This is a genomic window from Sporosarcina sp. P16b, from assembly GCF_002743065.1.
GTDB lineage: Bacteria > Bacillota > Bacilli > Bacillales_A > Planococcaceae > Sporosarcina.
Genome location: NZ_PDYO01000003.1, coordinates 173,014 through 227,246 on the forward strand (window position 1 = coordinate 173,014; position 54,233 = coordinate 227,246).

Here is a 54,233-nt window from a genome sequence, read left to right on the forward strand (position 1 = left end):
TACCATTCGTCGAATATGGATAGACCATTATTTGTACGCAAAGCATTCACGACAGTCGTCATGACCGCTACACTCGTTACACTAGGAATTATCGTCTTGACGAATCCAATTCTGAATCTATTCTTTAAAGAGTTAAGTGATGAAGACTACACATTAGTAAGAAATCTCTTCCTTTGGATGATGCCTTCTTCAATTGTATTGGTCATGTCAACATGGATGAGTGGATTATTAAATATCAATGACCGCTTTCAGTTATCAAGTCTCGCTATCTTATTGTATAACGCAGCATTTGTTGCGGTGGGCTTTGCGCTAACAAAATGGCTTGGTCCCGAATCCTATGGCGTGGGCGCGATGGTCAGTGCAATCCTAATGGGGCTTTTCTTGTATTGGGGTATTAAACGTGCAGATCTTTCCTCTCTGAAACCTTCATTCGGCATGCCGACGGATATTAAGAGAATGTGGTGGCTCGCCCTGCCCATTTTATTCGGTGGTGCATCATTGCAGTTTTACTTCATTATTCACCGTATTGCGGCGGGGGGATTAGGAGAAGGTGCGATTTCTTCTATTAACTACGCATCGAAACTAACGGGCTTTCCACAAGCGATTCTCATGACGGCTGTGACGACGGTTATCTATCCGATGCTCGCGAAGAAAGAAGGCGAGGGGGATACAAATACGGTCAAGGCGCTTTACAAGAAAGGCATGCTCTACATGGTCGCGTTACTATTGCCAGCGACGGTGTTCTGCTACTTCCTAGCCGAGCCGCTCATCCGATTAGTATTCGGTTATGGGAATTTCGATGAGAATTCCGTTATGCTGACGGTGCCGGTGTTCAAAGTATTCGCTTTGTCGATGTTTTTCTTAGCGGCCAATACGTATGTCACTCGTTTTTATTATGCAAAAGGTAATTCGATCACACCTATTATCTTTAGTTTGATCAGCGTGTTTGGAATTAATATTGGTATTATTTTTGCGTTTGTTGATCAGATGGGTGCGCAGGCCATTGCATATGGTACTGTCATCAGTGCAGCAGTGAACTTCCTTCTACTTGCGGGGTATGCTCGGTTTAAATGGAAGTTGTAATGATATGAAAAAAGCTTTCACTCAGTTGAGTGGAAGCTTTTTGTGTTGGCAGAACCACAGCCGAAATACTGACCACTTACTAGCTCAAATCCAAGACTCATTGCATAAAGAAGTTATCTTCACCAATTTTGTCATATAAACCACTACGTTTGAACAAGCTCACTTTCTCAGGGGGTACTCTTTTAAAGATGAGTCGCTTGTTTTGGCGGTCTGCTTCGTCGAGCATAGCGGAAAGGGCTGCCTCACCAGTGGCATCGATAGCTGTCAGATTATTCATGTCCAAAATAATCGTCTTCTGGTCAAGATTCAATAATTCAGGGTATCGATCCTCGAAATGTTTGGCTGTACCGAAGAACAGAGGACCAGAGAGTTTGAATTTGATCAGCTCAGATTCATTTCCCGTAGATAACTTGAATTTTTCAACCTCGGATAGTTTACTCTTTTTAATATCCAATGAGCCGCTCATCTTGCGTAAGAATGACAGGGCGGCAAGCAAGATTCCGACTTCGACTGCGATTGTTAGATTCACGAATATGGTTAAAAGAAAAGTTGTCAGTAACACAAGTGAATCTCCTGAGCGTAACGAAGCGATTTGGGCGAAGGCTTTTCGTGAGCTCATATTCCACGCGACGAACATTAGAATGGGTGCCATTGCAGCCAACGGTATATAAGAAGCATAAGGTGCAAATAGTAATAAGAAAGCTAAGACAAATAAACTTTGCACAACACCAGAGATTGGACTGACCGCGCCAGAACCGATATTTGTGGCGGTACGTGCGATGGCACCTGTAGCTGGAATTCCACCGAATAATGGTGTAATGATATTGGCAATACCTTGACCGAATAATTCTTTCTTGGAATCATGCTTGGGTACCTTACTTTTCATTCCATCTGCAACGACTGCGGAAAGCAACGATTCGATTGCACCGAGTGCAGCAATGATTAGAGCGGGTTGCCATAGATTCACTAGTTTAGCGAACGTGATTTCAGGAAAATGAAAACTTGGCAGATGTTGCGGAATGCCACCGTATGCTGTCCCAATCGTTTCTACTTTACCTGGGAAGAACAACATCGAGCAGATAGTAGGAACCAACAGCGCAATAAGGAGCAACGGAATTTTGGGAGCGATTTTCGGTAATAGGAAGATGACGACGAGACCGATTGCGGCAGTCAGGATACTAAAGGTATTGACGGTATGAAATTGACGAGCGATTTCCACCATGCTTTCATGGAAGAACTCTTTTTTCTCTACTCCCGTCAATCCAAAGAAGTTTTGGAATTGTCCAGTAAAAATAATCACTGCTATACCGGCAGTGAATCCGATTGTCACCGATCGCGGGACGAAATGAATGAGATTACTGACACCGAGAAAGCTCATAATGACCAGAAGAATACCAGCGAGAAATCCGGCAATCAGAAGATCTTCGTAACCGTATTGCAGTACAATAGCTAGTAATATGGGAATGAATGCGCCAGTAGGGCCGGCGATCTGGTAACGTGAACCGCCTAGCAACGCGACTAAAAGTCCAGCAATAATTGTAGTATAAAGCCCGTATTCCGGTTTCACACCGGAAGCAATTGCAAAAGCCATCCCAAGTGGAATGGCTACAATTCCAACAGTAATCCCTGCAATTAAATCCTGCCGGAAGCCCGCTGCATTATAATGTAAATAACGTGGATCTTTGAACATGTTTGTTCACTTCTTCCATTTTTAGAGTATATATACAACACTAATTATACCGTATGCATAAGGTCTATACAAGGAGTGTATAAAAAAGGGGATGTATAAATATTCCGTCATTGAAGACGATAGTATCAAATCGTATAATTGAATCCAATATACTTTAATGTTAAAGTATATACTAGCAACAACAATAAAGGAGAGATATAAGATGAGCAGATTACAAGACAAAGTAGCATTCATTACAGGTGGAGCCTCCGGTATGGGTGAAATGATGGTAAAGCAATTCACGGCAGAAGGCGCGAAAGTAATTGCGGCTGACATCAATACAGCAGCACTTGAAGAGAAGTGGGGCGGTCAAGACGATATTCTCCCTATCCAATTGAATGTGACGGAAGATGCAGAGTGGAAAGATGCTATGAAAAAGGCTGTCGATCATTTCGGTAAAATTGATATTCTTGTGAATAATGCCGGGATCTCAACTGAAAAAACTGTAGATCAAATCACGATTGAAGACTGGCGCAGACTTTCAGATATTAATAGCTTCGGTACATTCCTAGGTATGAAACATGCCTCAACATATATGAAAGAAGCGAAAAAAGGTGCAATCGTCAATATTTCTTCTTATACTGCGTTGGTTGGTATGGGCTTGAATCCATATTCTGCATCTAAAGGTGCGGTACGTGCAATTTCTAAAGCAGCGGCGGCGGAATATGGACAGGTAGGAATCCGTGTAAACACGGTGTTCCCGGGAGTTATCGAAACGCCGATGGTTGCAAATCTTGAAGAGTCTAAGGCTCAACTTGATATGTTGATTAAAATGACTCCGCTCCAGCGTTTAGGTCAACCGGAAGATGTGGGGAATGCGGTACTCTTCTTGGCCTCGGATGAAGCGTCTTATATTACAGGCGCAGAGCTTGTGATTGATGGTGGTTATTCTGCACGTTGAGTAAAACAATAAATAAAACGGGTTGTCCTACAAGTCATTATGACTTACAAGACAACCCGTTATTTATTTTACGTCTACAAAGCGTTTAAAGCCCATGAAATGTGCGTTCCAATAGGAAGAATCTAGTGAGGCAACTTCAATAGCTTTCGTCCCCGCATGAATGAACTTATTGTCTCCGAGATAAATACCGATATGTGAGATGCCGGGGCGATATGTATTTTGGAAGAATAACAAATCTCCTACTACCGGATCTTTTATGAATAGAGAACGGTTATAGAAACCGATTGTATCTAATCGTGGAACTTTAACGCCAGCTTCGTTGAATGCATAAAAAATGAATCCGCTACAATCAAATCCTGCTGGGGTTACACCTGCCCATACATATGGTGTTCCTAGCAAAGGTTGCGTAATATCTACTAGTTTTTTACCTAGCGCCTGGCTAGTAATGGAAGTATTTGGCTGTGTCACTGGCTTGCTAGATGATAATGTGCCCAATGAATTAGTAGAAGAAACAGTTTTTGAAGAGTTTGCTTTATTTTCTACTATTAGTTTCTGTTTAACTTTGATATCATTAGAAGTAAGAGAATTCAGACGTTTTAGTTCGGTTACCGTAATCTTGTACTGATTGGAAATCTTGTAAAGAGTATCTCCTGCTTGCACAACATGCGTTTTCGATGCGGCGGCAACACTGCCAACTGAGATGCTTGTTGCAAGCAAAAAAGAGGCGATCGCGGCTAGGGCAATTTTCTTCATTTCGACGTATCTCCTTTTAGTAGACTAGATTTGGTACTTTGTACTGCAGAGTATTAATTTGTTATTAAACCTATAAACCTATCATACAATACAGTATTGGATATTAAACGTATCTTTGGAACTATCTTTTCCAATAGATTAATAGTTAGTTAGATTTAATGCGTGTGTAAATACCCTGAAATTTATTTTTGCGGCCCCGAAACAGTTCTGAAGTCTTGTTACTTGTTCATGACGATTATATATTTTATAAGAAATTGCTGAGGTTTATTTTATCGCATCGTGTAAATTATGGAAAAAAGCCCGTGAACAAATCCGGAAGAATACGACGGATTGTTCAGGGCTTTTCTGCTGTTTAAGAACGTCCAATAGGCCAGTCAAATGGAATGGATCCAGGAGGAGAGTGCTTAATGATATCGATCATCGGTATCGTATATGCGAATAAAATTAATGCAATTGTAATACCAACCCATACATACCAGTTCTCCAATATTTTCGGTGATTTCTCAGCATCTACTTCTTCTTCAGCGATTGGATATTCTTCGTAACCACGTGGAGCGAAGAATGCCAATTGAATGAAGATGTAGAACATCAATAGAATACCAACGAATAAAATGGTTCCACCGACAGCCTGCCACATTTGATAGCTGATCCATGTAGAAACTTGATCTCCACCTGCGTACTCAGAGAATGCTGAACGACGTGGTCCGCCGATTAATCCTTGAATGTGCATGGAAGTTGACATGATGGTCATACCAATTGCCCAAATGAACGTCTGAATGATACCTAATTTATTCAATGTAGGAGTCAATCGACGACCGGTCAAGTGAGGGATCAACCAATACGCAATACCGAAAAACGTTAAAATAACGGTTGTTGCAACTGTTAAGTGGAAGTGCCCTGTTATCCAAATCGTGTTGTGAACAAGAGAGTTTACTTGGTGAGAAGCGTTAATGATACCGCCTGCTCCACCTGGAATAAATGCCACCATACCAACGAAAGGTGCTAAGAATCGAACATCTTTCCAAGGAAGTTTTTTGAACCAACCGAATAGGGATGTATAGCCTTTTCTTCTGCCTGTAATTTCAAATGTAGCGAACAATGAGAATGCAGTCATCAAAGAAGGGATGACTACCATGAATGTTAAGACTACTTGGATGAACTTCCAAGTTGGGTCAATACCTGGTTCAGTCAATTGGTGATGGAATCCGACTGGAATCGAGAACATCAACAATAAAATGAACGCTAGTCTTGCTAATGGATCGCTGAATAGTTTTCCGCCGATGATTTTCGGGATAATTGCATACCAAGCCATGTAGGCAGGTAACAACCAGAAGTATACGAGCGGGTGACCGAAGTACCAGAATAATGTACGTGTCAATAATACGTTAACTGTTGCGACATAGCCAAGTGACCAAGGCAAGATCAATACGATGACTGAGTATGCTACACCAAGTGTTGCAACGAACCACATAATCATATTGATGACTACCATGAATGCTAATAAAGGAGACTTTTCACCTTTATGGGCTTTCTTCCATACATATAGTTGACGGAAGTTAGTGAAAGCGGCGATCCAGCTCCCTACAATGACGAATGTCAAACCGATGTAGAAAATAGGGTGTGCGCGAAGCGGAGTATAGAATGTATACAATACAGAAGCTTCACCTGTTAAGATCATCCATGCAGATAAAATTGTACCAACCAACATGACCCAGAATGAAATCCAGCCCCACATTAATTGTTTGTCTGAAATACCGACTGTTTTTCCCATAAGAGAAAATTGGAAACCGACGATGAAGAACGTAGTCAATACTAAACCGAGTATGACACCGTGTGTCGTTAAAATCGTATAGTAATCAATGTTGAAAGGTAATGTGTATTTACCAGAACGAACTAACGTCTGAAGCAGTCCCATCAATCCACCAATTAAAAGAGAGATAAATGTGACGTGCATAAAAGCCATATACAATCTGGATTCTTTTTTTGAAAAATTAAATAATTCCATGGGTTAGTACACCTCCACTGTGCCGAACATCAAATGGTGACCGATGCCGCAATATTCGTTACAGACTACCGTGAATTCGCCGTTGTTTTTCATGACTGATTCGAAGCGACTGATGTGTCCAGGTTCGACCATCATATTGACATTTGTACCTGCCACTTGGAATCCATGGACGACGTCTTTACTTGTGACTTGGAAAAGAACTGTGGAACCTTTTGGTACGCGAATCGTCTTAGTAGCGGTTCCGTCTTCTTCTTTACCAAGGTCATAGTTAAAAGCGGAAGCGACAATATTGACAACGTACTTACCGTCAGCAACTTCTGTCAAACCGAGATTATCAGGTTGGAATGATTCGTTCGCTTCAACATTTTGTGGGTCGATTGTTTCGATATGACTTTGTGGATGTGTTCCTTTCCAGAACGCCGCAAAACCAATAATGAGTAAGAATAAAACCAATGATGCTAAACCGAACACAATCCATACTTTTTCATACTTATGCAAATGCATAGTGTTTCCTCCTTTATTGCTAGTTATTATCTAGATAAGAATAATCCGTAAGCGCCGAACCACATGACAAGAATGACAATCCCGATGATCATCACCATGATCAGGGTACCTTTTAAATTCGCTTCTTCTTTTGGTTGATTTGTAGAAGATATCTTCTTGCTCAATACGGCCACCTCCTCGTCTACATGGAATTCATACTTTTATCATAATACTAGCGGGGGAATAAAGTATTAGGGAAATCCCTATGAATAGAAGATTAAACGTAATGTTCACAATATGTTCAACCACTTTACATGCTTTTGTCATACACGCTTTGTTGTATTATGATGTAAACTAGGTTGAAAGATCTGTTGGAATAGTTCGTTAGATGCGCGAATAAGTTTACGTGTAACAATGAGTAAATGGGGGAATACAGAGTGAGGTAACATGTACTCCATGTTGACCGTCTGTTGAATTGAAATTATACTATTATTAGGTAAAACCTAGGAAGCCGGTGTGTGAAATGGAAAATGTGAAATGGATAACAGTAGAAAACCCCGATGAAGGGGCTAAAGAAGTATTTAAACTGATTTCTGAAGAACTTCATAATAATAGATTGCATGTACTGGGATTGGCTACAGGCAGCACGATGATTCCGATTTACAATGAATGGACTAATTCGTCGTTAGACTTTTCAAATATTACTGCATTCAATTTAGATGAATACGTCGGTATTGACGCAGACAACCCGAATAGCTATGCATACTTTATGAATCAGCATCTATTCAGTAAAAAGCCGTTCAAAGAAACGCATATTCCGAATGGCATGGCTGAAGATTTAGATCAGGAGTGTAAAGATTACGAGAATAAATTGAATTCTCACCCGCTAGATATTCAACTTCTTGGAGTAGGGGAGAATGGTCATATCGCGTTCAACGAACCAGGAACACCATTTGATTCTGTAACACATGTTGCGACACTGACAGACTCTACACTGGGCGTTAATAGTCAATACTTCGAAAACGATGATAAGATTCCGAATAACGCATTAACGATGGGGATCTCTTCTATTGTAAAGTCGAAGAAGTTGATCATGGTGGCGTTTGGTGAGAAGAAGCGTCCGGCGATGGAGAAATTAAAAGCTGGAGAAATTACAACGGAGTGGCCGATTACAAAGCTATTGCGTCATAAGGATGTAGTTGTGATCACTGATTTACAGCTTGATTAAGTAGAATAGAGTATTATTAGAGACTATCCTGGAAGTGCAAGCTGACTTCTAGGGTAGTCTTTTTTTTTGTACAATACAATCAACCTAGTACATAGCTTTGCCAATTTTAGACACATATATTTCAAGCGTAACATAGTGTTTGTTTTTTGAAATAATATTGTTACATTACTGTAATAATTATAGAGTTTGTAAAATGCTAAGATATGGATACATAAATAAACAAGTACACAATGGAAAATACATACTATTATGGAGGAACTTATGAATCTATTACAAAAGGTTATTTCAGTCCTAGCACTTTCCACACTTTTGATCGTCTCGCCATTTGCGGGACAAGCAGATGCAGCCGCTAAAACAACGAATATCACAAAGACAGCAACTAGTTTAACGGGTATCAAATATCGCTATGGCGGTACGACTAGAGCAGGGTTTGATTGCTCAGGTTATGTTGGGTATGTATTCAAGCAAAATGGTTTAAAAGTAGCAAGAACTTCTAGTGCGATGTATGCATCAGGGCGTGCTGTAAAGAAATCAAATCTACGTAATGGTGATCTAGTATTCTTTAACACGACAGGACGCGGTGTTTCTCACGTTGGAATTTATGTTGGAAATGGCAAGTTCGCACATGCTTCTACATCAAAGGGTGTGCGTGTTGATAGAGTAAATGATACGTATTGGGGCAAGCGCTATATAGGTGCGAAGCGTGTTGCGGGTATTTAATAGAAGAGACATCGATCCTCCTACCTGGAGGATCGATTTTTTTGCGAAAAAATACCGGATAGAGAAGGGGAGACCCCATCTTATCCAGTAAATATTAGTTAGTTGCGTCTTGTGGAACGCGGATTGTCCAACGAGAGAAATCCGGTACTTCTTTCTTCACTAATTCCTTAGGATAGATGAATGTCCAAGGAGTCGTGCTGTTTGCTTTCACGGAAAGTGGAGGATTGAGGTCGAATGTTCCTCGTGCTACCAATTCTCCTGTTGCGTCAATCAATTCAAGCGGTAACTTTTCAATATTGATTTGTTTGGAGTGGCCGTTACGAACAAAAACGGATGCTGCAATCGTACCTTCATCTTGTGATTGGATTTGGAAACCGGCAATATTTACTTCGCGTGGCTTTAATTTCGGAAGATCGTTGACTATTTTTGATAACGCTTCTTTTTGCTCAGCAGGGAGTTGTTCTTCCCATGTTGGTGCTAATTCTAATTGATGTGGCATCATCGAGTGAACGTTGAATGCAAGCTTCCAATTCGCTGCAGGGATTTCTTCTACTAATTGATCTTTCTTTTCGAAAACGAATACCCATGGACGTGCGCTGCGCGCTGGGATTTCACCTAACTCATTCAAATCGAACTCCGCAGATGCGGCTGTATTGCCCTCTTCATCAAGTAATAATAACTCGATTTCGCCTACAGTGATCGCTTGATCAAGGGAAGAACGGAAGAATGCTTTAACTAACCAGCTACCGTTTGCAGGTTCCAAATCGATATCGATACCTGATAAGGAGATTTGATTTGGTTTTAAAGGCTCTAGTTCATTTGCTAGGAAACGAAAAACATATTCCTGCTCCTGTGTAAGATTCCATTGGTCATGAAGAGATAGTTCTGTTTCAATATCTTCATCGCCTGAACCTGCATGGCCATTTTCTAAAATTTCTTCGGATTCAACTGTACTGTCCAATCCGGTTTTTTCGGTTTTTTTGAATAAATTGAAGAGTTTCATTGGGAAACCTCCTGTTCTGTATTGAGTTGCTTCATGAATGCGATAATCTCAGACGCAATATCCCGGCGTAGGCGTTGATAGTGCTTGGCGAATAACTGCAAGCCTTCACGCTGGTAAATACGCATAGGATCTTCTTGTCCGTATGAACGCAATCCAATTCCTTCTTTTAGACGAGTCATTACCTCCAAATGCTTAACCCACATCGTGTCAATATAGCTCAACATGACTTGTGGCAACAGTTGGCTCACTTGTTCATTATCAGTGAAAGTGTCAATAAATGCAAACAACTCTGCCATTTCTTCATCGTACTCTTTCATTATATCTGCGGTTCTATCTACTGAATTGGGGAGATTTACCGGCGTCAGTAAAAGTGCGTTCATAGTCCGCTCGATACGATCAAAATCCCAGTTATCGGCAATTTCATTTTCTGGACAACTATCTAACACAACGAACTCCACTGTTTCTGACAACATCGTCTTGAGTTTATCGAAAATGTCCTCGCCTTCAAGTACGCGATTGCGTAAAGAATAGATGACTTCACGTTGATCATTAATGACATCATCTAATTTTAGATTATACTCACGCATTGAGAAGTGCGCGCCTTCCACGATACGTTGTGTGCGTTCCGTTAGTTCATCTACTTCAGGGTTCAGTACTTTACCATTCTCATCCGTACGGACTTTCGTCAAGAATTTCTCGAGTTCTTCAGGAGAGAAGCGTATGTACATTTCATCTTCTAAAGAAAGGTAGAATTGACTTTCTCCATGGTCACCTTGACGACCTGAACGGCCTCGTAACTGATTATCTACACGACGACTTTCATGTTTTTCTGTACCTAATACAAATAGTCCACCGTTTTCTTCCACGCCTTCACCTAGGACGATATCCGTTCCGCGACCTGCCATATTCGTAGCGACGGTAATATTGCCCGCTTGTCCAGACTCGGAAATCAATGAAACTTCCTGTTCGACACTTTTTGCATTTAATAGATGGAACTTCAATCCTTCATCACGTAAATACTTGGCGACTGCTTCGGACTGGAGAATAGATGTAGTACCGACCAATACAGGTTGTCCCTTTGCGTGACGAGAGGCTACTTCTTTTGCTACTGCTTTATACTTTTCCTCTGTCGTTCTGAAAACGCAATCAGGCGCATCGATTCGTGCACGTGGGCGGTTCGTCGGGATTTGGATTACATCCATATTATAGACTTCACGGAATTCCTTCTCCTGAGTTTTTGCAGTACCTGTCATTCCGCAAAGCTTTGGATACATACGGAAATAATTTTGAATGGTAATTTGAGCTTGTGCTTTATTTTCGTCTGTAATATCGACGCCTTCTTTCGCTTCAATTGCTTGGTGAAGACCATCTGATAACGTTCTACCTTCCATAATGCGACCAGTGAACATATCTACCAATTCAATTTTTCCGTCTCGTACGATGTAATCGACATCACGCTTGAAGATGACGAACGCACGGACAGCCTGGATGACGTAGTGGTAAAGTGTTTGGTGATCTAAATCATACAAGTTCCCAATACCGAATGCTTTCTCGACTTTTTCAATACCTTTTTCGGTAAGGGAAGTTGCCTTTGTTGCTTCGTCAAAGTCAAAATCTTCATCTACTTTAAAGCGTTTGGCTAGGCGAGCTGCGATATGGTGAAGATCCGCATCGGCTTGCGTTTTGCCTGCTACAATCAATGGTGTTTTCGCTTCGTCGATCAAGACGCTGTCGACTTCATCGATAATAGCGAAGTGATAAGGCCGCTGCACTTTTTGAGAAGTGTGTTGCACCATGTTATCCCGTAAATAGTCAAAGCCGAATTCTGTTCCAACACTGTACGTAATATCTGCTTCGTAGGCGGCTTGCTTCGCTGGTCCTTGCATCATCGGAACATTCAATCCAACAGTCAATCCAAGGAAGCGATGAATTTGACCGATTTGATCAAAGTCTCGTTTTGCTAGATAATCATTGACTGTAATGACGTGAACGCCTTTACCTTCAAGCGCGCGTACATAGGATGGGAGAGAAGCGACGAGTGTTTTCCCTTCACCGGTCGGCATTTCAGCAATATTACCTTCTGTTAATACAGCACCACCGATTAGTTGCACATCAAAATGGCGCATACCGAGAACCCGTTTAGATGCTTCACGTACGACTGCGAATGCATCGGGCATAATGGTCTCGACAGTTGCGCCGTCTTCCAACTGTTGTTTGAATTGCTCTGTCATTCCAGATAGATCATCATCAGACATAGCGATATATTTAGGTTCTAGTGAATTAATCTGCTCCACAATTTTGCGGTATTTACGCAATTGTCGTTCACTCGTTCCAGTTCTACGTTTAAAGATTTTTAACATGAATTAGACGCTCCTTTATAAATCTCTATCTTAAATGAGAGATTCCTATCTATTTTACCAAAAGGATCGATAAAAGACTATCTATATATAGATAGAGAAGAACAATAGATTGATCACAATTTACCACATGTAAAATGGTTAAATCCTTGTTGTGGCGGTATTAATTAGGGTTTGCAAGTAAGCGAGTAAGGGAATAGATGAGTAATGCATGCTAAATGATGAACTCTAGCAAAAATTATGTTATACTACAAGGAGATATGTACTTAATGCTATTTGGGGAGGAAAGACATGTTATTCATTGCAATGTCTGTAGCTTTTGTCGCTGCAATCATACTAACACCGCTAGTCATCAAATTCGCGTATCGGATCGGTGCGGTTGACCGCCCCAATTATCGGAAAGTTCACGCGAGAATCATGCCTAGAATCGGCGGGCTCGCAATCTTCGGAGCGTTTATTATTGGATATGCTATATTATTGCCGAAAGACGAGCACGCAGTAAGCATCCTAATCGGTGCGGTACTGATCGTCATGATTGGCTTTTTAGACGATATGCTGGAAATCACAGCAAAAGCAAAAATGTTAGGCCAACTAGCGGCTGCGTTAGTTGTTGTTCTATGGGGCGGATTACAAATTGAATTCATCAACTTGCCGTTTCTAGGTCAACTCGACTTTGGTTATTTCAGTATTCCGATCACGATCATTTGGATCATCGGAATCACGAACGCCGTCAATTTGATTGATGGATTAGATGGTTTAGCAGCAGGTGTTTCCACTATTGCGCTCATTGCTATTACGGTAATGGCTTTATTAATGGGAGATGTCTTTGTTGCTGCAACAGCTTCCATATTGGCAGCTAGTTCGCTTGGATTCTTAGTGTTCAACTTCCATCCAGCGAAAATTTTTATGGGCGACACTGGATCGCTGTTCCTCGGATTCATGATTTCGGTACTGGCATTACTCGGCTTTAAGAATGTTGCCGTTGTATCACTCGTTATTCCGATTATCATGCTAGGTGTTCCAATTTCAGACACATTCTTCGCGATTGTTAGACGCGTTCGCATGAAACAGTCTATTACAGCAGCAGATAAGTCGCATTTGCATCACTGTTTATTGCGCGTAGGTTTCTCGCATAGACAAGCTGTGCTTACGATTTATGGTATTGCAATTCTTTTCGGAGCAGCCGCTGTATTGTTCTCACAAGCAACAGTGTGGGGCGCATTGCTTCTGGTCTTCGTCATGCTGATTGTGATTGAACTGTTTGTAGAATTGATTGGTCTGGCAGGGGCGAATTATCGTCCGTTGTTAAATTTAGTACGCATGATTGGTAAATAAGAAAAACGTGTCCTTGTCTGCTGCGAAGCGGATGAGGGCTTTTTTTATGATCGTAAATAGTGAATTTGTAGTAGGGAGTGGAAAGGGGAATGCACCGTTTCGCTACGTTCCAGGCGGACGCGTTCGGAAGGGCTCGCGGTGAGCCAACCAGGTCGCTTCGCTTCCTTTTGGTTGTCTCACCTGTCGAGCTGATCCTTCCCGAGTCGCCGCCTTGCACTTCGCTTCACTAGTGTTTCTTTCTTGAACTTGTATTTTGCACTTAAATAGATTCGATAAACAAAATTACGTCAGTTAATAACTTCAATGTACTATCAAACTATTTACAGTCGCAAGGTAGAATTTACGTTCCAGGCGGCGACTCCAGCGGGAACAGCGCGAGCTGAAAGCCCCGCAGGGAGAGCCGTTGCGAAGTACGGCTTTTGCGAGTAAAAGTGAAGCGTTAGGAGCACATCTTTGCACTCGAAATGGATGAGGAGATTGAAGCCGTGCCCGCGGAACGCGTCCGCCTGGAACGTAAATCCCAAACCACTAGCTAATTAACACTCTTTAATCGAACCTACTCCTTTTCTCTATCTATAACAAAAGCGATGAAACCAGTTATGGTCACATCGCTTCTGAATGAACTATTGATAATCGGTTTGAGCTGATGCGGAGGATTGATCCGTGTCTAGCTCAGTTAAAGAAGAGGAGTCAGGGATGAACCCTAAGTGGGATTTTAAAATCTGCTTTACTTCTTCTAGCTTCTGCTCATCTAATTTGTAATAGTACGTACCTGTCGACATATCGTCATAGCCTGTCAATGTGATGGTATCAACGTCTGGTAGTCCGCTTTTTATATACTGAATAAACGACAATATTTGCTTGGATGTCATATCGGTCTTCATGTTATCGCCAAGTGCATTGATGACGTCCCCGTACTTTGTAATGGATGTAATCGATGTCGCTTCTTTTATCATGGCTTGAAGAATCATTTGCTGACGTTTACCGCGCTCGATATCATTATCTAGTTTACGAGTACGTGCTAAAGCCAATGTGTGGCGCCCGTCCAGGCGATGAAGTCCTGGCATTAGATGAATTGCATTTTTATCATTTTCATCTTTCTCGATACGCTCGTATGGAACTTCAACTTCTACACCGCCAAGTGCATCTACAACATCGATGAATGCATTAAAGTTCATTTTGACGTAATAGTTGACTGGAACATCAAATAGTTCTTCAACTGTATCAATAGAAGCTTTCGTTCCACCGTACGCATGGGCGTGTGTAATTTTATCTTTATAGTTTACCTGTGGAATATAAACATAGGAGTCACGAGGTATGCTGACGAGTTTGATGCTTTTGGTTCTAGGATTCAAAGTTGCAAGCACTAAAGCATCTGATCTTCCGTGCACTTCACGATCCTGGCGTGCTTCGCTTTCGTCTACGCCAATCAATAGAATCGAGACTTTATCTTTTGCAGGTTCTACATATATTTCTGGCGGATCTTGCTTGGCGATAGGTTCATACGAACGATCTAGTACATTCATTGCTTGGTTATGAAGCTTGAATGCATAAGTAGAAATAACTACGGCTGCGATAATGAACGTACAAAATGCTATTTTTAAAAAGCGCTTCGTTTTAGAAACCTTCTTTTTCCGATATTCTTCTCTTTTCATTTTAAACCTCCAGGGTGTACGGCAGAAAAAAACCGTCAATGGCGAATCTATGGGAAGTTGATTCTGGTGATAAGTTACACATCTTCACATAAAAATCCATAGTGACCAAACAAAATCAGACCTAATGCTCATAGGATCCACCTTCTACCATTATACCCGCTTTTCGATTGGACGTATAGTCAGATGTCGAACTCTAGGAATTTATGTCCGGTTGTGGCGATGATTGCCTGGCCGTTCGTTAATTCCATCATCCATTCCACAAAAATCTCTTGATCTTCTTCAGGAACATATAAAATGAGTTCAACGTCCTCTTCATAGATGATGTCGTTTAACGGGTAGTCGGATTGCCTTACTTCGTTTTCTACTTTACCTAGCCATGTATAATCAATAGAAACTTTAACTAGTGCGTGTAATTTTCTTTCCACAACACCTGTTGCGGCAATGCCTTCAGAAGCTGCTTTGCCATAAGCGCGGATTAATCCGCCACCACCGAGTTTGATGCCACCGAAATAGCGAGTGACGACAATCACGGTATCTTTTAGGTGTTGCTTTTTTAGAACTTCTAAAATAGGAAAGCCGGCTGTACCAGAAGGTTCACCGTCATCGTTCGCTTTTTGGATCTGGTCATGTTCTCCTATGATATAAGCTGAACAATTATGTGTAGCTGTATGATGGTCCTTTTTGATGTCCTGAATAAAGTCCAATGCCTCTTGTTCTGTCTCGACTCTCTTGACAAATGACAGAAAACGGGATTTTTGGATGATGAATTCACTCTCTCCGTACAGTTTTACGGTTTTATAATTAGCTCGCATTTGTCGTTCCCCCTACATTTGTAATATACTTATAATACTTTTTCATCATTAAAATGATATACTGTATAAGAAGTGTATAAGTATTTAGGCTAAACTGCAATAATGCTCACTTTGCAAATTTTCACATAAACAAGTGCGGGAGGGAGTTATTTGAGCGACAAGGCAATTGACATTCAACAGATGGAGAAAATATTTGGCAACATGGTTAATGTAATGGATCGTTCAAAAAGCGATATCTTCTTAATTAGTGAACAAAGCCGCAGGAGTTATGAAGAAATGCAAACAGAGTTAGCAGAAGTGAAAGATAGTATTTCTCATGTTATAACTGAAGGGGATTCTCTAGAGAACCTATCACGCCATTCTAGAAAGCGTCTTGCTACTGTATCAAAAGACTTTGTAACATATAGTGAAGAAGAAGTTAAACAAGCTTATGGTGTGGCAAATGACTTGCTTGTACGCGCCTCCATTAATAAAATGGAAGAGAAACAACTTCGTGGAAGACGGGATGAACTTGAACGTCGACTTATGTTGCTGCTCTCTACAATTGAAAGAGCAGACCAGCTTGTTAACCAAGTAACCACTGTGATGACATATTTAACATCTGATTTGAAAAATGTAAGTACAGCACTGGAAACTGCACGCCATAAACAAGACTTTGCCATTCAGATTATCCAGGCCCAAGAAGAAGAGCGTAAACGTTTATCACGTGATATTCATGATGGACCCGCGCAAATGCTAGCCAATGTCTTGATGCGTTCCGGTTTAATCGAAAAAACGTTTGTTCAGCATGGTCCAGAAGAAGCAATGCGAGAGCTATCTTACCTAAAAGAAATGGTTAGGGGAGCGTTATCTGAAGTACGTCGTATCATTTATAATTTGCGACCAATGGCTTTGGATGACTTAGGGCTTGTTCCGACATTGAGAAAGTATTTATTGACCATTAGCGAATACGAGGCGCCGCTAATCATTCATTTTCAAAGTAACGGAGCAGAAAAAAGATTTGCTTCCAATTTTGAAGTAGGTATTTTTCGTCTCATACAAGAATCAGTAAATAACAGTATTAAACATGCGAAAACTGATGAAATATGGGTGAAAATCGAATGGTTACGTGAATCGGTTAATATATTGATTAAAGACCAAGGCCTCGGCTTTGATACAAATGAAGTAAAAGAGAAATCATTTGGTCTCATTGGAATGCAAGAACGTGTGGAGTTATTGAAAGGAAAAATGAAAGTCACCTCGAAAGTCGGGGAAGGCACTTCGGTTCTTTTTCAAATTCCATTGGACGAAGATCTGTAAGTAAGGTAATTACTGGGAGGAATAGGAAATGGAAGCGACAAAAATTTTGATAGTAGATGATCACCAATTATTCCGTGAAGGAGTTAAACGAATTTTGGATTTTGAAGAATCGTTTAACGTAGTAGCAGAAGGCGACGATGGTGTCGAAGTAGTTGAATTGTATAGAGAGTATGAGCCAGATGTAGTGCTGATGGATATTAATATGCCACGCATGAATGGTGTAGACGCGACGGAGCAATTAGTGAAAGAGTTTCCAAATGCGCGCGTTATCATGCTATCCATTCACGACGACGAGTCCTATGTTACACATGCTTTGAAAACAGGCGCTCTCGGCTACATGCTAAAAGAAATGGATGCAGACGCAATTATTCAAGCAATCAAAGTAGTAGCAAATGGTGGATCATACTTACATCCAAAAATCACGCATAATTTAGTAACAGAATTCCGACGTTTGAGTGAGAGAGAACATAAAGGATCCTTCCAGCAGAACGACATTCGTCGCCCCCTTCATTTATTGACGAAGCGTGAGTGTGAAGTTCTACAATTATTAACAGATGGCCAGAGTAACCGGACGATTGGTGAAACGCTCTTCATCTCGGAAAAAACGGTGAAAAACCACGTTTCCAGCATTTTGCAAAAAATGAGTGTAAATGACCGGACACAAGCTGTTGTTACAGCAATCAAAAATGGTTGGGTAGAAGTAAAATAATAATAGAATGAAAAAGGTCTTTGTACGTAGAAGGCCTTTTTCTCTACGTAGGAGGAGCATATGAAGAAAAAAGTGGCAGTCGCGTCCATAGCTTTAGCGCTCGTATTAGGCGCATGTAATAACGCAGATGAAACAAACGAGAACCATCCAGAAACTAGCGAAGCTGCACCGGGCAATGGTGCTATCGATCATGGAGTAGACGATAAAAAAGTAGGATTCAGCATGTCAGGCGACCAAGTGGAAGAAGCTACAGATGTGCCAAAAGAAGATAAAGATGAAATTCTAGCGGCTTTTGAACGCTATATCGAAACATTGAACAATCAAGACGTAGAAGGTTATCTTGCTACGCTTTCTACCGAAGGCTATGATCTGGAAGAAGAGCGTCAGGCTATGGAAGAAATGCTTGAGAATACTACGATGAAACGTGAAACAGATAATGAAACGATTGTAAAATATTCAAAGGATAGCGCACAGGTATTTTCTACGTTGAAAACGACATTCACGGACAGTGAGACAGGAGTAGAAAATGCACCCGAAGGTCGCCAAGTAACTGTTTTGACGAAAGAAGATGGGACATGGAAAGTGTTCTCTATCCACTTTATTGGTGATGAACCAGGAAAAGAATAAACTTGTTTTAACTATCGATTGAGTGTCAAAACTTCCAGTTCGTATAACTGGGAGTTTTTTTATGCAAAAAAGCCATACTAATAGCGCTTGCTTTTCTTCGCTAAAGGAATTATAATCAATTTAAGAACATACGTTCTATTGGGAGGCGATATCAATGCCTTTGATCCCCGCAGAGGCAATGCCATATTTGGAAAACTACATTTACCTTCCTATGTTATTGACGATTATGGAACGAGACCGTCGGCTACTGGAGGAGGTTCCGTTTAAATTGAAAAGTCCATATCTTAATTTGTTAGACGAAACGATGAACACAGTTTCTGCTGATTTACGAACCACTGCTTTGTATTTACAAGAGCATAAAATGCGAGTGATACGCCATTCAACAGATGAACTATTTACGGAATATGTATTTTTATATGATGGTTATCAAGATATGCGTCGTTATTTAAATGTTCGCTTACGTAACCGGTCAGAAGAGTTACTGAATCTGTATATTAGGAAATTGTCGAATCAGAACTCTTCGGCTCCATGATCATATAATAGGAACTTCGCAATTCCTCTTGAGCGTTTTCAAATCGTTGAAACAAAATATGTGATAGTGCCATTTGGCGATAAACAGTAGCTATCGAAGTATCCAATTGCATTTGCGTATCATTTTTTAACATAACGGTCACGCCGTCCTCGTGTTGAACAACGTCTTTTACTGCATGATAAGCTACCCATGAGTTTTTATGTAAAGTGGGGGACAGCAATGGAAAAAATAATAAAGGCCGGTCATTTGAATGGGTCAGCATGATCGGTGGCTTTGGACGATTTTTCAAATCCATTTTGGAACTGTTAATAATGGATTCAAAGTTGGAACGGTAATGTGCACATGAATCTCTCATAATTTCTAGTGGTGTTTTCTCGACAATAAAAGTCCGGTCGCTTTCTACTACTTTTGTATAGTACGGATTTGCATGTTGTCCATGAAGTAATGCAAAAGTATGGAATGTAACAATATAAGATGATAGATAATGTGGATTGGCCATGTTGTTCCCCCCAGTTTTATAGGACCATATACGTATTAATTATAGTATAGAAAAAACTAAAATCAACTGTAATATTGGAAAATAGTAAATATTCTATTAACATGGTGGATTTTATCGAATGATCGTAGGGCGGGGAAGAAGCGACATTAATTGATGTTGCAAGCGGGCACGTTCGCGTGTGACCCCACGGGCCAATGAACTTCTCTACCATTGCCAGCAGAACCACCATCTGATGAGCAGATACGTACAGAAAGAGCACGTGCAAAACTACAACTCAACGCGCTTCTTACGCTTAAATACATCAAAATGTTATACAAACTGCGTGTCTCTCTCTTCACCCTAAATCATTCATTTTAATTCAGCCACCACTGTTGTGGTGAAATATAAAAACTGAAGATACCCATACCTTCGTAGGAGTGATCTTCAGTGTATTACTTCACTTCAGTTCTGATACTCAATCGCTGCCGCACCTAATGTTTTCGCTGCTGCAATCATAGCTTTTTCATCAATGTCAAAACGTGGATGGTGGTGAGGATAGGCTTCTGCCGGACGGGCACCTGTGAAGAAGAAAGTACCCGGAACTTTTTCAAGATAGTAGGCGAAATCTTCTCCTCCCATTTGTGGTTGCATTTCTTCTACACTACTTAGATCCGCAATGGATTCAGCGACAGTTTTCAGGTAGGTTGTTTCTTTTTCATGATTGACCACTGCCGGATATCCACGGAAGTACTCTACAGTGATTTCACAATCGTGAGCCAAGGCTGTACCTTCAGCTACACGCTTTATTTCGTATTCCATGAGGTTGCGTACGTCATTGGTGAATGTACGAACAGTTCCGCCCAGAACAGCTTGGTCAGCGATGACATTAAAAGCGTTTTCTGCGACGAATGAGCCGATGGATAGTACAGCTGATTCGATGGGGTCAACACGTCTTGAGACGACTTGTTGTAAGTTCATCACAAGCTGTGAACCGATTACGATAGCGTCTTTCGTTTGATGGGGAGATGCACCGTGGCCGCCAGCTCCTTGAATGGTAATATTGAATCGATCCGCTGCAGCCATGATCGGGCCTGAAGCATAATAGATGACACCTGATTCGAAAAGTGACCACAGATGCGTGCCGAAAATGACATCGACTCCTTCTAAACAACCGTCTTCGATCATTGCAATGGCGCCACCTGGAGCCAATTCTTCTGCGTGTTGATGGATAAATACGTATTCGCCAGAAAGCTCATCACGCATTTCATTCATAGCTTTTGCTAATTGAAGGAGCGTGGCGGTATGACCATCGTGTCCACATGCATGCATGACACCAGGTACAGTGGATGCATATGATGTATCTTTTTGATCTTGAATAGGTAATGCGTCAAAGTCTGCTCGCAAAGCAACGGTTTTTCCTGGCTTTGTACCTTTGACTCTTGCTACGACACCATTGCCGCCTACTCCAGTACGTACTTCTACTCCAAGACGTTTATAGAAGTCAGCGATATAAGCTGCGGTTTTCGTTTCTTTAAATGACACTTCGGGGTTCATATGTAAATAACGGCGAATCTCTACCATATCGTCATAAGATTGTTCCAGTTTCTGAAATAATTGTTCTCTCATTAGTAAAACCCCTTTCAAATAGACAAATAAGTCAATCAACTCGTTCAGTATAGCAAGCAGTAGGCCACATCGCAAACTACGTGTTTTAAACTTTTGGGTAAATGAAGTGACTAAATAGAGTGTGTAAATCATAGGGTTGACCACTTTCAACATAAAAAAGAAGGTCTGACGTCAAAACGTCAAACCTCCTCAGTAGGTGTTTTATAATGTGTAGTATATGGAGCGCTTGTGAAGATATGTTGTGTAGCACCACCTGCATCCTTGAAAACCGTCTTATCGGATAATTGATTACCAGGGGAGTTATACCAGATGTCATACAAACGTCGCTCTGTCCATTGTGTCAGCAATGTATACGTATCTGATCCGATTGGACGCAGTAAGCGGTATGCTACGAAACCGGGCATGTTTTGCAGTTTTTCGCCTAGGTGCTTGTACTGATGTTCGAAAATAGGTTTGCCTTCATCTGTCACCGCGACGTTGTCCATTGCGAAGAATCCAGGTTCTGTTAGGTTACCGTAAGAACCTACCACTTCGAACTTCCTCGGCGTTTGAAATATGCTTTTGCCGTTCGTCTCATGTAGCAACAGCGTATTGCCGCCGCCATTCATTAAAAGTATTGACTCATCAGCATGTTGGTCTTTGATTTTCTCCATAAAACCCATCGTTCCAGTTGTCATATAAATATTCATATAAAATTCCTCCTTTGGCTAGTAACGATCGTCTGTGCTAAGTTTGATTAAAAGCACTCTTTACCAGTGTATGATTCTACCTTTAGTAATTCCCTTAAATCTCCCGAATCAAACACTAATTGCAAGCAAGTTAGGAATGATTGTCTAAAGCATGGCAGAAGTGAGGGGTGTCCTAGCACAAAATTATGACAAAGGCGCAATTCACTATACATTGACCTGTCAACGGTTTATCATGAGAACGTATAAGAGTTACGTGAAAGAAATTAAAAATATGGAAAGAGGTATCTCTGAATATGTCAACTTTTAACGATACGCTATTACGTGCTGCGAGAGGCGAGGAAATTGAACACACGCCAGTTTGGTTCATGCGTCAAGCAGGACGTTCACAGCCGGAATATCTTAAAATCAAAGAAAAATACTCCTTGGAAGAAATTACGCATCAGCCAGAACTATGTGCGTATGTAACAAAACTTCCAGTAGATCAATATGATGTAGATGCAGCTATTTTATATAAAGATATTGTTACACCACTTGTAGGTATTGGAGTAGACGTAAAGATTAAATCAGGCGTAGGCCCTGTTATTTCCAATCCAATTCGTTCTGCACAAGACATCGCAAACTTAGGCGAGTTTTCAGCAGAGGAGCAAGTTCCCTATGTGTTGGACACGATCAAAATGCTGACACAAGAACAATTGAATGTACCACTGATCGGTTTTGCTGGTGCACCGTTTACACTGGCGAGTTATATGATCGAAGGCGGCCCTTCAAAGAGCTATAACCTGACAAAATCCTTCATGGTGTCTGAGCCACAAGCTTGGTTCGCATTGATGGATAAATTAGCTGATATGACGATTAGTTATATCCAAGCACAAGTTAAAGCTGGCGTGAAAGCCGTGCAAATATTCGATTCATGGGTAGGCGCTTTAAATGTATCGGATTACCGAATCTTCATTAAACCTACTATGACTCGTATTTTCTCAGAACTTCGTAAATTAAATGTTCCATTGATTACATTCGGAGTTGGTGCAAGCCACTTGGCGAATGAATGGCATGACCTACCAGTCGACGTAGTTGGATTGGATTGGCGCTTGTCTATAAAAGAAGCTGGTGAACGCGGTATAACAAAACCAGTGCAAGGTAACTTGGATCCATCGATGTTACTAGCGGACTGGTCAGTCATCGAAGAACGTGCAAAGCTTATTGTTGAACAAGGTGTAGAGCACGGTAGCCACATCTTCAACTTAGGCCACGGCGTATTCCCTCAAGTACAACCTGCAACATTGAAACGCTTAACGGCTTTCGTACATGACTATAGTAGAGAGTTACGTTCGAAATAACAATCCAACCATGAGGTGAAAATGATGACGAAAAAGAAAATGGGCTTACTCGTTATGGCGTATGGAACGCCAAACTCCTATGACGATCTAGTGCCGTATTACACGCATATCCGTAGAGGCCGTCCGCCGGCTCCGGAACAAGTGGAAGATCTTCGCAATCGCTATGAAGCAATCGGAGGCATTTCACCACTTGCGCGGATTACAGATGATCAAGCGGACGCATTAGGCGCACGTTTGAATGAAGCACAAGACGAAATAGAATTTACAGTCTATGTCGGTCTAAAGCATATTGCGCCATTCGTCGAAGATGCAATACAAGAAATGCATGATGACGGGATTACTGAAGCAGTATCTATTGTATTGGCACCACATTTCTCTACGTTCTCCGTTAAATCATACAACGGTCGTGCACAAGAGGAAGCGGACAAGCACGGGATTACACTTACTTCTGTTGAAAGTTGGTATAAGCAACCAAAATTCATCGAGTACTGGGCGAACCAATTGCGTCAAACTTATGATGCGATGGACGAGACAGAGCGTAAGAATTCATGCTTGATCGTGTCTGCCCACTCGTTACCAGAAAAGATTCTGGCTAATGGTGACCCATATGCTGATCAGTTGAAGGAAACAGCAGAAATGATCACACAAGCAGCAGGCGTTAAAACATATGCACTCGGTTGGCAAAGTGAAGGGCAAACACCTGAACCTTGGTTAGGTCCGGACGTACAAGACTTAACACGTGACTTGTTTGAAACAAAAGGATATACATCATTCGTTTACACACCAGTTGGTTTCGTATCGGACCACTTGGAAGTTCTATACGATAACGACTACGAGTGTAAAGTAGTATGTGACGATATCGGCGCAGCGTACCACCGACCTGCCATGCCGAATACCGATCCTTTATTCATTGATGCGATGGCTGATGCTGTAATGGATCAATTATACGCAACAAAATGAATTCAATTGGATCGGAGTGAAAAAGGACATGAGTGAACGAAAAAAAGTAGTCATAATCGGCGGCGGAATCACGGGTCTCGCTGCAGCGTACTATATGCAAAAAGATGCCCGTGAACAAGGACTTCCCATAGATATCATCATGATCGAAGCATCAACAGAACTTGGTGGAAAAATCCAAACAGTCCGTCGAGACGGCTATGTAATCGAACGCGGTCCAGACTCCTTTTTGATCCGTAAACAAAGTGTAGACCAATTAGCGACTGAACTGGGTATTGGAGATCAGCTTGTTCGAAACGCAACAGGGCAAGCGTATATCTATCTGCATAATCAAATGCACAAAATCCCGGCAGGTGCTGTTATGGGTGTACCGACAGAAATCAAACCTTTCATTACATCCGGTTTATTTAGTTTGAGCGGTAAAATACGTGCGGCGGGCGACTTTGTTTTACCACGTTCTGAAATAACTGGAGATCAGTCGCTCGGCAAGTTTTTCCGGCGTCGCTTTGGTACTGAAGTGGTGGAAAATCTAATTGAGCCATTATTGTCGGGCGTCTATGCAGGCGATATCGATCATATGAGTCTGGAATCAACTTTTCCACAGTTCTATGAAGTGGAAAAAAATCATCGCAGCTTAATTTTAGGAATGAGAAAGACCACTCCTAAACAACTGCCACAAAAGAACAGTCATAGTTCGAAGAAAACGGGAGCTTTCCATACTCTTAAAAATGGTCTGGATTCATTGGTAATAGCCCTCGAAGAACAGTTGACAGATGTCCACGTTATGAAAGGTACGCGTGTCACTAGCATAATGAAACAAGACGACCGCGCCGTTCTGACATTGAATGATCAACAGCAAATCGTAGCGGATGCAGTAATCATGTCAACGAGTCATACCGTAGCAAGTCATTTGTTTGAACCACATGGTCTGTTGAAAGAACTAGGAACGATTCCGACGACATCGGTCGCAACTATCGCTTTAGGTTACCCCAAAAAGGCGATGAAGAGCGATATTGATGGGACGGGTTTCTTAGTACCACGCAGCAGCAATCATTCCATTACGGCTTGTACACTTGTCGACCGTAAATGGCCGACAACTACACCTGACGAAAAAGTGATGGTGCGTGCATTCGTCGGACGCGTTGGGGAAGAAGCGATTGTCGACTTACCAGATGCTGAAATAGAGAAAATCGTTCGCAAAGACTTGGAAGACATTCTCAAGCTTGAAGGTGAACCGGATTTCTGTATCATAACACGCTGGAAAGAGGACCGACCGCAATACCGCGTTGGCCATAAAGAGAAAGTCTTACGCGCGCGGGAGGAAATGCAATCCGCGTTCCCGATGGTTGAGCTTGCGGGTGCATCCTATAATGGAGTCGGTTTACCTGACTGTATCGATCAAGGAGTCGCAGCGAAAGATCAAGTGCTGGCGAAGCTATTTACGTAACATGATAAAATCCGTACAACACTCGTTGTACGGATTTTTTATGTTGTAAGGTAAGTAGATTTGAGGGGGAGGCGCGGTCTGTCAGGGGAATGGCGCGGTTGTCGGCGAGTATGGCGCGGTTTGTCAGAGGAATAGCGCGGTTGCCGGTGAGTTTGGCGCGGTTTGTCAGGAGAATAGCGCGGTTATCAGCGAGTATGGCGCGGTCTGTCAGAGGAATAGCGCGGTTATCAGTGAGTTTGGCGCGGTTTGTCAGAGGAATAGCGCGGTTGTCAGCGAGTATGGCGCGGTCTGTCAGAGGAATAGCGTGGTCATCGTCCATTTTAGCGCGATGTTTCACCACATTGGCGCGGTTTGCCTAGCAAACTGCGAAAAATACCACATCTATGTATCTACGCAAAAAAAAAGCGAATATAGGAATATTCGCCGAAAGAAAGTTTTTTTATTTTACGTTGCAATGATTACATTGATTAGAGTAACACTCGTGCTGCTCTTCAATTTCAGTTCCACATGTCGCACAAACCTTCGCCGGCAAGTTCTTGAAAAACTCTACGATGCTTTCTACCATATCCATCCATCCCCTTTTGTTTGTTGTATAACTATTTGGTATATACACATTGTATTATAACAGATACCAGAAGTCAACATTTCATTTATTTTTCTGTTAAAATGGATTCAGGCCCATTGTGACGCGCTTTTGAGCTATTTTAGTGCTTCCAATTGTGAGAATTGACTGAAAATAAATTGTGACAATTTTGTGAGGAGAGAAGAAAATATGAAATTTATTGATAATCAAGGCATTACAGATCCACGTATTAACTTGGCGATTGAGGAATATGTACTCAACACGATGGACGTAGACAAAGATTCGTATTTGCTGTTTTATATCAATGAACCTTCCATCATTATTGGGAAAAACCAGAATACAGTGGAAGAAATCAATACGGAGTTTGTCGATCGTCACGGCATCCACGTCGTACGAAGACTGTCAGGTGGCGGTGCGGTGTATCATGATAAAGGAAACTTGAACTTTAGTTTCATTACGAAAGATGATGGGGAATCGTTCCGTAATTTTAAAAAGTTCACGGAGCCTGTAACAGATGCGCTTGCGAAAATGGGGATTAAAGCAGAGTTGCTTGGGCGTAACGACATTTTGATTGATGGACGCAAAATTTCCGGAAATGCACAATTCGCAACAAAGGATCGCATGTTTAGCCATGGGACGTTGTTGTTTGATACAGATATGGAAGGTGTCGTGAATTCACTCAAAGTGAAGAAAGACAAAATTGAGTCAAAAGGGATCAAGTCGATTCGTAGCCGTGTCGCGAATATTTCGGAATTCTTGGAAGAGCCTATTTCAATTGAACAGTTTAGACAAGAAATCTTGAATTCGATGTTCGACGGTGAAGAAAATATTGAGTATCGTGTGTTGACGGATGAAGACTGGACAAAAATCCGTGAATTGTCTGCGGAGCGCTATGGCAACTGGGAGTGGAATTACGGCCGTTCACCGAAGTTCAACTTGCAGCAGACTAAACGTTTCCCTGTGGGTGGAATTGACGTTCGCTTGCAAGTGGAAAAGGGCAGTATAGAAAACGTGAATATATACGGGGACTTTTTCGGTGTGGGCGATGTCCAAGAAATTGAAAATCGTTTAAAAGGTGTGAAATATGAGCGCAAGGCGATCACAGACGCACTGGAGTCTATGGACGTTGAAAAAATCCTTGGTGGTATTCAGCTCGAAGAATTTGTAAATGTAATCTATTAAGGGGAAGCGCATGTCTTGCGGGGCATGCGCTTTTGTGTACGAGGATTCATTTATGTGTGGTGGGAAATGCGCTATACTTAACATAATGAGAAAGTGAGGGGTCACGGTGAAACATCGAATATTTATTGTAGAAGATGATGTAAAAATCGCGAAATTGTTAGCGGGAACGCTTGAGAAATATCAATATGAAGTCGCAATTATACAGGATTTTGATCGAGTCGTGGAAGAATGCAATGCGTATAATCCACATCTGGTGCTTTTAGATATTAACTTGCCGATTTATGACGGCTACTATTGGTGCCGTCAGCTACGACAGCATACGATGTGTCCGATTATTTTTATTTCGGCGCGCTCAGGTGATATGGATCAAGTGTTTGCTCTCGAAAATGGAGGCGATGATTTTATAACGAAGCCATTCCATTATGAAATTGTATTGGCGAAAATTAAAAGCCATTTGCGTCGGTCGTTCGGCGAATATTCACCGAATCAGTCGGAACGCATGATTGTATCGGGCGATTTGACGTTGTATATAGAACGGATGACGTTACAAAAAGGAAAAGAAGAAATTCCACTTCAGAAGAAAGAATGCGTCATTCTGGAATTGCTGATGGGCGAGTCCCCGAAAGTCGTATCGCGCGAAAAGTTACTCGAAGAACTGTGGGATGACCAGTCATTCGTCGACGAAAATACGCTGAACGTTAATATGGCCCGAGTACGCAAGAAATTGACCGATTACGATGTACAATCTTGGATTGAAACAGTGCGTGGCGCGGGGTATCGTTTCATGCCGGAATCAGAAGTCGAATGAAGGCATTTACACTGTTCGTTAAAGAGCATGTATCATTCATGCTGTTTCAGATCGGACTCGTATCGTTCATACTACTATTGTTTTGGCTTGACGGTTTCCGCAATCCGAATACGGCCATCTATTCGGTGGCGATGAGTATTTTACTTACTGCGGGCTATTTGGGAGCGAAGTTCATCATGCGACGTACGTATTATGCAAAGATCGTCGAAAAACCGAAGCAAATGGAAGATGCTTTGATACGGCACATTATGACGCCCGAACACCGACAGACGACGGCATTTACGCGTGAATTATATCGCCTGTACCAACATGAGGTCCAGACATTATATGATAGACAAAATCGTCATTTACATTTCATGAATCAATGGGTGCATCAAATGAAAACACCGATTTCAGTTATTAATTTATTATTGCAAGAAGAGGAAGTGGACAAGAAGAGTCTCGAGCAGGAAGTGGGACGCATCCAAAATGGATTGGATATCGTCCTTGTCAATGCGCGGCTTGAAACGTTTGAAGAAGATATGCAAATTGAGCGGCTATTGCTGAGACAAATTTTGCAGGAAGTGCTGAATGACAACAAACGACTTTTCATTGTGAACGGTCTGTTTCCTGTGCTGAATGTTGATGAACACTTAACCGTCGCGACTGATCGAAAGTGGATCAAGTTTATGCTCAATCAATTCATTACGAATGCAGTGAAATATACATTTGAAAAAGGTAAGAAAATACATGTGAATGCAGTCCAGCTACCAGAAGGACTGTGTCTTGAAATTAAGGATGAGGGAATCGGCATACCGGCATCTGATATACACCGAGTTACGAAAGCTTTCTTCACAGGAGAAAACGGTAGATTATCTGGAGAATCGACGGGTATGGGACTGTATATCGCATCCGAAGTCTGTGAGAAACTCGGTCACGAACTGACGATTTCCTCGAAACAAGGAGAAGGCACGACAATCGCATTATTATTTAAAGACGGAGAGGCGGGTGAACAAGTAGATGACGCAACCGGTCGTTAAGATGGAAGATGTCACGAAGATCTATGAAGGAAAAGTCATACATCGTGCATTGAATAAATTAGACTTCGATGTGCAAGAAGGGGAGTTCGTTGCAATTATGGGGCCGTCCGGAAGTGGTAAGACGACGTTGTTGAACTTATTGATGGCCACGGATATTCCGACCTATGGCAAGATTGTCATCGGAGGCGTGGAACCGGAAAAGCTCAGTCAAAACGAAATCGCCTTATTCCGTAGACGGCAAATTGGTTTCGTCTTTCAGGAAATTAATTTACTGCAAATGCTGACGGTGGAAGAAAATTTGGTATTACCGTTAACTCTTGATGGACTACCTGTTGAAGAAATGAAAAAACGAGTAGAAGATATGGCGCAAAAGTTGAATTTGGAAGATATTTTGGAACGCAGACCGGATGAACTATCGGGTGGACAAGCACAGCGAACCGCGATAGGACGGGCGCTCATCCATCAACCGAGCATTCTGCTAGCGGATGAGCCGACAGGGAATCTTGATTCAACGTCGGCGAAAGATGTGCTCGAATTACTTGAACATATTAACCAACATGAACAGACATCCATTATTATGGTGACGCACGACCCGATTGCTGCGAGCTATTGTGACCGTGTCCTGTTTATTAAAGATGGAGAGTTTTTCAATGAAATCTATAAAGATGAACGCCGGCAAACATTTTTCCAGCGTATCTTGAATGTGTTGTCATTACTTGGAGGTAATGTGAATGACTTTTCGACAGTTCGCTTACCGTAATGTCGTTCGTAACCGCCGGGTTTATGCAGCCTTCTTCATGGCTAGTGTGTTTTCCGTCATGGTGTTTTTCCTTTACTCGATGCTGCTGTTTCATCCATCGATTGAAAACACTTTTCTAAAAGAGATCTCAGCTCTCGGCATGGGAATAGCGGAAATCATCCTATTCATATTTACGCTGTTTTTCCTATTCTATTCGATGCGTGCATTTTTGCAGGCGCGATCGAAAGAGTTTGGGGTGCTGTTGCTTCTCGGAATGGCAAAACGTCAGTTGCATCGACTCATTTTCATCGAAACGATGTTGCTTGGCTTCGCATCAATCATAAGTGGAATTTTCCTCGGCTTCATGTTTTCGAAATTCTTTTTCATGATCGTCAAAGCGATCGTGCAAATTCCGGTATTACCGCTCTATTTATCTTGGAAACCATTCGTGCTGACGATGGGGGCATTCCTCAGTTTATTCGCTATCATTTCATATATCGCTCCTGTATTCATTCAGCAAGGACAAGTATCGGATTTGTTACATGGGGATATGGCCGTACAATCGGTGTATTCGTACTCGAAAAGCCGTGGGATCTTCGGAGTGGTGCTGTTGTTGCTCGCCTACGCCATGGCGGCTTTCGTATCCCGTTCGAGCATCATCAGTCTGTTCTTCCTACTACCGCCACTTATCACAATCGGGACCTATTACTTTTTCACCGATACCTTGCCGCTCGTCTTGCATGCATTGCGACGGCAAAAGAACATCTTCTGGCGCGACTTTTGGATGATTTCGATTTCGGAAAGCATCGTACGGTTAAAAGAAAATGCGCGGATGTTCTTCATCGTCACGCTCGTTTCGACCATAGCGTTCATGTCCGTCGGCATTCTGGCATCGTTAACGTCATTCGCTTCGCAATATCGGGAAGTAAATCCGCTCGGGCTCATTTACAAAAGTTTGCCACATAATGAATTCGAGTACCCACATATCGCACAATTGACCAATGAACTCGATCAAGCGGGTCTTGATTACTGGGCTGTACGTTTTCGTGTGCTTGAACAGCAATCTTCTTACACGAAGAATAAAGTTAATATCGTCAAGCTGTCTGATCTGAATGAACTGGCCGCAACTTTCGGTGAAAAGCCACTTTCATTACACAGAGGACATGCGTTGTTCTTACCCGCAACAGCTGCTGCGGCCAATCAGTTGTCGACGGAATCAGTCAGCACCGAACTAGGTGACAGTGGCGTCTCACTCGAGATTGAAGGCGTGTATCCGTATAAATTGTTTCCGCCAAACGCACTTGGGCTCAATACGATCGTTGTGAATCATTTGGATTTCGATCGCATTGAAGAACAAGCACATGCCAATGCACTGGCGTTTAATTATTATGCGTTTAACGTAAGGGATTGGCAGAAGACGAGGGAAATCGGATTATCTATCCATGCCCAAGTGTTGGCGGGCCTCATGCTCGAACACCGTGATCCCGTGCGCTACGAGTTTGAGAATCCTGGGTTGAATTATTCGCATATCCGAATGACGTTTTCGTTGCTGTTGTTTATTGGATTATTACTCGCAGGTGTGTTTTTCCTTGCGTCTGGCAGCTTCATCTACTTCCGGTTGTATACATCGCTTAGTCATGATCGACGGCAGTATGCGGTGTTGCAGCGGATTGGGATGACGGATAGGGAGTTTACGAAGATCGTCAACCGGCAATTGATTCCGCAGTTTTTCTTTCCGTGGGGTGTGTCGTTCATCCACAGTGTGTTTGCGTTTATGGCGTTGCAGGTGATTTGGGATGCGCTTGCGGAGATTTCCATTGTCAAAGAGCTAGCGCTTGTGCTGGCGGGCTTCGCGCTGATGCAGATTTGCTATTTCTATCTCATCCGCTGGCGCTATATTTCACATATTAAGGCACCTACTTCTTAGGGTGTCTTTTTTTAATGGAATTGATTAGATTAGTTCAAAGTGTAAGGGTCTAGGGGTTGGGGATTTGCGCTCTAGGCGGACGCGTTCTGGAGGGCCCGCGGTGAGCCAACTGTTCGCTGCGCTCTCTTAGTTGTCTCACCTGTCGAGCTGATCCTCCCAGAGTCGCCGCCTGCCGCTCCAATCCCTTGCAAAGTAAGTGGAAGTTAATTTTTGTTGTGCATTAAAGCTGGTCCTGTAATTGATTTGCATATAATTTTGAACTTGAATGAGTTCAAACATAGCACCAATTCAAACGCTACTACCAGAAAGCATTTTAAATATTTCCACTTTCCACGTAGGGATTGAAGCGGAAGCTGGGGCGACGGGAGGATCAGCGTGAGTTCGAGACCCTGGACTGAACGAAGTGAGGGAAGCGGCTCGGGCCACGCCCTCCGGAAAGCGTCCCCAGCTGGAGCTTTAATCCCCAACCCAACACCCCGTCAGCCTAACCTAATAAAGTAAATAAACAAAATTCCCAGTAAACTCTTGCCAATTAATTATTTTGTCAGTATAATGAACGAAATACTGAATGGTTATTCATTCACTTGTTAGGGAGATGAAAGCATGAATTTAGTTTCTAGTGTTCAACAGACAGCACAGAGCAAGCCAAGTAAAATTGCCTATCGTTTTATGGGAAAAGACACGACGTACGCAGAGTTCGATATGTCCGTATCCATGTTCGCCAACGCGCTACAAAACCTAGGGGTTAACAAAGGGGACAAAGTGGCATTTTTACTTGGTAATACGCCGCATTACTTGATCTCTCTCTACGCAACTATGCGCATCGGAGCAACAGCTGTACCGATCAATCCGCTCTATACACCTGACGAGATTTCATATATTTTAGAAAACAGTGAAGCCAAAGCCGTTATTGCGATCGATCAATTATTACCACTTGTAGAAGTAGCCAGCCAGTCTTTCCCGACGATTGAGAACTATGTCATCTGTGAAATGAGTCCGGATGCAGGAGAGAAATTAGCTGCGCTGAATGGCTCAGTGAAGGCAAAAGTGCATCCATTTAGCTTGCTCATCAAGCAATCGAAACCGATGATGGAAGCGGTAGCAGTTGACGAAGATGAAAGCGCTGTCATACTTTACACATCAGGAACAACGGGACACCCAAAAGGGGCGATGTTAACACATAAGAATATCTACTCCAATGCACGTGACGTAGGAGACTATTTAGGCTTCTCGGAAAATGATAAAGTGGTGGCGACATTGCCTTTATTCCACGTATTTGCCTTAACGGTTGTAGCGAATGCACCACTCGTCAAAGGCGCTACTATATTACTTGAGCCACGCTTTAGTCCGGGTGAAATATTCCACGTAATTCGTGAACAAAAGGCCACGATATTCGCCGGTGTTCCTACTATGTATAACTTCCTTTATCAATATCCGGAAGGTAAAACAGAAGACTTTGAATCCATCAGACTGGCGGTTTCAGGTGGATCTTCACTGCCTGTATCTTTGCTTCATGATTTCGAAGAGAAATTCGATGTGCGTGTTTCGGAAGGGTATGGCTTGTCAGAAGCCTCACCGGTAACGTGTTTCAACCCGTTAGATCGTGAACGTGTGCCTGGATCGATCGGAACAAATATTATGAATGTCGAGAATAAAGTCGTCGACGAAAATGGTGAAGAAGTTCCTGTCAATGAAGTCGGTGAATTAATTGTACGCGGCCCCAACGTCATGAAAGGGTATTATAAAATGCCAGAAGAAACTGCGGCTGTTCTACGTGACGGTTGGCTCTATACTGGCGACTTAGCGCGACGAGATGAAAACGGTTACTTTTATATAGTAGACCGCAAGAAAGATATGATCATCGTCGGCGGATTCAACGTGTATCCTCGGGAAGTAGAGGAAGTGCTGTTTAGCCACCGTGATATTGTAGAAGCAGCAGTCGTTGGCGTGCCGGACGCGAACTTCGGTGAAGAAGTACAAGCATATGTGGTGTTGAAGGAAGGTTCGGATGCTACGGAACATTCACTGCTTAATTATTGTGGGAAGCGTCTCGTGAAGTATAAAGTACCAAAGTCTATTGAGTTCTTGGATGAATTACCGAAAAATACGACAGGTAAGATTTTAAGACGTTCATTGAAAGATCAAATTAAGAGTTAATGATAGTGGAAAGGAGTGATGGGAATTATAACCCGTCACTCTTTTTTTACGCATGTATTGCCAAAGCAAGTGCTGACTTGTTATGGTTTAGAGAGAATAGTAGGAAAACAGGAGGTATGAGATGAATAAACGAGTTGTAACGATTGAAGATTTATTTGAAACGAAATCTGTCACGAATCCCGTATTGGCACCTAACGATCAAGAAGCGGTGTTTACGGTGACGGAATTAAATAAAAAGGACAATGCGTACCACTCAGCTATCCATCATATCGATTTACAAACGGGTGATGTCACGCGGTGGACATATGGTAAGCACCAAGTCAGTGCGCCGAAATGGTCTCCTGACGGCAAGAAATTAGCATTTTTATCAAATCGCAGCGAAACAAATCAACTGTATATCATGCAAAAGGCGGGCGGGGAAGCCTATGCGCTAACGGATTGTAAAAAAGGAATCGATTCATTCGAATGGTCGCCGTGCGGTAAGAAAATTTGGTTTACAGGCACGCTGAAAACAGGCGAAACATTTTCTACTACGGTACAGAAGCAAAAAGGATTTCCGCAACCGGTCCGTGTGACGAAAATGAAATACAAAGCAGATTTCATTGGTGTAGTACCGCAAGATGAATATACTCAAATCGGTTATGTTGAACTGGCCACGTGTACTATTTGCAATTTCACAATGGAACCATTTGATCATTCACTAGAAGCGGTTTCACATGACGGCAAGAAATTGGTAATCGGAGTCAATCGCAATGAGCAGACGGATCATGATTTCAGTACGCCGTTCGTGCTGTTGGATGTGGAGACAAAAAAAGAGACGGTCATTCTCGATGAACAAGGCTTTTTCGGCAATGTAGCTTTCTCTAAAGACGACCGTTATATTGCGTATACAGGGTATGACATGACGTTCCAAAACGTTACGCAGGCAGATATTTTCGTCTATGACCGGGCTAACGATCAGACGATGAATTTGACAGCGGGAATTGACGCGCCGATTGGAGACGAAAGTATTTCCGATCACTTGCAACAAGTGATTGCGCCAGGCGTAGTTTGGACGGATGACGAGCAATTGTATTTCCAATTATCGAGTATGGGGGAAGTGCGTTTGTATGCGGCTACACTTGACGGCGCGATTTATCCTGCGACGGGTGAAGAGGAGCATGTCTACGGGTATGATGTCGCGGGCGACGCGGAATTTGCGTTGCTCACGGTTAGCACGATGACGAATCCCGGAGAACTGTATCGCCAAACGATTGCGACTGGTGAACGGACAAAACTCACTTCATTCAATGAAGACTGGTTGAAAAGAGTCGAGTTAGTTAAACCGGAAACGATTCATTATACGAATGACTTTGTAAATATCCAAGGATGGCTGATGAAGCCTGCAAACTTTACAGAAGGTAAAACCTATCCGCTAGTTGTGGAAATTCATGGTGGACCGCATGCGATGTATGGCTATACGTATTTCCATGAAATGCAAGTGTTAGCGGCGCAAGGCTATGGCGTTCTCTATGTCAATCCACGTGGCAGTCACGGCTACAGTCAGGCGTTTGTTGACGCAGTGCGTGGCGATTATGGTGGCGGTGGATATGAAGATATCATGGTAGGACTAAATGAAGTACTGAAAACCGAAAACTGGATTGATGAAACGCGCCTTGGCGTGACGGGTGGTAGCTACGGTGGCTTCATGACGAACTGGATTGTCGGGCATACGAACCGTTTCAAAGCAGCCGTCACACAACGCTCGATCAGCAACTGGATTAGTTTCTTCGGTGTCTCCAATATTGGCTACTACTTCACTGACTGGCACCTAAAGGCTGGAATGACAGACGTCGATACGCTGTGGAATCAGTCACCGTTAAAGTATGCAGTGAACATCGAAACACCTCTATTAATCCTTCATGCCGAACGTGATTTCGTCTGTCCCATCGAGCAAGCCGAACAATTATTCATTACACTAAAAGATTTGGGCAAAGAAACCGAATTTGTTCGCTTCCCAGAATCCGATCATAATATGTCGAGAACAGGGAAACCGAATCTGCGAATTGCGAGATTAGAAGAGATTACCGGGTGGTTTAAACGGTATCTATAAGGTAAGATGAGAAGGTATGCCTAAACGGCTATACATGAGAAATATTGTGTGTATAATGATAGACGAATTAAACTTATAAAAACTACTTGAGAAGAGGTTCTGCATGATGGAAGAACAATTACTGTACAGAATAGAGTCGGATTTTATCGGAGAAAAGAAGGTGCCGCAAGACGCGTATTACGGTATACAAACACTACGCGCAGCGGAAAACTTCCCTATCACAGGCTACCGCGTCAATAGCGACTTGATCCGTGCGATCGCAATCGTCAAAAAATCTGCAGCACAAGCTAACCGTGACATCGGTCAATTGGACGCGAACATTGCAGAAGCAATCATCCAGGCGTCTGAAGAAGTGATCAATGGCGCATTGCGCGATCAGTTCCTCGTGGATCCAATCCAAGGTGGAGCAGGAACGTCAGTGAATATGAACGCAAACGAAGTCATCGCCAACCGTGCACTCGAAATTCTCGGTCACAAAAAAGGTGAATACGACATCATTAGCCCAAATACGCATGTCAACATGGCACAGTCGACAAATGATGCATTCCCGACTGCGATCCATATCGCCACACTAATGAAAGTAGATAAGCTACTTGGCGTGATGGAATCCCTTCATAAAACATACTTGAAAAAATCCATTGAATTCCAATCAGTCTTGAAAATGGGCCGTACACACTTACAAGACGCTGTTCCAATTCGTCTTGGACAGGAATTTGAAGCATACGCAATGGTGTTACGTCGCGACATTGAACGCGTTCGTGTATCACGCGTCTACTTGTACGAAATCAATATGGGCGCAACAGCTGTCGGAACAGGCTTGAATGCTGATCCACTCTATATTAAAAAAGTGGCGAGCTACCTGTCAGAAAACAGTGGTTTTGAATTAAAGTCTTCCACACACTTAGTGGACGCCACACAAAATACGGATTCGTACGTGCAAGTATCCGCAGCACTACGCGGCACGATGCTGAACCAGTCTAAAATCTGTAATGACTTGCGTTTGATGGCATCGGGTCCACGTACAGGTCTATCTGAAATTGCATTACCTGCAAGACAGCCAGGATCATCTATCATGCCAGGAAAAGTGAATCCGGTTATGGCAGAAGTCATGAATCAAGTGTCGTTCCAAGTAGTGGGTAACGATATGACGATTGCGTTGGCATCGGAAGCGGGGCAGTTCGAATTGAACGTCATGGAGCCAGTGCTGGTGTTCAACTTGCTACAGTCACTGAAAATCATGACCAACGTATTCGGTGCATTCCGCGATTATTGTTTAGATGGAATCACGGCAAACGTCGAGCACTTGTCGGAGTATGTGGAGAAGAGTATTGGGATTATCACGGCAATCAATCCGCACGTTGGGTACGAAGTGGCGTCTGAGATTGCGAAAGAAGCGTTGCTAACGAACAAGTCGATCCGTGAAATTTGTATCGAGAGAAATATCTTGTCGACAGAAGAGTTGGATACGATTTTGCATCCATTCGAGATGACAAAGCCTGGTATTTCGGGTAAAGAGTTGTTGAAGAAGAAAATTATTCTTTCTAAGTAAGGCTGGGATTGTGGTTCTGGGAATGGGGCTCCAGACGTGACGCTTTCCTGCGGGCATGGCTTGAGCTTCCTCGTCCGCTTCGCTACCTGCGGGATCTCAAGGCTCATGCTCATAACGCTTCGCTTTTAATCGCAGAAGTAATTGCTATTCCCGCGGGAGTCGCCCGTCTTACGCCCCATTCCCTAGGTGGATAGCTGAAGACACTCATTGAATGTACTAGAATTTTTCGTGCTAGGCTTAGTATAGAGAAATTTAGGGCTAGTGAACTACACATTGAAATCAACGTTGAGTATGTGCAGTCTCTACTTATCTCATGTCACCAATCCGTAAACCCTGCGTAGTGACGCAAAGGAGTATTCGACTATGAAAGTGCATAATATTATGGAAGTCGTGGAACGCGACGTGATATCCAAATATAAAGACGAGTTGAATTTGCCGTGTACATGCGAACATTGCTTGAACGACGTACTCGCGATGACGTTGAATAATGTAAAACCTCAATATGTCGTTGATGAAGCAAACAGTGCGTACATCCGTGCCGTCCACGAAGCCGACCGTCAAGGGGCCACTGCCATCTTGACGAAAGTCGCGTGGGCTGCGGGAATCGTTGGGAAAAACCCACGATGTGATAATATGAAAAACCCTTCCGAGTGATTCGGAAGGGTTTTTTTATTGAAATACTCATGCTGTTGGATGGATTTGTTGTTTATGGGGGTGACGGTGGCTGGGTCGGGCCGCGCCGCGCTCATAGATGGCCGAGATCCGCTCTATCCAGCTCGGTTACCGCTCTATGAAGTGAGTTTTCCGCTCTATCATTCCGATCGAACGCTCTATCCAACCATTTATCCGCTCAATGAAGACGTTTATCCGCTCTATCGACCACGCTGTGAAGCCCGAACTATCTCACATGATCCCTGAAAACACTTGCTTCACTAAAAAAAGGGGCGGTGGCTGAGCCGCGCTCATAGTTGGGCGAGATCCGCTCTATCCAGCTCGGTTACCGCTCTATGTAGCGTGTTACCCGCTCATACTATGCTGTGAGCGCTCTATCCAATCATTTAACTGCTCAATGAAGACGTTTATCCGCTCTATAGACCACGCTGTGAAGCCCGAACTATCTCACATGATCCCTGAAAACACTTGCTTCACTAAAAAAAGGGGCGGTGGCTGAGCCGCGCTCATAGTTGGTCGAGATCCGCTCTATCCAGCTTGTTTGCCGCCCTATGTAGCGTGTTATCCGCTCATACTTTACTGTGGGCGCTCTATCCAACCACTTAACCGCTCTATGAAGACATTCATCCGCTCTATCCCCTATCCCCCCATATCCCGCAATTCATCCTCACCAATCACCTCTTCACAGATGCCAACTCCACCAATTTCAGGTAGAATAAGTTACAGGAGTTGATCATATTGAAAACAGCGATTGTGACAGACACGACGGCGTATTTGCCGGATGACATAAAAGCAGAACTCGGGATTCACACGATCCCGTTACTCGTAACGATCGACGGCAAAGAATTCAAAGAAGATGCCGACATTACGACCGAAGAATTCTATGAAATGGTACGCGGCAAGGGCCCGCTACCGAAGACCTCACAACCCGCAATCGGTGACTTCGAAGCGCTATTTAGCGAACTGGCAAAAGACTATGATGCGGTCATTACGATCCACTTATCGAGCGGCATTAGCGGAACGTATATGGGCGCGTTACAGGCTGCCGAGCTCGTGCCGGAACTCGAAGTGCTGGCGTTTGATTCGGAAGTTTCAGCCTATCCCCAAGGCTTTTACGCGATCCGTGCAGCACAGCTTGCGAATGAAGGCGTACATCCGCGGGCGATCATGGAAGAATTAAAAGACATGCAGAAAGACGTCAAGGCCTATTTCATGGTGGACGACTTATCGCATCTGCAACGTGGCGGTCGTTTATCCGGTGCACAAGCGCTAGTTGGCGGATTGTTGCAAGTGAAACCGGTTTTGCATTTCGTAGACAAAGTCATCGTGCCGTTCGAAAAAATCCGTACGTCTAGAAAAGCGATGAAACGTATTTCGGACTTGCTGTCGGAAGATGCGAAAAATCAATTGCTCGACGCAGTAGTGATCCATGCGAATCGCTATGACGACGCAGTAGAATGGAAGAAACAATTAGAAGAAAAACATCCGAACGTCGATTTCACGATCAGCCACTTTGGTCCGGTGATCGGCACGCATCTTGGTGAAGGGGCCATGGGACTCGGTTGGGTGAAACGACGCGGAACCTGAACAGGGGGAACTGCATGTCCGAACGAGACCAACTTAAGCAATTTTTGGCGGGCCGCATTTGGTTGCGTCATCTTTTGCCATTCTCGGAAGAAGTCGTTGATGAAGCGATTCGTCAAGGCGATATTCATATAGAACCAGGTGTTACTACAAAAAAGACGTGGCATGGTACACACTATGCTTGCCAGCGTTGCCATAATGAAAATCAAGCGCGTTTTACCGTCTTCCCATGCGCTCAATGCGAAGCACCTTGCGCCTACTGTAGAAATTGTCTCAACATGGGACGGGTGTCGTGTTGTTCAAATTTACTCACGTGGACAGGCACACCACCGACTTTCCCGACAAGCCACCGTATGAACTGGCAAGGGAATTTGACGCCTTCTCAGCAGAAAGCAACGAGTGAATTGTTGGAAAGTACGAAACAAGGCATATCTCATTTACTTTACGCAGTGTGCGGATCGGGCAAGACGGAAATGCTGTTTCAACCGATTCATTTTGTATTACAAGAAGGCAAGCGAGTTTGTCTGGCGGCGCCTCGTGTGGACGTCATCTTAGAACTATTGCCGCGGTTAACGACTGCTTTTCCTGATACGAAAGTAGAAGCGTTATATGGCGGGGCAGAAGTAGAACACTTTGACGCACAGCTAATCCTTGCGACGACTCATCAGCTCTATCGTTTTCATGAGGCGTTCGATGCGGTCTTTGTGGACGAAGCGGATGCTTTTCCTTATACAGCGGATGAAACGTTGCAGCAAGCCGTCAGGAAAGCAGCGAAACCGAACGCACCGATTCATTTCGTGACGGCAACGCCTTCTAGTCAGTTGCTTGCTATGAATAAAAAGCAAGGCAATATTTCGGTCCTCGCACGTCGCTATCATGGTCAGCCGTTACCGGTACCGCGAAGCGTTGCGCTATGGAATTACGAGAAACAGCTGAAAAAGAAGCGGATTCCAGCGAAATTACTGCGCTGGACAACCGAATGTCTTGCTAAACAGCAACCGTTTCTTATCTTCTTTCATCAGATTGAACTGATGGAAATCGCAGAACCGTTATTCCAGAAACTCGATGAGCGAATTTGTGCAGTCCATGCGGAACATGAAGACCGCAAAGAGCGGGTGCAGTTACTGAGACAAGAAGCAGTCCCTGGATTGCTGACGACTACGATCCTTGAGAGAGGCATTACCATTCCGAATGTGCAAGTGGCGGTTGTTGGAGCGGAGCAAACGATTTTCAATAAAGGCGCACTCATCCAAATCGGTGGGCGAGTGGGGCGCTCTGTGCCGAACACGTCAGGCGACTTCGTACTGTTTCATCAAGGCATCACATATGCTATGGACGAAGCGAAGCGAGAAATTCGCAAGCTAAATAACACAGAGGTGCCGCAATGACGTGCTTACTATGCGATAAACCACTGCACGACCAGCCCACTTGGCAACACTTCCTCGGTATTCAAAAAGACACTTCCGCCTGTCCAATCTGTCTGGAAAAATTCGAACGGATCGATAGTAGTTTACAAGACGATGTACTTGATTCTGTTCATTCCCTCTATGCATATAATGAAGCAGCAAGAGAGTACTTGCATCAGTTCAAGTTCATGCAAGACGTCGCGCTCGCACAAATCTTTGCGCCCACACTACGTAACGTACTAAACGATGCCAAAAAGATCGTCGTACCGATCCCGATGCATCCTCTCAATAAAAAGAAACGAACCTTTTCGCAAGTGGATGCGTTACTAGAAGCGGCGAATATTTCGTATCAATCAGTACTTGAAAAAACAACGGAATCCGTCATGGGTGAAAAATCTCGCAGCGAACGTCTCGCAATGACTGAACTATTCCACGTACCAGCCGATATACCTTATAATGAAGCAGTGTACGTGCTCGTTGATGATATTTATACGACCGGCACCACATTGCGTCACGCCGCGGAAGCGTTGAAACAGCGCGGCGTACACCGAGTGGAAGCAGTGACGTTATTTAGACCTATTAGAGAGAAGTGATGGAGATGGCGGAAGTTAGAAATTGTCCGACATGTGGCAGTATGTTTAATTACACAGGACTTCGGGACGTATGTGGCACGTGCGCGCAAGCGGAAGAGGAAATGTATGAAACAGTCTATCGATTTTTACGTAAACGAGAGAACCGAGCAGCGAATATCGAGCGAATTGTGGAAGTAACAGGCGTGACACAGGAATTACTGCATCGCTGGGTTCGTAAAGGAAGACTGCAACCCGCATTGTTCCCGAACCTCGGCTATCCGTGTGATAAATGTGGCGCATTAACATCGACAGGTAAGATCTGCGCCAAATGTACGGATGAGATTCAATCCAATTTAAGAACATTTGACGCGGCGCAAGAGCTTCGTGAAGCGATCAAAGCACAAGATAGAGGCACATACTACACGCAAAAAGACGGTAGATGATGAAATACGAAACGAGCAGTTCGTACTGCTCGTTTTTTCGTACAAAAGCCTCTAAAAACTTCATGAAATCTGCCGAAGTAAAGAGTAGGACCCAAATCCAACATAAGAATCGAAAGGAGCGAGACGTATGAAAATAGAAGGATTTAAACCACAAGCCGTCAACCCGTACCGCAATCAACAAATGAAAGTCGATCAAACGAAGCAAGCAGCACAAGTGAAAACGGATAAGCTCGAGATTTCATCAGAGGCAAAAAAGTTATCCGCAACTTCACCGATTGAATCGGTAAGACAACAACGTGTACAGGAATTAAAAGCGCAAGTGCAATCTGGAGAATATCAAGTAGATGCGAGCAAACTCGCTTCCACTATGCTGTCGTATTTCAATAAGCTATAAGGAAAGTAGGGTTCCACATGTCCATTGAACCAATTTTGACAACGCTCAATCACCTGGAAAAACTGCATACGAGCTTGCTCCGTCTGTCGAACGATAAGACCGCATTGCTAAAAAGCGGCGACGTCGACGGGATTGACCAGCTGTTGAAGGAGGAGCAAGCTCACTTAGCAGCTATTATGCAAATGGACCAAAAGCGTCTACAGCAAGTGAAGCAGTATATCGCCGCACAAGGACGTGCAATACCTGCTGAACCGACGATGACGCAATTAATCGAACTAGCAAACATTCCGGACAAAGAACAGTTAGCAGAGGCGAGGGACCGTCTCCTGCATGCGATTCATGAGTTGAAACAGCAGAATGAACTCAATCAGCAACTGACCTATCAATCTCTTCAATTTGTGAATCTATCGCTGGACATGGTCCGTCCGCGTCCGGAAACCGTCAACTATTCGAAAAACGAAGTACAAGGGCAGTCACAAAGCGGAGCCAAAACCAAGCTCTCCTCATTCGACTCCCAAGCTTAAGGAGGACACAACATGCGCTCGACATTCATGGGACTAGAAACTAGCAAACGCGGATTGTACACACAGCAATCCGCTCTTTATACGACAGGGCATAATATTGGGAACGCGAACACACCCGGTTACTCACGCCAGCGTGTCAACATGCAGGCTACGTCTGGTTTTCCAGGCGTTGGACTGAACGCGGGAACGGTTCCAGGATTTCTCGGGACAGGTGTAGAAGCGGGGAGCATTCAGCGGATTCGTGATTCATTTGTCGATCATCAGTTTCGTAGTGAATCAACGAAACTTGGGTACTGGGAATCGCGTACGAATGCCATTGCACAAATGGAAGACGCGATAGGCGAACCTTCCGAGTATGGCTTGCAGCAATCAATGAGCGACTTCTGGCAATCATTGCAGACGCTTGCGACGAGTCCAGAAAACGGCGGGGCGCGTGCGGTCGTTGTGGAGCGTGGGGTGGCGGTAGCTGACTCGTTTAACTATATTCACAAGTCTGTTTCTGAAATTAAAGGAAATCTAGGCGACCAAATTGACTTTAGTACAAATGATATTAACTCGTTGCTAACTCAAATTGGAGAATTAAACAAACAAATCGCCAATGTGGAACCAAATGGGTACTTGCCAAACGATCTCTATGATACGCGTGACGGTTTACTGGACAAGTTGTCTAGTTATGTACCGATTGAAACGAGTTATGAGAAATCGGGCGGACGTGCGCTTGCTATTGCAGAGGGTACCGTGACGATTAAAATTAAAACGACTACAACTGCGGCGATTACTGTTGTGAAAGGCGGAGAAAGTTCCAAGATTTCAATAAATACATCTGGAACAGGTAAATTTCCAGATGCAATAGATGACTTTCACATTTCAGGTAAACCAGCTGTAAACGATCCAGATAAAGTAATTGCCTTAGAAATAGACAATATGCCAAAGACTGGTGAATTGCGATCACTTGTAGACTCTTACGGTTATAACACACCATCTGGCGTAAAAGGTTTATATCCAGAGATGATGGCGAAATTAGATGAAATGGCGAATGCATTTGCAAAAGCATTTAATACAGTACATGAAGGCGGAACGGACTTAAAAGGCGATAAAGGCGTTCCATTCTTTGTTAATGCTGATAGTGAAGGGAAATTTACTGCAAGTACAATTGCCGTAGATGACGCATTCAGAAAAGATCCAAATAAACTGGCAGCATCGACCTCAACAACTGGCGCTGAAGTAGGTAATGGACAAAATGCTAAAAACCTCGGTGATGTATTCTTTGATAAAGAGGTAGGACTGGATGGTTCAAGCGTTCAAGGTTTTTATGCGCAAGTAATTGGCCAACTTGGAGTCGAAGGGCAACAAGCAATCAAAATGACGGAAAGCTCAGGTGTTTTACTATTAGCGGTATCGAACCGTCGTGACTCCATCAGCTCCGTCTCACTCGATGAAGAAATGACTGACATGATCCGCTTCCAGCAAGCATACAACGCATCTGCCCGCATGATCACCGTGATGGACGAAGCACTCGACAAAATCATTAACGGAATGGGTACAGTCGGCAGATAATTAAGGAGGAATTCTCATGCGCGTAACACAATCGATGCTATCGCAAAACATGCTGCGGAACTTATCAAGCAGCTATAATAATATGGGAAAACTACAAGAACAATTGAATACAGGGAAAAAAGTCAATCGCCCATCCGATAATCCCGTAGTCGTCATGAAAGGCATGGGCTACGGCATGCAAGTGAACAAAGTGGAGCAATACCAAAAGAATATGGGCGAAGTGAATAACTGGCTGGATAGTTCGGATGATGCGCTGGATGGGGTAGGACAAGTATTGCATCGAATGAAAGAACTGGCTACAAATGCTGCAAATACCGGTACGATGACAGAGACAGACCGGAAAGCGATTGGAACAGAAATGAATCAGTTGCGTGAACACTTACGTGATGTCGCCAATACCAAAGTAGGCGACAAGCATATATTCAGCGGCAGTATGACGGATCAACCACTGTTTAATAAAGAAACGGGTTTGTTTGAAGATGGGGATTCTTTTTCTAAACATGTAGAAATCGAAGTATTCGACGGCATAAACTTACGAGTCAGTACAGATGTAAGTAAAATGTTTAAAGAGATTGATGATATGTTTGGAGAAGTTGAGGGTATGATTGCGACGGGAGAAGGCTTCAGTGGCTTAATCACTTCTATTGACAGCAAGTTGGATTCTGTATTATCTAAACGTGCAGACATTGGTGCCCGTTCCAATCGTGCAGAACTCATGCATAATCGCTTGGAAATGCAAGAAGGTGCTGCGAAGAAGCAACGTTCTCAAAACGAAGACGTAGATTATGAAAAAACGATTACGGACTTGATTACATCAGAATCGATCCATCGTGCAACATTGTCAGTTGGCGCTAGAATTATGCAGCCTTCTTTAATGGATTTCCTACGCTAAAAGATGTGGCGGACACTAAGCAAGTGTCCGCTATTTTTATATAAGAAAGTAAGGGAGTGATTGACGTGAACATTCCACAGCTTCAAATCCAAACGACGCCGGCCAAGATTGATATGCAAGTGACGGAACCTGTTCAAGAAATCCAGCAACCGAAAGCGACGCTGAGTATTGAACAACCAGCAGCCATTTTAGAAATATCAACAACCCGACCGCAACTATCACTCGACACAACAGAGAATCGTGCCGACATCGATTTGAAAAGTGTGTTTCGTCGTACGGCTGAAAATGCACAATACGGCATGCGAAAAATGCAAGAAGGAGCAGCTCGTCGGGCGCAAGAAGGCCAGCAGCTCATGAAAATTGAAAACGGTTCAACGATAGCAGATATCGTGAAACAAAATACGGAGAAACCGATGGCTGAACTTCAAGTGAAATTCGTAGGCGACCGTACCAAAATCAAAATGAGTTTTTCTGAAGGTTCATTGGATATCAACATAACTCCACAAAAGCCGAAAATCGATGCGCAAATAAATAAACCAATCCATAATTACACACCAGGGAAAGTATCTGTAGAGATGCAACAGTACGGATCAATACAAATTGATTGGAAAGTTTAATAAAAAGAATGATGAGTAGTAAACTAGCAAAACGTTGAAAAGGAGAGATACCTAGTGACACAACCACTAAAAGAAATTACAACAAAGTTCCACGGTAAAATAGAAGTAGATTTATCGAAAGCATGGCACTTCCCAAGAGGACTTCCCGGATTTGAAGAGGAAGAAGAATTCGTCATATTGCCGATCGGAGAGAATGAACAATTTCAAGTATTGCAGTCTACGAATGAAACAGCTGTCGCATTCGTTGTAGCGAATCCATATAAAATTGTAGAAGAGTATGATTTTAAAATAGATGATCCAACAGTTGATTTACTGGAAGTGAAAAGTCCAGAAGATTTGATGGTACTCGGTATTGTCTTCATTAAAGAACCATTTGAAGAATCCACAATCAACTTACAAGCACCTTTACTGTTCCACACAAACAACAGAAAAGCCAAACAAATGGTACTGAATGATAAGCGCTATCTTATCAAACATCCAATCGATGAAAAGAAATCGGATGAAATGAAAGTAAAAACAACTAGCGGAAAGAGTGAATAATATGTTAGTACTCTCACGCAAAGCGGGCGATACGATCAAAATCGCAGATAATATAGAAGTGAAAATTTTGGAAGTGAAAGGCGATACGGTAAGGGTTGGAATTGAAGCACCTAAATCCGTGGATATTGTACGGGGGGAACTGATTCAGTCTATTAAAGAAACTAATGCCGAATCATTAACGTTGGATATTGACTGGTACAAAAACTTAAAAGATAAAAAATGAATTGTAAATAGATAATCAAAAAGTGAGTGCAAGACACGTGATCTCCACATTTCAAATAAATAGAAAAGATTTCACTAAACTACTAAACACTCTAGTCACCCATCCGATACTAGTAGTGTAAGCGGCAGAGAGCGTCCGGCCGGCACTCAAAACCGTAAAACAAATAAGGGACACAAGGACGTGTACCCAACAAACACTCAAGGAGGAAAATACAATGATTATCAATCACAACATGGCAGCAATGAACACTCACCGTCAACTAGGTTCAAACAACGCAGCAGCAGCTAACAACATCGAGAAGTTATCTTCTGGTCTAAAGATCAACCGTGCAGGAGACGATGCAGCAGGTTTAGCAATCTCTGAGAAAATGCGTGGACAGATTCGTGGATTGGATATGGCATCTAAAAACTCACAAGATGCAATTTCTTTGATTCAAACGGCTGAAGGTGCTTTAAATGAGACTCATGATATTTTGCAACGTATGCGTGAATTAGCAGTACAGTCATCTAATGATACAAATGACAATGATAATGATCGTGATGCTATCCAAAAAGAAGTTGATCAGTTAGCTAAAGAAATCACACGTATTTCTGAGACTACTCAATTCAATGGCAAAGTATTGATGGCAGGTGCTTATGATGCTGACCCATTGACTTTCCATATTGGTTCAGATAAAGATCAAAATATAGAATTAAATATTTCTAATATGGATGCAGCAACACTTCAAGTAGGTTCAGGAGATAGCAAAACTGGAACGGGAATAGATGTAACTTCACAAGGCGCGGCTAACGATGCAATAGATGTTATTAATGAGGCTATTAAAACGGTTTCAAAAGAGCGATCTAACCTAGGATCTACACAAAATCGTTTAGAGCATACGATAAATAACTTAAATACATCTTCTGAAAACTTAACAGCGGCGGAATCACGTATCCGCGACGTGGATTATGTCTTAGCTGCGTAAGCAGTAACAGACACAGTCGTCCTGACTGGTAACGGTCAGAGAGTACGACCGGGTGAATTGCTGGAAACCCCTGAAACTGTTCTTGCTACAACGTAACTGGAAACGGTCAGCGTGAACGCTTGAAAAAAGAATAGATTGGGCAATCAGCAGCCAAGCTCCTGTTTCGAAAGAGTGGAGAAGGTTCAACGACTAGGATAAACCATCTAAGGCAATAAGCTATGGTGATGAAATCCGTAGGAAACACAAGACTGAGTAGCTTGTGAATCCGAAGTGCCCGGCCCCTACCGAAAGAGGAGGGTGAAGATATAGTCTAGTCATTAGTGAAAGCTAATGTTCGCACGATGGCGAAAGAGATGATGGACTTTACAAAGAACAACATCTTAACTCAAGCAGCTCAAGCAATGCTTTCTCAATCGAATCAAATGCCGCAGGGAGTACTACAACTCTTACGGTAAGTGGTTCAGGGACGCCTATTCGGTAACGGATAGGACGCATAACTGGGTGAATTGCTGGAACCTCCTGAAGTCCACTTTCCGACAACGCAGCTGGAAACGGCAAACGTGAACGGTTGAAAAAAAGTGGAATTGGACAATCAGCAGCCAAGCTCCTGTGAGGAAACTCTGGAGAAGGTTCAACGACTAGGATATACCGTCTAAGGCAAATTGCTATGACGATGAAATCCGTAGGGCGTCATTTGACGTTCGAAGTGCCCAGCATCCTAGGTATTTAGGTGCAAGGATGGAGATATAGTCTGAGCCTATTAGAGACAATAGGACTACTCGCAAGCTAACCAACAACCTCAGGGTGTACTACAACTACTACGTTAATAGTGCCTATGAACCATGAAAAGAGACTTCTTTTAAGAAGTCTCTTTTTCTATAACAATTTTAGTTTACGTAGTTCACTAATTTTATAAACAACTGACCAGTAGCTTCTTCCAAGTTCGTCTGCTATTTGTTGATCAGTATTGCCAGATTGTTTCATACTTTTAAGAGTTTTAATTTCAACGGGCGTGTAAGCGCGCATTCGATTTCTAGAGCTGGTTATTAATTTGTAGTCAGAATACTTGCTACGCCATCTTTGTTTCTCGATATAGAAACGATAATGCCAGTTAGTTTTATAACCCATTGAAGGACAAGTAACAGTAACTCGCTCTATGTCCTGAAGGAACAATAACGTATCGGCAGTTCGGCTAGTTCGTAAATAATATCCATTACCACCCGGGAGTTTAGTAAGGGAAAACTCAGCATCAGTTAATTTTTTGATTTGTTCATTTAACAATGTCAATTCGTCAAAAGTGAAGCTTTGCAAATAAAGCGCTATATGCGGTGTGATATAAATTTTTTTGTAATTATGGTTTACCCGCGTGGTTAACAATAAAGATCCGTCGTCCATATATATAGTTGCCAAGCCATGAACGTCATTCAAATTAAAGATTTGGTTTTTAGGTAATAATTTAACTCTTGATATACCTTGAGCTTTATCGCTATAAAAGTTTGCTTCTAGATTGCTCCACAGATCATCGACTCGTGAACTAATAACATTACCTTTTTGATTGAAAGAAAGATACGGTGCTAGCTTCATGACCTTCCAAGCCCGATAGTCTTTTTGCTTAATAGAAAAGTGTTCACTATATGTGCTTCTAATCCCTTTAGATTTCGTAGGTATATGTGTCAGCATGCCATCTCCAATAATAGAACCAAGCATAATATTTTGCTGTGTAGTGGAAAGGTCATCCAATGTATTTAGTGGTCGCGGTGATATGCTATTCTGTTGATGAAAACATTCTTGCACAATTTCACCTAAAGTTAAACCTGTTGAGGATTGGATAGAACAAAGAATGTCTCGATTTTCTTCAGTAAGGTTCACTTGATAACGTTTGGATTCATTGTTCTCTTGCCTGGCATAGTTGAATCTTTGAAAGTTCTCTGTTGTTACTTTAATAGAGGAAGCGTATTGTCGAATCATTTGATTGATTTCTTCAGTAGGAGAGGGAATAGATATCTGATTGGGAAGCCGTATAGTTGTCCGTTTCGCAACGCATTTGCGAACTTCTACAATCTTAATTTTATAGGAGAACACAGGATGGATCCAAGGTGCAACCATACCTAGAAAGTATTTGATTTGCAGTTGGTCGTACAGAATAAGTCTTCGTTGACCGTCTATCGCAAACAGGAAATTAAATTTGATATTTACTACATATTGAAGTAACCGAAGCTCGTCCTCAGTCCATTGCTCGGTGGAGAGAATCAGTTTCTCCAGTGTACCGTTTTCTTTCACTTTCAAGTGACCGCATTCCTGGTACCACCACGCGAGTGTCTGAGCGGTCATATGCTGTTCAACAAACTCCAGAGGTATGCCTTTAGAGCCGTTCCGATACCAATCGCAGTATAATGCTTCAGCAGCAGCACAAGGAGCAGATTCAATGACTACGCGCTCTGTAAAGCCGAATTTACTCCGTGTATCCGTAGTTTGTTCTTTCTTTATAAGAAATTCTGATACATACAATTGTAACTGTTGATAGCAGGAATGAGCCCATTCACTGTGTTTAGTATTGAAAGTGAAACGGAAATACTTGTTGTTAGTTGCAGAAGAAATAATACGTCCACTGCCAAGCAGAAATGCGCAGAGTAGGCTGTTTGATTTTTCATTAGAAGAAGACAGTGAATCTATTTTCAGGTTGCTGTTCTTACAATTGGTAGTGTATTGTTCCTTTGCTGCTTTACCATCTTCCAGTAAAAAGCCGTAAGATCGTGAATTCGTAGAGTATATCAATTTTCCAATCGTCATAGTGATCCCTCCTACAAGATAAGAATGTATGTTCTTATTATATAATATTGGACGGTTAATAGCTAATTATAATCGTTTAATTGAACTGGTGTGCAAGTGTAAAGGGAGAGTAGTAAATGTAGGATAACTAAGAAGAACTGGAGCAGTTGAAAAACAACTAGAGCAGGTTAAACAGCAGGATCGGATATTAGAAGAGATAGGGAAGCGGTTGTTTAAGATGAGAGGATTGCGGAGTATCCCTCGAAGTATCGGCTTCGTGGGGAAATGGAAGCGGGAGTTGAAGAAGCAGATAGAAGAGCATAGGGCGGTGATTGAGTGCTTGCGGAATTATTTGTGATCTTAATCTTAATAGATTATTCTTACTTCAATATAATTAATAACAAATCAAAAAATCCTACAGGTAATGTGTAGGATCTAAGTGTTATTATTATTAGTTATATGCTTTCTGATACATCAAACAGCCTCGGAAAAAGTGTTTCCATTAAATACTGGAAATCGTCATATGCGTCATGCCGTAGTTGTAATTTTCTATCTCCAGAAAGCTGAGCAGCCTCGTTTTGGTATATACTAAGATTTTCCTCGTCTCCATCAGAAATGTCATTAATATAATCCATTTGAAATAATTCTTCATCAAAATTAACATACTCCATTATTGTTGAATCTGGATCTAGGGATACTATGATATTATTTAATAGGCTAGATTCGGGCTCATCGTTGATACTTTCCAAATTGTTTATCATATCTTCAAGCAACTCATCATCTATTCCAGGCATTTGCATGATAATAGGGTCATTATTTGTTGATCCGCAGCTATCAAGAACATCATAAGTATTCTCTCTAAGTAAGAAGTATAAAGATTGTAGTTCTGCCATTTCCTCGGATATTGCCATATTAACTACTCCCCCTTTTCCTATTTATATAGCTATATATAAATTGCTAGAAAAATCAACTTAATTTTCTAATACCTAAATATTGAATCTATCCGTACTCAATATCTGAGTAATGCTTTAAATAGTGATGCGCAACTATTCAGCTCCTTTTTTGATTTGTATAATTTAAAGTTGAAATCACTTGTGCATTGTTAACTATAGTGCGGATTCGTGAATTTCGAGTAGGAAGGCGTATAGAGGCCAGGAACCTTGCAGGAGTTTATAACAATATTGCGCCCGGCCAGCATCCCCAATTCGATACCTGAATTAAAATCTTGGCTTTCTATTTCCTTGTGTAGTCAGACAGCAGTCCCCGAATAATTATCCGCAAATCTGTGCGTGTAAACTAAATTCCACATTTACGACAATTGTATAAGTTGAAATAAATATTTTATATTCTGACACTAGTGGAATTTGTTATATATCTAATTATTATCAGCATATTTTATTTTTTTTCCATCTATAAATCTGTAAATTAGAACCGATATATCAATTAGTACAAAGGAAACCTTCCAAAATACCTATTCCTTATTGGCGATTAATATTTTAGAAGCTTGCTTTTGTTTAACAGATTGAGTCGGTAGAATACAATTTAAAAGGGGATAATTATTATGCAAAGTAAATCACAAAAGCTTTATTCTACTCTAATTGCATCAGCTTTAGTAACGGCAAGCGTAGTAGCACCAATCGGTAGTGTGAATGCAGCTACACAATCTTATATTGAGGTAAACAATAATGTAGGAGCGGCAGATACAGTAGTGTTTAAAGGTGTTGTAGCCAAAGATGTAGTGAAAGTTTATGATTCTAAAGGAGAAAAACTACTAGGTAGTGCCACTGCTACTAAAAATGGCGATTTGACTGTTTCTCTTAAAGCACAGTTTACGGAGGCAACAATTCAGGTAAGCCTAACTAATTATAACAAATTAGAGAGTAGTAAAATTATAGCGGATGTTCCGGATGAAACTGCTACTACGGCACCAGACGCTGAAATGATCACTGTAGCGAACAACGTGGGAATTGCAGATACAGTTACTGTGAAAGGGGTAGTGGCCAAAGACGTAGTGAAGGTGTATACGGAGGATGGAAAAACGTTACTCGGCTCCGCAGTCGCGTTAAAAGCAGGCGATGTCATCGTGAGCTTAAAAGCGCAGTTGATAGGCAAGAAAGTTCAAGTTAGCGTGACGAATGCCAACAGTCTAGAGAGTGAGAAGACCGAAGCAACAATTGTGGCTGAAAAAGAAACAGCTGCTCCAGAGGTCGACACAATCACTGTAGCGAATAATGTCGGGGTGGCTGATACGGTCACAGTGACAGGCTTGGCTATTAAAGACGTAGTAAAAGTGTACGCGGAAGATGGAAAAACATTACTTGGCTCAGCAGTCGCATTAAAAGCAGGCAATGTCATCGTGAGCTTAAAAGCGCAGTTGACAGGCGAGAAAGTTCAAGTTAGCGTGACGAATGACAACAGTCTAGAGAGTGAGAAGACCGAAGCTACAATTGTGGCTGAAAAAGAAACAGCTGCTCCAGAGGCTGATACAATCACGGTAGCGAACAATGTCGGCGTAGCCGATACGGTCACGGTAAAAGACTTAACTGCAAAAGATGTAGTAAAAGTTTATAAAATCGATGGCGTAACGTTACTAGGTACAGCTACCGCAGCGAAAGATGGAGAGATAGTTGTCAGCTTGAAAGCTCCACTGGACGAAGTGAAGGTTAAGGTCAGTGTAACGAACACAAATAGTAAAGAAAGTCCCCTAACGGAAGCAGAAGTAGCTGCAGAAGCGAAGACACCGGCACCGGAAGTGGGGACAATCACGGTAGCAAATAATGTCGGGGTAGCCGATACGGTCACAGTGACAGACTTGGCCATCAAAGACGTAGTGAAAGTGTACACGGAGGATGGAAAAACGTTACTAGGCTCAGCAGTCGCATTAAAAGCAGGCGATGTCGTCGTGAGCTTAAAAGCGCAGTTGACAGGAGAGATAGTTCAAGTCAGTGTGACGAATGCCAACAGTCTAGAGAGTGAGAAGACCGAAGCTACAATTGTCGCTGAGAAAGAAACAGCTGCTCCAGTCGCTGATACGATCACGGTAGCAAACAATGTAGGTATCGCTGATACCGTCACGGTGAAAGACTTGGCCATCAAAGACGTAGTGAAAGTGTACGCGGAGGATGGAAAAACGTTACTAGGCTCCGCAGTCGCGTTAAAAGCAGGTGATGTCGTCGTGAGCTTAAAAGCGCAGTTGACAGGCGAAAAAGTTCAAGTCAGTGTGACGAATGCCAATAGTCTAGAGAGTGAGAAGAC

Annotated in this window: 49 protein-coding genes and 2 pseudogenes (1 of these 51 running past the window's edge); 36 read left to right on the top strand and 15 right to left on the bottom strand. The window is 42.6% G+C overall.

Annotated elements, in window-relative coordinates; translation table 11 throughout:
- Positions 1 to 1,083, top strand: the 3' portion of a protein-coding gene (gene murJ / locus CSV77_RS06435; RefSeq protein ID WP_099672760.1) for a murein biosynthesis integral membrane protein MurJ. It extends 201 nt beyond the left edge of the window; 1,083 of the gene's 1,284 nt are visible here — the last part of the coding sequence; the start codon falls outside the window, past its left edge; its stop codon occupies positions 1,081 to 1,083.
- 97 nt (positions 1,084 to 1,180) lie between these two features.
- Here murJ and CSV77_RS06440 read toward each other — a convergent pair whose 3' ends face one another.
- Entirely contained in the window at positions 1,181 to 2,773 is a 1,593-nt protein-coding gene (locus CSV77_RS06440; RefSeq protein WP_099672761.1) for a SulP family inorganic anion transporter, read from the bottom strand.
- Between the two features lie 202 nt (positions 2,774 to 2,975).
- Between CSV77_RS06440 and CSV77_RS06445 the strand changes: the two genes are divergently transcribed.
- A complete protein-coding gene (locus CSV77_RS06445) occupies positions 2,976 to 3,713 on the top strand; it encodes an SDR family NAD(P)-dependent oxidoreductase (RefSeq protein ID WP_099672762.1) in 738 nt (245 codons plus the stop codon).
- Positions 3,714 to 3,776: 63 nt separating this feature from the next.
- Here CSV77_RS06445 and CSV77_RS06450 read toward each other — a convergent pair whose 3' ends face one another.
- The 4 genes from CSV77_RS06450 to CSV77_RS06465 all read right to left on the bottom strand — a co-directional run bounded on the left by CSV77_RS06450 (position 3,777) and on the right by CSV77_RS06465 (position 7,139).
- Positions 3,777 to 4,466 (bottom strand): C40 family peptidase, encoded by a 690-nt coding sequence (locus CSV77_RS06450; RefSeq protein WP_099672763.1) that lies wholly within the window; start codon positions 4,464 to 4,466, stop codon positions 3,777 to 3,779.
- 352 nt (positions 4,467 to 4,818) lie between these two features.
- On the bottom strand, positions 4,819 to 6,471 hold the full coding sequence (locus tag CSV77_RS06455) for a b(o/a)3-type cytochrome-c oxidase subunit 1 (protein WP_099672764.1): 1,653 nt from the start codon (positions 6,469 to 6,471) through the stop codon (positions 4,819 to 4,821).
- 3 nt (positions 6,472 to 6,474) lie between these two features.
- Complete coding sequence (locus CSV77_RS06460; protein WP_099631148.1) at positions 6,475 to 6,975, bottom strand: cytochrome c oxidase subunit II; 501 nt, start codon at positions 6,973 to 6,975, stop codon at positions 6,475 to 6,477.
- Between the two features lie 26 nt (positions 6,976 to 7,001).
- Positions 7,002 to 7,139, bottom strand: a complete 138-nt coding sequence (locus CSV77_RS06465) for a cytochrome c oxidase subunit 2A (protein WP_233189615.1) — start codon at positions 7,137 to 7,139, stop codon at positions 7,002 to 7,004.
- Positions 7,140 to 7,477: 338 nt separating this feature from the next.
- Between CSV77_RS06465 and CSV77_RS06470 the strand changes: the two genes are divergently transcribed.
- Both CSV77_RS06470 and CSV77_RS06475 read left to right on the top strand, forming a co-directional pair.
- Positions 7,478 to 8,182 carry a glucosamine-6-phosphate deaminase gene (locus tag CSV77_RS06470; protein WP_099672765.1) on the top strand — a complete coding sequence of 235 codons (705 nt, stop codon included), beginning with the start codon at positions 7,478 to 7,480 and terminating at the stop codon, positions 8,180 to 8,182.
- A 261-nt stretch (positions 8,183 to 8,443) separates the two neighbouring features.
- Positions 8,444 to 8,902 (top strand): C40 family peptidase, encoded by a 459-nt coding sequence (locus CSV77_RS06475; RefSeq protein ID WP_099672766.1) that lies wholly within the window; start codon positions 8,444 to 8,446, stop codon positions 8,900 to 8,902.
- A gap of 94 nt (positions 8,903 to 8,996) precedes the next feature.
- On the opposite strand, the gene CSV77_RS06480 is transcribed toward CSV77_RS06475, so the two are convergent.
- Both CSV77_RS06480 and secA2 read right to left on the bottom strand, forming a co-directional pair.
- Positions 8,997 to 9,905, bottom strand: coding sequence for an accessory Sec system S-layer assembly protein (locus CSV77_RS06480; protein ID WP_099672767.1), 909 nt, complete (start codon positions 9,903 to 9,905; stop codon positions 8,997 to 8,999).
- Complete coding sequence (gene secA2 / locus CSV77_RS06485; RefSeq protein ID WP_099672768.1) at positions 9,902 to 12,265, bottom strand: accessory Sec system translocase SecA2; 2,364 nt, start codon at positions 12,263 to 12,265, stop codon at positions 9,902 to 9,904. Before secA2 ends, CSV77_RS06480 begins: the two co-directional genes overlap by 4 nt.
- A gap of 288 nt (positions 12,266 to 12,553) precedes the next feature.
- Between secA2 and CSV77_RS06490 the strand changes: the two genes are divergently transcribed.
- Positions 12,554 to 13,597 (top strand): glycosyltransferase family 4 protein, encoded by a 1,044-nt coding sequence (locus CSV77_RS06490; RefSeq protein ID WP_099672769.1) that lies wholly within the window; start codon positions 12,554 to 12,556, stop codon positions 13,595 to 13,597.
- A gap of 623 nt (positions 13,598 to 14,220) precedes the next feature.
- Here the strand turns inward: CSV77_RS06490 and CSV77_RS06495 are convergent.
- Positions 14,221 to 15,252 carry an LCP family protein gene (locus CSV77_RS06495; protein ID WP_099672770.1) on the bottom strand — a complete coding sequence of 344 codons (1,032 nt, stop codon included), beginning with the start codon at positions 15,250 to 15,252 and terminating at the stop codon, positions 14,221 to 14,223.
- 179 nt (positions 15,253 to 15,431) lie between these two features.
- The gene (locus CSV77_RS06500; protein WP_099672771.1) at positions 15,432 to 16,064 is read right to left on the bottom strand and encodes a YigZ family protein; all 633 of its coding nucleotides are present in this window, start codon (positions 16,062 to 16,064) and stop codon (positions 15,432 to 15,434) included.
- A 150-nt stretch (positions 16,065 to 16,214) separates the two neighbouring features.
- On the opposite strand from CSV77_RS06500, the gene CSV77_RS06505 reads away from it, so the two are divergent.
- The 4 genes from CSV77_RS06505 (at position 16,215) to CSV77_RS06520 (ending at position 19,231) form a co-directional block, all read left to right on the top strand.
- Positions 16,215 to 17,363, top strand: a complete 1,149-nt coding sequence (locus CSV77_RS06505; RefSeq protein ID WP_199203710.1) for a sensor histidine kinase — start codon at positions 16,215 to 16,217, stop codon at positions 17,361 to 17,363.
- A gap of 28 nt (positions 17,364 to 17,391) precedes the next feature.
- The gene (locus tag CSV77_RS06510; protein ID WP_099631140.1) at positions 17,392 to 18,072 is read left to right on the top strand and encodes a response regulator; all 681 of its coding nucleotides are present in this window, start codon (positions 17,392 to 17,394) and stop codon (positions 18,070 to 18,072) included.
- A gap of 60 nt (positions 18,073 to 18,132) precedes the next feature.
- Complete coding sequence (locus CSV77_RS06515; protein WP_099672772.1) at positions 18,133 to 18,699, top strand: nuclear transport factor 2 family protein; 567 nt, start codon at positions 18,133 to 18,135, stop codon at positions 18,697 to 18,699.
- A 154-nt stretch (positions 18,700 to 18,853) separates the two neighbouring features.
- Positions 18,854 to 19,231, top strand: coding sequence for a YhjD family protein (locus CSV77_RS06520; protein WP_099637173.1), 378 nt, complete (start codon positions 18,854 to 18,856; stop codon positions 19,229 to 19,231).
- On the opposite strand, the gene CSV77_RS06525 is transcribed toward CSV77_RS06520, so the two are convergent.
- The 3 genes from CSV77_RS06525 to CSV77_RS06535 all read right to left on the bottom strand — a co-directional run bounded on the left by CSV77_RS06525 (position 19,194) and on the right by CSV77_RS06535 (position 22,024).
- A complete protein-coding gene (locus CSV77_RS06525; RefSeq protein ID WP_099631137.1) occupies positions 19,194 to 19,730 on the bottom strand; it encodes a competence protein ComK in 537 nt (178 codons plus the stop codon). The genes CSV77_RS06520 and CSV77_RS06525 overlap by 38 nt on opposite strands.
- A gap of 441 nt (positions 19,731 to 20,171) precedes the next feature.
- Positions 20,172 to 21,335: a M20 family metallopeptidase gene (locus tag CSV77_RS06530; RefSeq protein ID WP_099672810.1), complete on the bottom strand. Its 1,164-nt coding sequence runs from the start codon at positions 21,333 to 21,335 to the stop codon at positions 20,172 to 20,174.
- A gap of 179 nt (positions 21,336 to 21,514) precedes the next feature.
- Positions 21,515 to 22,024, bottom strand: coding sequence for an antibiotic biosynthesis monooxygenase family protein (locus CSV77_RS06535; protein WP_099631136.1), 510 nt, complete (start codon positions 22,022 to 22,024; stop codon positions 21,515 to 21,517).
- Between the two features lie 293 nt (positions 22,025 to 22,317).
- Here CSV77_RS06535 and hemE point away from each other — a divergent pair, with 293 nt between their 5' ends.
- Genes hemE through hemY form a run of 3 tightly spaced genes read left to right on the top strand, consistent with a single transcriptional unit; the run spans position 22,318 to position 25,765 of the window.
- Positions 22,318 to 23,361 (top strand): uroporphyrinogen decarboxylase, encoded by a 1,044-nt coding sequence (gene hemE / locus CSV77_RS06540; RefSeq protein ID WP_099672773.1) that lies wholly within the window; start codon positions 22,318 to 22,320, stop codon positions 23,359 to 23,361.
- A gap of 24 nt (positions 23,362 to 23,385) precedes the next feature.
- On the top strand, positions 23,386 to 24,321 hold the full coding sequence (hemH, locus tag CSV77_RS06545; RefSeq protein ID WP_099672774.1) for a ferrochelatase: 936 nt from the start codon (positions 23,386 to 23,388) through the stop codon (positions 24,319 to 24,321).
- A 28-nt stretch (positions 24,322 to 24,349) separates the two neighbouring features.
- Positions 24,350 to 25,765 (top strand): protoporphyrinogen oxidase, encoded by a 1,416-nt coding sequence (hemY, locus tag CSV77_RS06550; protein WP_099672775.1) that lies wholly within the window; start codon positions 24,350 to 24,352, stop codon positions 25,763 to 25,765.
- A 439-nt stretch (positions 25,766 to 26,204) separates the two neighbouring features.
- Here hemY and yhfH read toward each other — a convergent pair whose 3' ends face one another.
- A complete protein-coding gene (gene yhfH, locus CSV77_RS06560; protein WP_083035173.1) occupies positions 26,205 to 26,330 on the bottom strand; it encodes a protein YhfH in 126 nt (41 codons plus the stop codon).
- Positions 26,331 to 26,537: 207 nt separating this feature from the next.
- On the opposite strand from yhfH, the gene lplA reads away from it, so the two are divergent.
- The 23 genes and pseudogenes from lplA to CSV77_RS06670 all read left to right on the top strand — a co-directional run.
- Positions 26,538 to 27,530 (top strand): lipoate--protein ligase, encoded by a 993-nt coding sequence (gene lplA / locus CSV77_RS06565; protein WP_099672777.1) that lies wholly within the window; start codon positions 26,538 to 26,540, stop codon positions 27,528 to 27,530.
- 106 nt (positions 27,531 to 27,636) lie between these two features.
- Positions 27,637 to 28,338 carry a response regulator transcription factor gene (locus tag CSV77_RS06570; protein WP_099672778.1) on the top strand — a complete coding sequence of 234 codons (702 nt, stop codon included), beginning with the start codon at positions 27,637 to 27,639 and terminating at the stop codon, positions 28,336 to 28,338.
- Positions 28,335 to 29,357 (top strand): sensor histidine kinase, encoded by a 1,023-nt coding sequence (locus CSV77_RS06575; protein ID WP_099672779.1) that lies wholly within the window; start codon positions 28,335 to 28,337, stop codon positions 29,355 to 29,357. Before CSV77_RS06570 ends, CSV77_RS06575 begins: the two co-directional genes overlap by 4 nt.
- Positions 29,338 to 30,117, top strand: a complete 780-nt coding sequence (locus tag CSV77_RS06580; protein ID WP_099672780.1) for an ABC transporter ATP-binding protein — start codon at positions 29,338 to 29,340, stop codon at positions 30,115 to 30,117. Before CSV77_RS06575 ends, CSV77_RS06580 begins: the two co-directional genes overlap by 20 nt.
- Entirely contained in the window at positions 30,089 to 32,023 is a 1,935-nt protein-coding gene (locus CSV77_RS06585) for an FtsX-like permease family protein (protein ID WP_199203711.1), read from the top strand. Before CSV77_RS06580 ends, CSV77_RS06585 begins: the two co-directional genes overlap by 29 nt.
- A gap of 603 nt (positions 32,024 to 32,626) precedes the next feature.
- Positions 32,627 to 34,180, top strand: a complete 1,554-nt coding sequence (locus CSV77_RS06590; protein WP_099672781.1) for a fatty acid--CoA ligase family protein — start codon at positions 32,627 to 32,629, stop codon at positions 34,178 to 34,180.
- A gap of 121 nt (positions 34,181 to 34,301) precedes the next feature.
- Positions 34,302 to 36,272 (top strand): S9 family peptidase, encoded by a 1,971-nt coding sequence (locus tag CSV77_RS06595; protein WP_099672782.1) that lies wholly within the window; start codon positions 34,302 to 34,304, stop codon positions 36,270 to 36,272.
- 103 nt (positions 36,273 to 36,375) lie between these two features.
- On the top strand, positions 36,376 to 37,821 hold the full coding sequence (gene aspA / locus CSV77_RS06600) for an aspartate ammonia-lyase (RefSeq protein WP_099631126.1): 1,446 nt from the start codon (positions 36,376 to 36,378) through the stop codon (positions 37,819 to 37,821).
- A gap of 363 nt (positions 37,822 to 38,184) precedes the next feature.
- Positions 38,185 to 38,475: a late competence development ComFB family protein gene (locus CSV77_RS06605; protein ID WP_099672783.1), complete on the top strand. Its 291-nt coding sequence runs from the start codon at positions 38,185 to 38,187 to the stop codon at positions 38,473 to 38,475.
- A 66-nt stretch (positions 38,476 to 38,541) separates the two neighbouring features.
- A complete protein-coding gene (locus CSV77_RS16755) occupies positions 38,542 to 38,739 on the top strand; it encodes a hypothetical protein (RefSeq protein WP_144034664.1) in 198 nt (65 codons plus the stop codon).
- Between the two features lie 492 nt (positions 38,740 to 39,231).
- Positions 39,232 to 40,080, top strand: a complete 849-nt coding sequence (locus tag CSV77_RS06610) for a DegV family protein (RefSeq protein ID WP_099672784.1) — start codon at positions 39,232 to 39,234, stop codon at positions 40,078 to 40,080.
- Between the two features lie 14 nt (positions 40,081 to 40,094).
- Complete coding sequence (locus CSV77_RS06615) at positions 40,095 to 41,465, top strand: ATP-dependent helicase ComFA (RefSeq protein ID WP_199203712.1); 1,371 nt, start codon at positions 40,095 to 40,097, stop codon at positions 41,463 to 41,465.
- Entirely contained in the window at positions 41,462 to 42,076 is a 615-nt protein-coding gene (locus CSV77_RS06620) for a ComF family protein (protein WP_099672785.1), read from the top strand. The genes CSV77_RS06615 and CSV77_RS06620 overlap by 4 nt, the downstream gene beginning before the upstream one ends.
- A gap of 5 nt (positions 42,077 to 42,081) precedes the next feature.
- The gene (locus tag CSV77_RS06625; protein ID WP_099672813.1) at positions 42,082 to 42,498 is read left to right on the top strand and encodes a TIGR03826 family flagellar region protein; all 417 of its coding nucleotides are present in this window, start codon (positions 42,082 to 42,084) and stop codon (positions 42,496 to 42,498) included.
- A 127-nt stretch (positions 42,499 to 42,625) separates the two neighbouring features.
- On the top strand, positions 42,626 to 42,892 hold the full coding sequence (gene flgM / locus CSV77_RS06630; protein ID WP_099672786.1) for a flagellar biosynthesis anti-sigma factor FlgM: 267 nt from the start codon (positions 42,626 to 42,628) through the stop codon (positions 42,890 to 42,892).
- Positions 42,893 to 42,909: 17 nt separating this feature from the next.
- Positions 42,910 to 43,416 carry a flagellar protein FlgN gene (locus CSV77_RS06635; RefSeq protein WP_099672787.1) on the top strand — a complete coding sequence of 169 codons (507 nt, stop codon included), beginning with the start codon at positions 42,910 to 42,912 and terminating at the stop codon, positions 43,414 to 43,416.
- A gap of 12 nt (positions 43,417 to 43,428) precedes the next feature.
- On the top strand, positions 43,429 to 44,973 hold the full coding sequence (gene flgK / locus CSV77_RS06640; RefSeq protein WP_099672788.1) for a flagellar hook-associated protein FlgK: 1,545 nt from the start codon (positions 43,429 to 43,431) through the stop codon (positions 44,971 to 44,973).
- A gap of 16 nt (positions 44,974 to 44,989) precedes the next feature.
- A complete protein-coding gene (flgL, locus tag CSV77_RS06645; RefSeq protein WP_099672789.1) occupies positions 44,990 to 45,865 on the top strand; it encodes a flagellar hook-associated protein FlgL in 876 nt (291 codons plus the stop codon).
- 65 nt (positions 45,866 to 45,930) lie between these two features.
- Positions 45,931 to 46,482, top strand: a complete 552-nt coding sequence (locus CSV77_RS06650; protein ID WP_099672790.1) for a DUF6470 family protein — start codon at positions 45,931 to 45,933, stop codon at positions 46,480 to 46,482.
- 54 nt (positions 46,483 to 46,536) lie between these two features.
- On the top strand, positions 46,537 to 47,022 hold the full coding sequence (gene fliW, locus CSV77_RS06655) for a flagellar assembly protein FliW (RefSeq protein WP_099672791.1): 486 nt from the start codon (positions 46,537 to 46,539) through the stop codon (positions 47,020 to 47,022).
- Between the two features lies 1 nt (position 47,023).
- Positions 47,024 to 47,245, top strand: a complete 222-nt coding sequence (csrA, locus tag CSV77_RS06660; protein WP_099672792.1) for a carbon storage regulator CsrA — start codon at positions 47,024 to 47,026, stop codon at positions 47,243 to 47,245.
- A gap of 214 nt (positions 47,246 to 47,459) precedes the next feature.
- On the top strand, positions 47,460 to 48,209 hold the full coding sequence (locus tag CSV77_RS06665) for a flagellin N-terminal helical domain-containing protein (protein WP_099672793.1): 750 nt from the start codon (positions 47,460 to 47,462) through the stop codon (positions 48,207 to 48,209).
- A gap of 341 nt (positions 48,210 to 48,550) precedes the next feature.
- Positions 48,551 to 48,664, top strand: a pseudogene (locus tag CSV77_RS06670) (flagellin); the annotation flags it as partial.
- A 421-nt stretch (positions 48,665 to 49,085) separates the two neighbouring features.
- Here the strand turns inward: CSV77_RS06670 and CSV77_RS06675 are convergent.
- A complete protein-coding gene (locus CSV77_RS06675) occupies positions 49,086 to 50,999 on the bottom strand; it encodes a hypothetical protein (RefSeq protein ID WP_099672794.1) in 1,914 nt (637 codons plus the stop codon).
- Between the two features lie 434 nt (positions 51,000 to 51,433).
- Positions 51,434 to 51,889: a hypothetical protein gene (locus CSV77_RS06680; protein WP_099672795.1), complete on the bottom strand. Its 456-nt coding sequence runs from the start codon at positions 51,887 to 51,889 to the stop codon at positions 51,434 to 51,436.
- 650 nt (positions 51,890 to 52,539) lie between these two features.
- Here CSV77_RS06680 and CSV77_RS06685 point away from each other — a divergent pair.
- Positions 52,540 to 54,233 (top strand): annotated as a pseudogene (locus CSV77_RS06685) (hypothetical protein); the annotation flags it as partial.

Excerpts from the sequence above, each read along its gene's own strand:
- CSV77_RS06440 (WP_099672761.1), bottom strand. The coding sequence starts at position 2,773 with ATGTTCAAAGATCCACGTTATTTACATTATAATGCAGCGGGCTTCCGG.
- CSV77_RS06445 (WP_099672762.1), top strand. The coding sequence starts at position 2,976 with ATGAGCAGATTACAAGACAAAGTAGCATTCATTACAGGTGGAGCCTCC.
- CSV77_RS06450 (WP_099672763.1), bottom strand. The coding sequence starts at position 4,466 with ATGAAGAAAATTGCCCTAGCCGCGATCGCCTCTTTTTTGCTTGCAACA.
- CSV77_RS06455 (WP_099672764.1), bottom strand. The coding sequence starts at position 6,471 with ATGGAATTATTTAATTTTTCAAAAAAAGAATCCAGATTGTATATGGCT.
- CSV77_RS06460 (WP_099631148.1), bottom strand. The coding sequence starts at position 6,975 with ATGCATTTGCATAAGTATGAAAAAGTATGGATTGTGTTCGGTTTAGCA.
- CSV77_RS06470 (WP_099672765.1), top strand. The coding sequence starts at position 7,478 with ATGGAAAATGTGAAATGGATAACAGTAGAAAACCCCGATGAAGGGGCT.
- CSV77_RS06475 (WP_099672766.1), top strand. The coding sequence starts at position 8,444 with ATGAATCTATTACAAAAGGTTATTTCAGTCCTAGCACTTTCCACACTT.
- CSV77_RS06480 (WP_099672767.1), bottom strand. The coding sequence starts at position 9,905 with ATGAAACTCTTCAATTTATTCAAAAAAACCGAAAAAACCGGATTGGAC.
- secA2 (WP_099672768.1), bottom strand. The coding sequence starts at position 12,265 with ATGTTAAAAATCTTTAAACGTAGAACTGGAACGAGTGAACGACAATTG.
- CSV77_RS06490 (WP_099672769.1), top strand. The coding sequence starts at position 12,554 with ATGTTATTCATTGCAATGTCTGTAGCTTTTGTCGCTGCAATCATACTA.
- CSV77_RS06495 (WP_099672770.1), bottom strand. The coding sequence starts at position 15,252 with ATGAAAAGAGAAGAATATCGGAAAAAGAAGGTTTCTAAAACGAAGCGC.
- CSV77_RS06500 (WP_099672771.1), bottom strand. The coding sequence starts at position 16,064 with ATGCGAGCTAATTATAAAACCGTAAAACTGTACGGAGAGAGTGAATTC.
- CSV77_RS06510 (WP_099631140.1), top strand. The coding sequence starts at position 17,392 with ATGGAAGCGACAAAAATTTTGATAGTAGATGATCACCAATTATTCCGT.
- CSV77_RS06515 (WP_099672772.1), top strand. The coding sequence starts at position 18,133 with ATGAAGAAAAAAGTGGCAGTCGCGTCCATAGCTTTAGCGCTCGTATTA.
- CSV77_RS06520 (WP_099637173.1), top strand. The coding sequence starts at position 18,854 with ATGCCTTTGATCCCCGCAGAGGCAATGCCATATTTGGAAAACTACATT.
- CSV77_RS06525 (WP_099631137.1), bottom strand. The coding sequence starts at position 19,730 with ATGGCCAATCCACATTATCTATCATCTTATATTGTTACATTCCATACT.
- CSV77_RS06530 (WP_099672810.1), bottom strand. The coding sequence starts at position 21,335 with ATGAGAGAACAATTATTTCAGAAACTGGAACAATCTTATGACGATATG.
- CSV77_RS06535 (WP_099631136.1), bottom strand. The coding sequence starts at position 22,024 with ATGAATATTTATATGACAACTGGAACGATGGGTTTTATGGAGAAAATC.
- hemE (WP_099672773.1), top strand. The coding sequence starts at position 22,318 with ATGTCAACTTTTAACGATACGCTATTACGTGCTGCGAGAGGCGAGGAA.
- hemH (WP_099672774.1), top strand. The coding sequence starts at position 23,386 with ATGACGAAAAAGAAAATGGGCTTACTCGTTATGGCGTATGGAACGCCA.
- hemY (WP_099672775.1), top strand. The coding sequence starts at position 24,350 with ATGAGTGAACGAAAAAAAGTAGTCATAATCGGCGGCGGAATCACGGGT.
- yhfH (WP_083035173.1), bottom strand. The coding sequence starts at position 26,330 with ATGGTAGAAAGCATCGTAGAGTTTTTCAAGAACTTGCCGGCGAAGGTT.
- lplA (WP_099672777.1), top strand. The coding sequence starts at position 26,538 with ATGAAATTTATTGATAATCAAGGCATTACAGATCCACGTATTAACTTG.
- CSV77_RS06575 (WP_099672779.1), top strand. The coding sequence starts at position 28,335 with ATGAAGGCATTTACACTGTTCGTTAAAGAGCATGTATCATTCATGCTG.
- CSV77_RS06580 (WP_099672780.1), top strand. The coding sequence starts at position 29,338 with ATGACGCAACCGGTCGTTAAGATGGAAGATGTCACGAAGATCTATGAA.
- CSV77_RS06585 (WP_199203711.1), top strand. The coding sequence starts at position 30,089 with ATGACTTTTCGACAGTTCGCTTACCGTAATGTCGTTCGTAACCGCCGG.
- CSV77_RS06590 (WP_099672781.1), top strand. The coding sequence starts at position 32,627 with ATGAATTTAGTTTCTAGTGTTCAACAGACAGCACAGAGCAAGCCAAGT.
- CSV77_RS06595 (WP_099672782.1), top strand. The coding sequence starts at position 34,302 with ATGAATAAACGAGTTGTAACGATTGAAGATTTATTTGAAACGAAATCT.
- aspA (WP_099631126.1), top strand. The coding sequence starts at position 36,376 with ATGATGGAAGAACAATTACTGTACAGAATAGAGTCGGATTTTATCGGA.
- CSV77_RS06605 (WP_099672783.1), top strand. The coding sequence starts at position 38,185 with ATGAAAGTGCATAATATTATGGAAGTCGTGGAACGCGACGTGATATCC.
- CSV77_RS06615 (WP_199203712.1), top strand. The coding sequence starts at position 40,095 with ATGTCCGAACGAGACCAACTTAAGCAATTTTTGGCGGGCCGCATTTGG.
- CSV77_RS06620 (WP_099672785.1), top strand. The coding sequence starts at position 41,462 with ATGACGTGCTTACTATGCGATAAACCACTGCACGACCAGCCCACTTGG.
- CSV77_RS06625 (WP_099672813.1), top strand. The coding sequence starts at position 42,082 with ATGGCGGAAGTTAGAAATTGTCCGACATGTGGCAGTATGTTTAATTAC.
- flgM (WP_099672786.1), top strand. The coding sequence starts at position 42,626 with ATGAAAATAGAAGGATTTAAACCACAAGCCGTCAACCCGTACCGCAAT.
- CSV77_RS06635 (WP_099672787.1), top strand. The coding sequence starts at position 42,910 with ATGTCCATTGAACCAATTTTGACAACGCTCAATCACCTGGAAAAACTG.
- flgK (WP_099672788.1), top strand. The coding sequence starts at position 43,429 with ATGCGCTCGACATTCATGGGACTAGAAACTAGCAAACGCGGATTGTAC.
- flgL (WP_099672789.1), top strand. The coding sequence starts at position 44,990 with ATGCGCGTAACACAATCGATGCTATCGCAAAACATGCTGCGGAACTTA.
- csrA (WP_099672792.1), top strand. The coding sequence starts at position 47,024 with ATGTTAGTACTCTCACGCAAAGCGGGCGATACGATCAAAATCGCAGAT.
- CSV77_RS06665 (WP_099672793.1), top strand. The coding sequence starts at position 47,460 with ATGATTATCAATCACAACATGGCAGCAATGAACACTCACCGTCAACTA.
- CSV77_RS06675 (WP_099672794.1), bottom strand. The coding sequence starts at position 50,999 with ATGACGATTGGAAAATTGATATACTCTACGAATTCACGATCTTACGGC.
- CSV77_RS06680 (WP_099672795.1), bottom strand. The coding sequence starts at position 51,889 with ATGGCAATATCCGAGGAAATGGCAGAACTACAATCTTTATACTTCTTA.